The organism is Hyalangium gracile (assembly GCF_020103725.1).
GTDB lineage: Bacteria > Myxococcota > Myxococcia > Myxococcales > Myxococcaceae > Hyalangium > Hyalangium gracile.
Genome location: NZ_JAHXBG010000014.1, coordinates 230,687 through 288,357 on the forward strand (window position 1 = coordinate 230,687; position 57,671 = coordinate 288,357).

Genomic DNA, 57,671 nt, shown 5'->3' on the forward strand with positions numbered 1-57,671 from the left:
TCTCCATGGGGAAGTAGGTGAAGGTGGCGCCCAGGATGTACTTGCGGAAGAAGGCGTCCCGCAGGGAGATGGTCGCCGAGGGGCTCAGCTCGAACCGACCCTTCTTGAGGAAGAGGTGGCCGGAGACGGGGCGGATGCGCTCGCGCAGGGGCCCCAGCGCGTCCTTGTCCACCTCGGACACGTCACCCGCCTCGGACTCGGAGGAGCCGGCAGGGGCGGCCGGAGCCGGATCCCCCGAGGGCCGGGGCGCCGCCGGAGCGGGCGCGGGCGCCGCCGGCCTGGCGTCCTGGGCCAGCGCCGAGGCAGGCAGCAGGCAGAGGGCCGTGAGCAGTCGAAGGGCGCGCATCATTCTCCCTCCTTGCCCGTGGAGCGCAGGGGGAAGAACAGCGAGATACCAGCATTGATCGTCATGAGATTCTGGATGGCACCCTTGCTGGTGCCCAGCGGCTGGTCGACGTACGAGGTGTTGATGAGCGCGACGTTGACTGCCAGGAAGTCCTTGGCCACGAAGCGCATTCCCACGCCCAGGTCCGCGCCGATGTTGACGCTGCGGCCCTCCAGGGCGGACGTCTGCGTCCTCACCACGCCGGCCCCGCCCAGCAGGTAGCCGTCGAAGTGGAGGATGGAGTTGAGGAAGGCCACCTTGCCGTAGAGCGGCGCCCACTCCACGTCCGCCATGGCCGACCACTGCGGCACCGAGTGGTAGATCTTGCTCTGGAAGGCGCGCTTGGCGGTGCGCACGTCCTCCGAGGGCAGCACCTGCATCGCGGAGGCGCGCGCCGACAGCGCCAGCGTGTCCGCGAAGTAGTACGCCCCGCGCAGCGAGGCGCCGAGCTTCGAGTAGTACGGATCATTGATGGAGAAGCTCACCAGCGGGGTGAGCTCGAAGCGTCCCGCCTTGCGGTACACCTTGCGCTGGACGCTCTTGACGCGGTCCTCCTGGGTGATGTCCGTGGGCAGTGCGTCCAGCGGCTCCGGTGGAGGAGCCGCGGGCGCGCTGACCGAGGGCGTGGGTGAGGGCTCGACGGCTGGGGTCTCGGTGGTGTCTTCGGTCTTCTGTTCCTCGGCCTTGCTGGCGTCGTCGCCCGTGAGATCGAGCCCCATGCCCTGATCGGACTGGGAGAACGCCAGCGCGGGCCAGAGGCACAGCGCGAGCAGAGTTGCCTGGAGGCGATTCACTTCCGGAGGCTCCGTGGTTGGAGGGGCGGTATTGCCGCCGCGAGATTTCGGAGTGTCAACGGCGTGGCCATCCTATCCGTCACGCCGCATCCCCTCAACCTATCCGAACTTGCCTGCCCTATGTCTATCCCTGCGCCATTCCTGAACAATTCCGCTCCGAGCACCTTCACCCGGAAGCGGTTGGCACACCGGACCGCTGTGCTACGGTGCCAGGGCCACCGCCGTCTCCTTGGAAGAGGTGCAAGTCGATCATGTCTCCGCGTCTGGCCGTCATCCTGAGCGCCGCCCTGCTGGCCAGCGGGTGCGAAGTGACCACCGAGCTTGGCAAGCCGTGCGTGCTGGTGAAGAAGCCCACCGCGGAGGAGGAGGCGCAGGGCATCCGCTCCAAGCCGGTGCTCGAGAGCGAGATCGCCCCCAAGCAGGACTTCATCTCCTTTGGGGCCACGGACTGCGAGGATCTCATCTGCGTCCGGGACGCGGACTACCCCCGGAACTCGAACCCCAACGAAGTCGCCATGGGCTACTGCAGCCAGGAGTGCGTGGAGGGCGAGGACGGGGACTGTGAGGTGACGGACTCTTCGGTGGACGAGGCGCTCAGCTCCCGCATCGTCTGCCGCTCGCTGCTGCTGGACCAGACGTCCCTGGAGGACCTCAAGCGGGCGGACCCGGTCACCTACCGGCGGACGTTTGGAGAGACGAACTCTCCGTATTTCTGCGCGGGCAACCTGTCCTCACTGCCGCCCCAGTGACACACTGGCGCGCGGCCCTATAGATCTTTTTCGCGCGCCATTCGTCTGATGCAGGGCCTGCTGCTTCAAGGAGCCCTGCCATGAACAAGACCTCGACTTTCCTGGCCCTGGCCGGCGTGCTCGCGCTGGTGGCCCTGGTGCTGGGGATGCCGCGCGTGGTGTCCCCTCCCCCGCCGCCCCAGCCGCACATCGCCACCCCGGTCATCCCCACTCCCCCGCCTCCGCCTGCACCGCCGGCCAGCACCTCGCAGGGCTCGCTGACGATGACGAGCCGGCTGAGCCACCCCTACATCATCCCGGGCAGCTCGGATGTGTTCGTCACGGTGGACGTGACGGGCGCGCAGGTGCCGGGGGCCAGGCGCAGCCCGGTGAACCTGGCGCTGGTGATTGACCGGTCCGGCTCCATGAATGGCTACAAGCTGGCGCAGGCCAAGCAGGCCGCGCGGCAGCTGGTGGGCATGCTGTCCGAGGAGGACCGGCTGGCCATCGTCCACTACGGCTCGGACGTGAAGAGCCTGCCGGGCATGCAGGCCACGTACTCCAACCGGGGGCGGATGCTGCAGTACATCGACGGCATCTGGGACGAGGGCGGCACCAACATCAGCGCGGGCCTGACGACGGGCCAGCACCAGGTGAACGCGGCGCGGGGCCAGTACCAGGTCAACCGCATCATCCTCATCAGCGACGGGCAGCCCACCGAGGGCGTGACGGATGAGGAGAGCCTGAAGCGGGTGGTGAAGAACATCCGCGCCGAGGGCGTGACGGTGAGCTCCATCGGCGTGGGCACGGACTTCAACGAGGATCTGATGCAGGCGTTCGCCGAGCACGGCGCGGGCGCGTACGGCTTCCTGGAGGACGCGGGCAAGCTGGCCAGCCTCTTCCAGAAGGATCTGCAGCAGGCCAGCACGCAGGTGGCGCGCAACGTGGAGCTGTCCTTCGAGCTGCCCGCCGGGGTGACGCTGGGCGAGGTGCTGGGCTACCGGGCGCACCAGGCCGGCAGCACGGTGCGCGTGGCGCTGCCGGACTTCTCGGCGGGCCAGACGGAGCGGGTGGTGGCGCGGGTGACGGTGGTGGGCGCGGCGGTGGGCCAGGCGGTGAACGTGACGGCGCTGAAGCTGGCGTACACGGATCTGCTGAAGAACGGGACGGTGGAGAGCGGGGCCGCGCTGTCGGCGATGGTGACGGACCGCCGCGAGGAGGTGGTGGCCCGGCAGGACAAGGAGGCCACGGTGTACGCGGTGCGGGCGCGCAGCGCGGCCAACCTCCAGAAGGCGGCCGAGGCGCTGAAGGTGGGCCGTCGCGAGGAGGCCCAGCAGCTCATCCAGCAGAACCAGGCCATGTTCGACGAGGCGGCCTCGGTGGCGGGCGCTCCGGCGGTGGCCGCGGACAAGGCCGAGCAGCAGGCGGCCTACGAGGAGTACGAGTCGGCGCGGGGCGACGAGGCGGTGAACGCGGCGGTGAAGCGCTCCAAGGCCAAGGCGCTCAAGGACTTCGGCCGGCTGGGCTCGACGTACTGAGGGAAGGCAGGGCTCCCACGGCAGGCCTCCCACCGAGGGCTCCACTGGCGACAGTGGGGCCCTTGGTGTTTTCACGGCTGGCGGTTCTCGGTTGACCGATGGAATCCCCCCGCCCTATCTCCGCGTTTCCCCTGCCTCCCGGCGGGAGGTCGCACAGGAGGCGACAGACGGCATGGCGAGCGCGGACACCCCCTGGGTCGGGGTCATCATGGGCGGCAAGAGCGACCTCGAGTACCTGCGCCCGGCGATCGACATCCTCACCGAGCTGGGCATCCCCCACGAGGTGCGCGTGGTGTCGGCGCACCGGACGCCGGACTGGATGATGGAGTACGCCTCCACGGCGGAGGGACGGGGGCTGTCGGTCATCATCGCGGCGGCGGGTGGGGCCGCCCACCTGCCGGGCATGGTGGCGAGCAAGACGCTGCTGCCCGTGCTGGGGGTGCCCATGCCCACCACGGTGCTCAACGGCCTGGATGCCTTGATGTCCATCGTGCAGATGCCCAAGGGCGTGCCGGTGGGGACGCAGGCCATCGGCAAGCCGGGAGCGGCGAACGCGGCGCTGCATGCCGCCTCCATCCTGGCCCTCAAGTATCCGGAGCTTCGGGCGCGGCTGGCCTCGTGGCGCCAGGCGCGCACCGAGGAAGTGCTCCGGGAGCGGGAGCTGTCATGAAGATGGTCCTTCCTGGAGGGACGATTGGCATCCTGGGCGGCGGTCAGCTCGGGCGGATGATGGCGCTGTCGGCGCGCACACTGGGCTTCCAGGTGCAGGCGCTGGATCCGGATCCGGCGTGCCCGGCACGCTGGGTGGTGGACCAGTGCTACACGGCGGACTTCAGCGACGCGAGGGCGGCGGCCCAGCTGGCGCGGGCGTGCGACGTGGTGACGCTGGAGATCGAGAAGATCCCCCTGCCCTCGCTGCGCGCGGCGGCGGAGCAGGCGCCGCTGAGGCCCTCGGCCGCCATCCTCGAGATGATCCAGCACCGCGGGCGGCAGAAGGCCTGGCTGACGAAGAAAGGCTTCCCGGTGGGCCCGTGGCGCGAGCTGAACAGCGCGGCGGAGCTGAGCACGGCCATCGATGAGCTGGGCGGGCGGTGCTTCGTGAAGTCCTGCGAGGGCGGCTACGACGGGCGCGGGCAGGTGCTGGTGAAGGCCGGCACGGAGGCGCCCCAGGCGTGGAGCGATCTGGGCGAGCGAGCGGTGGTGGCGGAGGCGTCGCTGGATCTGCAGGCCGAGCTGTCGGTGCTGGTGGCGCGCAGCCCGAGGGGCGAGACGGTGGTGTACCCGCCGGCCTACAACCACCACGAGGAGCGCATCCTGGCGTGGTCGCTGCTGCCCGGTCCGCTGCCGCTGCACGTGGCGGTGGAGGCGACGAACATCGCCCGGGACATGGCGAACGCGCTGGAGGTGGAGGGGCTGCTGGTGGTGGAGATGTTCCTGCTGAAGGACGGGCGGCTGCTGGTGAACGAGCTGGCGCCGCGCCCGCACAACAGCTTCCACGCCACGGAGGTGGCGTGCCTCACCAGCCAGTTCGAGCAGGCGGTGCGCGCGGTGTGCAACCTGCCGCTGGGCTCGGTGGAGGTGGTGCGCCCGGCGGCCATCGTGAACCTGCTGGGGGACCTGTGGCTGCGCGAGGGCGGGCCGCGCTTCGAGCAGGTGCTGGCGATGCCGGGCGTGCGGCTGCACCTGTATGGGAAGCGGGACGCGCGCAAGGGCCGGAAGATGGGGCACCTGTCGGCGGTGGGCACCACGCCCGAGGACGCGCTGGCGCGGGTGAAGGCGGCCTCGCAGGCCCTGGGGATGTGAGGCCATGAAGACGAACGCCGCCCGCCAGCTGGACACGCTCGGCATCCAGTACGAGCTGCGCGAGTACGAGGTGGATCCGGAGGACCTGTCGGCGGAGACGGTGGCCGCGAAGGTGGGGCTGCCGGCGGAGCAGGTGTTCAAGACGCTGGTGGCGCGCGGGGACAGGTCGGGCGTGCTGATGGCGGTGGTGCCGGGCGACGCGGAGCTGGACTTGAAGGCACTGGCCCGGCTGAGCGGGGACCGGAAGGTGGACACGGTGCCGCTCAAGGAGTTGCAGCCGCTGACGGGCTTCATCCGGGGCGGCGTGACGGCGATTGGCGGCAAGAAGGAGTACCCCGTCTTCGTGGACGAGACGGTGGAGCTGTTCGACGTCATCTCCGTGTCCGCGGGCGTGAGGGGAACGCAGATCCTCATCGCCCCGGCGGACTACCTGAAGGTGGTCAAGGGCAAGGTGGGCCCGATCTCGCGCCCCAAGGTCTGAGTGGAGCGTTGCGAACCTCGTGCCGTCTCCAAACGGCGTCAACGCAAACTGCCGAGCGCCACCCAACGGGACAGGCGCGTCACGCCCATCTTGCAACTCAGCTACAGCTTCTCGTCGGGCAATACTCCACGATCCATCAACTCGAGAAGGAGACGCATCCGCTCCGTCTGCATCGTGGCGTATTGGAGGTCTTTCAGCCGGGTGTCTGCATCGATCAGGTAGTGCCACACGGTTTCGGACAAGTGCGGCAACGTCGTGCCCGACAGCGCAAGCCTGTCTTGGACAACCCGCGCCGCCTGGTTCCACTCGTTGAGATCATGCAGGTCGGCCACTCGCATCTGCATCAGGCAACGCAGGTCCTGAGCGAGAAGTTCGACAGTGTAGGGAGTCAACGTGCTCATGATCGGTTCCACCACTCGCACGCCGATCGGTCGTGAGGAAGAAGAGAAAACGCCCTCGACCTTGCTCAAGTAGAAGAGCGTCCGCCGATCTCCGGGAAACGTTTGTAGGTCCGCAGGAGCACATTCAGGTGGGCAGGGTTGTCGAGGTCGAGGGGCGTATAAGCGGGCTCCACAAGTTCGATGGAGCATGGCCATGTCCTTCCAATCAAGTGCGGGTGCCAAAGGTCCGAGACTCCGCTTCAAGGAGTGTTCGTGGAATCAGAGGTCGAGGGACGCTCCGGGGACAGGGCCGGCACATAGCACCGTCCCTTGAACATCTTGGCGTTGCCATTGGAGCCGAGCGCCTCGCACTCCTCGAGGTTCAACGGCACCCAGCAGGCCCCGTTGAGGGCGACCTGGCGCTTGTGAGGGCAGCGCCCCTTCGCATCAGGCCGCACCTGCCCGGGTTGCGGATCAGGGGGAGGCTCCTCCGCAAGAGGCGCGGGCGCGGAAGGCTCCAGCGACTGCGCCATTGAAGCGCTCGCCGCAGCCTCTCCAAGCCCCGCCGTGCCTGCGTCCAGCGAGCTTTCCTCCTCGGTCCTCACCAGCGCCAATGAGCCCTTCTCCTCGAACCGCGCGGCCACCGTCCACCCGCTCCACACCACCAGCGTCAGGCCCGCCGCCATCGCGAGCCACGACCACCTCGGCCCCATGGCCCATGGCGGGCGCGAGGCCTGCTCCAGCACCTCGGCGCACTCCGCCGCCGTGCCGCGCTGCTCGGGACTCACCGAGAGCAGGCGCACGAGGCAGGCACGCACGGAAGGCTCCACCCCTCGAAGTGAGGCGGGCGTTCGCACCCTGCGCACCCGCCAGGTGCCCTGCTCATCCTGCGTCGGCTCCACCCACTCCGGGTACTCCCCCGTCAGCAGCCGGCACCCCACCATTCCCAGCGCGTACAAGTCATCCGCGGGCGTGTGGACGTAGGGAGCCGAGCGATGGTGCCGACGGTTGAGCTCGAACTCGCCCGCCTCCGGCGAGCGATACAGTGGCGTGCCCAGGCAGACACCCGCGGGCGTCAGCCGCTCGGCCCCCGGGAAACAGCCCAGCCCGAAGTCCGTGAGCATGGCCCGGCCATCCGCGCGGCGCACCAGCACGTTCTCTCCCTTGAAGTCGCGGTGCAGCGCCCCCATCTCGTGCAGGGCCTGCAGCGCCCTCGCCAGCTGCGCCAGCACGCCGAAGCACTCCCGCGAGGACACGGCGGGGTTCCAGGCCCAGTGGTACAGCGGCACCCCCTCCACCCACTCCATCGTGAGCCACGGATGCAGCGTCCCCTCCGGAGACTGCCACGTGCCGCTGTCCCTCAGCCGGGGAACGCTCGGATGGCTCATCCGCGAGAGCAGCTGTGCCTCGCGAAAGAAGCGAGCGTCTCCCGGGCGCAGCGCCACCTTGAGCGCCACGGGTGGCAAGTGCTGGGCGTGGACAGGCACTGCCCGGTAGACGGCGCCATAGGCCCCTTGTCCCGCCCAGGCCACCACGCGCCAGGGGCCCACCTGCGTGCCAGCGGGCAGCGGGGCCGGGGCATCCGAGAGTGGAACCGCGTCAGCCAAGGGGCTCTCGAGGCAAAGGGGGCGCGGACGCGCCGCCACGAGCCTACGCCATGCGGCGCTCGGCACCAGCGTCTCCTTTCGCCTCCCTCGGGGCTGTCAGTCGGAGAGTCTCTGTGAACGCCGTTACAGGATGCGCGTGAGGCACCTCACAGCCCACGCCCACCCAAGAAGGCATCCTCCTCGACATCGACGCTGCCCATCCCGGTCAGCGCGACATCGTCGTGCTCCTTTCACGAGAGGACCCCCCCATGAATCAGTCCGTGAGTCTCAATGCCGGTCTCCAGTCGCTGGGCGAGGCCACCGCCGCGCAGTTGAAGCTGACGCCCGAGCAGCAGGCGCTGCTCGCGAACCACGTCGACGCAGTGAGTGCGGCAACCCCGGCCGCCATGGCGCTCGGCAAGTCCATCGACATGCCCTTCAGCGTGTCCGTGGTGGGGGGAACTGGCACCCTCACTACCGCGAAGCAGACCACCGCGTGGGCCACCATCACGGGCTACGCCCAGATCACCGCCCCCTCGAATGGCTCCTGGAGCATCCAGGTGATCGACATCGCCCAGGGCGGCCGCACCGTCCTGAGCGCCAATGGGGTCACGCCCGGCCAGCAGGTCCCCTTCCAGTACAAGACCGGCTTCTCGTGCCAGCTGAAGATCTCCGTCCAGTGGAGCGAGGGGGGCGACACCACGCTCGAGGGGCAGATCCACGCCAGCTACTGAGCGGCTCGGGGCTTGGAGAGCGGGAAGCGAACCTCGGAAATCGGTACCCGCTCTCCAGCGTCGTGCTGGGCCCACGACACGACGGCCCTCCTGCCGGGCGCGGTCTTTCCGAAGTGGTCTGCTTGTCATACCAGTTGGGGACCGGTCGCGCGCAGGGGGGGCCTCCATGGCCAGACCGGGGCCTGCGCACACTCGCCCCTCCAGGGCTCATGGGCTTCTTCGGAGCCAGGGGCGTCAAGGAAGGTTAGCCAGAGCATCAGCGAAGCTCGCATTGAGGAGGGTTGGAAGCCCTTCACCGTTGAAGAATCCAACCCGTAGATCCGGGAGGCCGGGAGAGGCACCCTTGCAAATTCGAGGGGGAGGCGCTTGAACCGGCGGCACAAGATGGCGCTCATTGATGGGAGCGCACCTGCTCCAGGTTCGCTCGCACGCGCTGAGTGAATGGATGGTCCTCACCAAGAACCCTCCTGGCAAGGATGAGCGCCTGCTGGCAGATCTCCTCCGCCTTTGCGTAGTCCCCCATCCCCATGAGCGCGCCGCCAACGTTGCTCAGGCCGATGACCACATCCGGGTGCTCTTCGCCGAGTGACTCCTTGGAGATCACCAGGCCTTGCTGGTAGCGCTCAAGCGCTTCCGCGTATTCTTCCTGGGCCATGAGGATGTGGCCGATGCCATTCAGGATCGGCACCATGCTGTGGTGGCGCTTGCCGAGCGCTTTTTCGACGATCCCCAGGGCCCGCTGGTACTTCTCCAACGCCTCCTCGTCTTTCCCCTGGGCTCTGAGCGCACTCCCCATGTTGTTCAAGACCGTAGCCACATGGGGGTGCTCCTTGCCGAGAGCCCTCTCGGAGACCACCAACGCTCTCTGGTAATGAGTCAACGCCTCCGCGTATTTCCCCTGGGCCTGAAGGACACCCCCCATGTTGTTCAACCGTCCAGCGACCTCAGGGTGGTCCTTGCCAAGTGCCTTCTCGGAGATCTCCAGTGACCGCCGGAGGTAGCTCAGCGCTTCCGGATGCTTCCCTTGGGCAAAGAACAGAGTGCCCATGTTGTTCAAAGGCACGGCCATATCAGGGTTGTCTTTACCAAGTGCCTTCTCGGAGACGGCAATCGCCTGCTGGTAGTGCTCCAGTGCTGCCTGGTAGTCCTCCCTGGCCTCGAGCACACTCCCGAGGTTGTTGAGGAGGGCACTCTCCAGCGAGCTCCCCCTACCCCTCTCGAGTTCGAGCGCCTCCTTGCTGTAACGAAGCGATGGCTCCAGGGCTTGGGCGTGAAGATAAACCTCCCCCAATATGTACTTGATCTCGGCGGCACCGCGCTCTTTCGACACCACGTGCTCGGCTGACTTCTCGAAGAACCGAGCAGCCAGCCAGTACTCGCCCCTCTCGTAGAGATGAAGCCCCACCGCGAACTGAACCAGCAGAAAGGGCTCTGTCGAGCGCAGCGCGGGGAGATCCAGGTGCCCCAGGCTCCGCACCTCTATCTTGCTCTCACCACCTCGTCGGATGCTTCCATCGGCGTGATAAAGCGTGGCATGAGGACGGATGGTATAGCCGTTGTCGCTCGGGTTGAGGAATGCTTGTCCCCAGATCACGACATCCGCATCGAGCGCTCGCGCCACAGCCTCCGCCTGCGCGTGGCTCTCGATGAAGCAGTCGAGTCTCCCTATCTCCAGCGAGTCCTCGGGAACTTCCAGATCCACCTCCCGCGGATTCCTGAGAGCCTCTTCGTTGTAGGTCTTCAAGGCACGCATGACCTGGGTCGACACGACTTCCGAGAAGCTCTGATCGGCTGACGGGCTCCCTTCGAAGTGCGCCACCAGGAAATGTGTCGCATCCGGCCGCTTGAAGGGGCTTGGGCCAGGACTGCTCTTGCAAAGCGCGGCAGGGACGTTCTTCTCTCGAGCCCCGTTCGCCCAATAGAGCCCTGCTCCGCCCATGAGGAGCAGCGCTCCCACCGCCAGCATCGGCCACCTGCGAGAGCCCGAAGGACCTGAGCGTTCAGGCAGTTGCAGGCCGTGCTCGATGAAGTCCGCCAGCACCACGGCGGCCGTACGGGAGGCCAGCTCATGAAAACGGTCGTCCTTGAACTCATCGCCGAAGTCGGAGATGCCCCGGATCACGAGCCACGGCACCTCGCTCCTCTGGCACGCCTCCATCAGGCCCACCGCCTCCATCTCGCCCACCTCGATCTTCCCGTGCAGCGCGCGGACTTCGAGCAGCCTGGCTGGATCCCGGAGGAGCTTCTCGCCGCTGGCGATCGTCGCCGTCTTCACCGTGATCCGGGTGGCGACGTGCTCCTGATAGAACGACTCCTTGTCTTGCCCTGCCTCGGGGAATCGCCCTCCGAGTGTCATGAAGCGCCGCTGGAGGCGCTCGGGCTCTGGCCGGTAGTGCGTGACATCCTGGTTCATCCGATGGGGGATGACCTGGCTCTCTGGCCGTGGCTCCTGACGGGAATTCCCATCCGGCGCACGTACGGCGGCCGCGGGTTCGTAGGCAACCACCCGCTCCGAGAGCACCACCTCACCAACCCTGACCTTGCCGCGCAGGCCCGCGGCGATGCCCATGAGCAGCACGGCCTGAGGCTGATACCGTAAGATGACATCCTGGACAGACGCGGCTGAGACAGCATTTCCCGCCCGCCCCAGACAGATGAGGACGACATCATATCTGCGGCCTGTCAGCGCCGAGCTCACCTCGCCGCGATAGGAGATGGTGCCCACCTCATCCTTGGAGCGTGTCTTCTCGGAGAGGTTCAGCGCTTCTCGCGCCGCGAACAGTTCCTGTGGGATGACGGTCAGGACCGCGATGTCAGCCCGACCCGGGGCAGGTACGCGAAGCGGCATGAGCCGCACTCTACCCGTCCCCCAGGTCATGGGCGACGAGGTCACCCTCCAAGCGCTTGCCTCCCAGCGACCGGTGAGAGGGGTACTCGGGCCCTGTCAATTGGTAGAGTCCGCGCCATGGGAGAGGGCTTCCGCCTCATTACCTTCGTGTCCGGGGAGACCCGCAGCTATCCGTTGCCGTCCCAGGGCCGCATCACCCTGGGGCGCGGCGAGGGGTGCGATGTCCGCATCGAGGATCCCTCCGTCTCACGGCGGCACGCCACGCTCCACCTGGGCCCTCCGTTCATACTCGAGGACCATGGCAGCGTGAATGGCACCCGGCTCCGCATGGCACAGGAGCAGGCGGGGGGGACCGGGAAGATCGAGGAGCGCCGGCTCCAGCCGGGCACGCCCGTCGCCGTGGAGCCCCATACCCTCATGGAGATCGGCTCGGTGGTCGTCGTCCTCTGGCCGGCCTCCGAGCCCTTGTCCCAAAGCGCGCCGGCCGCCGCGCAGCCGGGCGCCGTCGTGAGCGATCCCCACATGCAGCGGCTGTATGAGCTGGCGGCCCTGGTCGCCCAGAGCCAGCTCAGCGTCCTGCTGCGCGGGGAGACGGGCGTGGGCAAGGAGGTGCTCGCGGAGACGATCCACCAGCGCTCCCCCCGCGCCAGTGGCCCCTTCGTGCGCATCAACTGCGCGGCCTTCTCCGAGTCGCTGCTGGAGAGCGAGCTGTTCGGCCACGAGAAGGGGGCCTTCACCAGCGCCGCCCGCGCCAAGCCCGGGCTCATCGAACTGGCCCACGGCGGGACGCTCTTCCTGGACGAGGTGGGGGAGATGCCCCCATCCGTGCAGGTGAAGCTGCTGCGCGTGCTGGAGGATCGGAAGATCCTCCGGGTGGGAGGCACCGACTCCCACGGCGTGGACGTGCGCTTCGTCGCCGCCACCCACCAGGATCTCGAGGCCTGCGTGGCGCGCGGCTCGTTCCGGCAGGATCTCTACTTCCGCATCAACGGGTTCACGCTGACCATCCCCCCGCTGCGCGAGCGCGTGGGAGAGATCGCCGCCGTGAGCCGCGTCTTCATCGCGCGCTTCGCGAGCGAGCAGGGGCGCCCTCCCCCCGCGCTCACGCCTGAAGCCCAGGCTCTGCTCGAGCGACACCCCTGGCCCGGCAACCTCCGAGAATTGCGCAACGTCATGGGGCGCGCCGTGGTGCTGTGCCGAGGAAGCGCCATCCAGCCCGAGCACCTCGTGTTCGACGTCCCCCAGAAGCCGGCGGAGCCTCCACCCACGAAGGCCGCGCCGAGTCCTCCCGCCCCTACAGGCGGCAAGCTGGGAGAGGACATCGCGGCCCTGGAGCGGCAGCGCATCCTGGAGGCGCTGGAGCAGTGCGCCGGCAACCAGACCGAGGCCGCCAAGCGGCTCGGCATCTCCCGGCGCACGCTCGTCACGCGGCTGGGGACCTACGGCATTCCCCGCCCGCGCCGTCGTTAACCTGTTTCAAGGGAGGCCGATCAGACACGAGCGCGTGGGTAGGAAAAAGGCATCACTCCGCCTTCCCCCCAATGCTGCTGCTGCTGGAGACGAACGCAGCCCCTCCCTGTCCCCACCACCTGCCGGGGAGGTGCCCGTGTCGGGCGAGAAAGCCAGCAACTGGTCTGCTTGTCATACCAGTTCGCAACAAGTCCGGCCGACAGGCAGGGGCCAGGACCACGAGGAGGGGGGCGCCACCGCGTTTCCCACGTCGAGCCGGAATGCTCCCTCGGCCCCTTGAGCAAGATTTGCGCAAGTTGCGCGGCGCGGGGCGGCCGTTGCTCAACCGCGCGCGCAAGTGCGTGTCCTGCGTCGCGCAAATGCCTGGACTTCCGGGCAGGCCCTCGTGGCGCGCGCCGTGCACACCCCCCTGGCAGTCCGCTGACAGGGGGAAATGTGGATGAGAACGCTTCTTCGGATCGCCGCCGCCTTGTGTTCGTTGATGCTCCTGGCCCTGCCCGAGCCCGCACGCGCCTCGAGCTCGTTCGTGAACTGGGAGAACCCGCATGTCCACCCGCTGGATATGACGCCGGACGGCCAGCGGCTGCTGGCGGTGAACACCGCGGACAACCGCCTGCTGGTGTTCGAGCCCTCCGCTTGGGGGCGCCCGCCGCGACTGCTGGCCTCCATCCCGGTGGGACTGGAGCCTGTCTCCGTGCGCGCTCGCACCAACACGGAGGCATGGGTCGTCAATCACATCTCCGACAGCGTGAGCATCGTGGACCTCACCACGCACAACGTGGTGGCCACCATCCCCACGGATGACGAGCCGGCGGACGTCGTGTTCGCGGGCTCTCCGCGACAGGCCTTCATCACCTGCTCCCAGGCCAACACCGTGCTGGTGGTGAACCCGGCTCAGCCGCTGGCGCCTGCGCGCCGCGTGCCACTGCTGGGTGAGGATCCGCGCGCGCTGGCCGTGAGCTCGGATGGGCGCAAGGTGTACGCCGCCATCTTCGAGTCCGGCAACCAGAGCACCGTGCTCGGCGGCGGAGGGACGCTGCCCGGCCTCTTCCCTCCCAACGCGGTGAGTGATCCGCTCGGGCCCTATGGCGGACTCAACCCGCCACCCAACGCGGGCTCCACCTTCTTCCCGCCGATCCGCCCCGAGCTGCCCCCGCCTCCGCCCCAGCCCCTCATCGTGAAGAAGAACGCCCAGGGCCAATGGATGGATGACAACGCCCATGACTGGACGGCGCTCGTCAGCGGCCCCAATGCCTCGGCCTCCGGGCGCCCGCAGGGGTGGAGGCTGCCGGATCGCGACCTGGCCATCATCGACGCGGCCACCCTGTCCGTCACCTATGCCACCGGGCTGATGAACCTGAACATGGCGCTGGCGGTGCACCCCAGCGGCGCCGTCACCGTGGTGGGGACGGACGCCACCAATGAGGTGCGCTTCGAGCCCGTCATCAATGGCCGCTTCCTGCGCGTGGAGCTGGCGTGGGTGGATCCGGTCCAGGCGCGACGCCTGGCCCTGTGGGATCTCAACCCCCACCTCACGTACACCACGCCCAACATCCCCCTACCCGAGCGCAGGAAGTCCCTGGGAGATCCACGTGGCCTGGCGTGGAACGCGACGGGCTCTCGGGGCTACGTGGCGGGCATGGGCTCCAACAACGTGGCGGTGGTCAGCGCCACGGGCCAGCGCGTGGCGACCATCAAGGTGGGCGAGGGCCCCACGGGGGTGGTGCTCGATGAGCGGCGCAGCCAGCTCTACGTCCTCAACCGCTTCGCCGCCAGCCTCTCCGTCGTGAGCCTCCAGGATCACCAGGAGAAGTCCCGGACGCCCTTCTTCGATCCCACGCCGAGCCCCATCAAGGTGGGCCGCAAGCACCTGTACGACACCCACAAGAGCTCGGGCCTGGGCCATGTCTCCTGCGGCTCGTGCCATGTGGACGGGCGCATGGACCGGCTGGCGTGGGATCTGGGCGATCCGCGCGGGGAGATGACCTCCCTGGAGGCGCAGAACAAGGGCATGGGCCTGGACGCGCTCATCCCGGGCTTCGGGCCCGTGCACCCGATGAAGGGGCCCATGACGACGCAGACGCTCCAGGACATCATCGGCAAGGAGGCCCTGCACTGGCGCGGAGACAGGAACGGGCTGGAGGACTTCAACCCCGCCTTCGTGAGCCTCCAGGGCGCGGACGCCATGCTCACCCCGGCGCAGATGCAGCAGTTCGAGGACTTCCTCGCCACGCTCACCTTCCCGCCCAACCCGTTCCGCAACCTGGACAACTCGCTGCCCACGAACCTGCCGCTGCCGGGCCACGTCACCACCGGCCGCTTCGCGCCCGCCGGCCAGCCCCTGCCCAACGGCAATGCCGTCAACGGTCTGACCATCTTCCGGCCCCCGCGCCTGCTGACGGGCAACGTGCTCGCCTGCTCCACCTGCCACACGCTGCCCACCGGCCTGGGCGCCAGCATGACGTGGAATGGCAGCCAGTACGTGCCCTTCCCCGTGGGCCCCAACGGCGAGAGCCACGCCGCCATCGTCTCCACGGACGCCAGCACCAACATCGCCTTCAAGGTTCCCCACCTGCGCAACCTCTACGACAAGGTGGGCATGGAGATGACGTTGCCGGCGAGCAATGCGGGCTTCGGCTTCAGCCACCACGGCGCGGTGGACTCGCTGGCCCGGTTCATCACCAACCCCGCCTTCTCGCCGGCCAATGATCAGGAGGTGGCCGATCTCGTGGCCTTCCTGCTGGCCTTCTCCGGCTCCGATCTGCCCCAGGGCTCCGCGAGCAACCTGCTCGAGCCGCCCGGCCCGCGGAGCAAGGACTCCCACGCGGCCGTGGGCCAGCAGGTGACGCTGGGCTCGGCCTGGGGCAGCGCGGCGCAGCAGGCCCGCGTGGACGCCTTCCTCGCCCTGGCCAACACCGGCAAGGTAGGCCTGGTGGTGAAGGGCCGGCAGGGCGGCGTGGCGCGGGGCTACACCTACGTGGGCAATGGCGAGTTCCAGTCCGATCGCGCCTCGCAGCGGGTGAGCGCGGCGACGCTGCGGATGCTGGCCAGCCCGGGCCATGAGCTGACCTGGACCGTGGTGCCCAAGGGCACCGAGCAGCGCATCGGCGTGGACCGGGACGAGGATGGCCTGCTCGACCGGGATGAGGGGGACCAGGGTGGCTGCGAGGTGGACCTGTAGCGTCGGGGACTTGTGGGGGCGAGCCCACGCAGAGGGCTGGCTGGAACGCCGGAGGTGGGGGGGCCGGCGTTCCAGCCAGAGGGGACATGACACCCACCGGCTTCGGACTCGGGCCCGGCTGCATGCCGGGAGAGCATGCGGGTGATGAGGGGTGCGAGCCCCACGGAGGCAGGCCCATTTCGGCGCCTTCCCGGGTTCCGCTAGACTGTGCGCCCGGCGCGTACCCGCCAGGTCAGGCGCACCCCCTCTCCGCTTCTCGGCTCCACCAGGCTCCTCCCGTGTCCCCGCTGCCACCCTCCGGAACCCTCCTGGCAGGCCGCTTCCTCCTTCAACAGCTCGCGGGCCGCGGGGGCATGGGCTCCATCTTCCGGGCGGTGGACACCACGAGCGACCGCCCCGTCGCCGTCAAGCTCATGCACGCGGCGGACTCCGAAGCCGCCCGGCGCTTCACGCGCGAGGCCCGGCTGCTGTCCGAGCTGCGCCACCCCGGTGTCGTCTCCTACGTGGCCCATGGCGTCACCGAGGAGGGTCAGCCCTTCCTCGTCATGGAGTGGCTGGAGGGGGAGGATCTCTCGCGGCGGCTGGCGCGCCGGCCGTTGAGCCTGTCGGAGACGCTGCTGCTGATGCGCCGCATCGCCGATGGGCTGGCCGCCGCCCACGCCCGCGGCATCGTCCACCGGGACTTGAAGCCCTCCAACCTCTTCCTCCGGGGCGGCAAGGTGGAGGAGGTGGTGCTGCTGGACTTCGGGCTGGCACGGCTGGCGGCCGCCTCACAGGTGGTGACGGCCAGCGCCACGGTGCTGGGCACCCCCGGCTACATGGCGCCGGAGCAGGCCTCCGCCCAGCAGGACATCACCCCCAGCGCGGACGTCTTCTCCCTGGGCTGCGTGCTGTACGAGTGTCTGACGGGTGAGGCGCCCTTCCGCGCACCACACATGGCCGCGGTGCTGGTGAAGATCCTCTTCTCCGAGCCGGCGCGGCTGCGGATGATGCGGCCGGAGCTGCCCGCCTCGCTGCAGGTGCTGGTGGATCAGATGCTGGCCAAGGAGCCGGCGCGGCGGCTGGCGGATGCCAGACAGGTGCTGCGAGCGCTGGCGGAGCTGGAGCTCCCCTCCGAGGTGACTCCCCCCGGTCAGCACCGGACGCCCGTGCCGACCCACCTGTCCCACGCCGAGCAGCACCTGGTGAGCATGCTGCTGGCCACGCCGCATGGGATCTCCCCGGACGCGCCCACGCTGGGGGCGGATGACGCGAAGCAGGCTCGCCAGCGGCTGAGCCCGCTGCTGCGGATGCTGCAGACCAACGGGGCGCAGGCCCGGCTGCTGGCGGACGGCTCGCTGCTGGCCACCTTCCTGCTGGAGCGCGGCACCGCCACCGATCAGGCCGCCGTGGCCGCCCACAGCGCCCTGCTGGTCAAGGAGCAGTGGCCCGCCAGCCTCGTGGTGCTGGCCACCGGCCTGAGCCTGCGCGGCCAGGCGCTGCCGGCCGGTGAGGTGATGGACCGGGCGGGCGGCTTCCTGCGGAAGATGGAGCGGCGGCGGGACGCGGCGGACTACGTCATGCTGGATGACACCACGGCGGGGCTGCTGGGGCCCCGATTCCAGCTCGACAGGCCTCCCGCGCTCGACAGCTTCATCCTGCTGGGCGAGCACCTGAGCGCGGACGAGACGCGCCCCCTGCTGGGCCGCCCCACCCCCTGCGTGGGCCGCGAGCAGGAGCTGGCCCTGCTGGAGATGGCCTTCACCGCCTGCGTGGAGGACACCGCCGCCCGAGCCCTGCTGATCACCGCGCCGCCCGGGGTGGGCAAGTCCCGCCTGCGCCACGAGTTCCTGCGCCGGCTGGAGCAGCGCGGCCACCCCATGCTCGTGCTGCTGGGGCGTGGAGATCCGATGAACGCGGGCTCCGCCTACGGCCTGCTGGGCGAGGCGTTGCGGCGGCTGTGCGGCGTGCTGGACGGAGAGCCGCTGGAGCTGCGCCGAGAGAAGCTCGCCCGGCGCATCCGCCGCTACCTGCTGCCCGAGGCGATGAAGGACACCACCGAGTTCCTCGGGGAGCTGTGCGGGGTGGCCTTCCCCCTGGAGGACAGCCCGAAGCTGCGGGCGGCTCGCGAGGATCCGCGGCTGATGAACCTCCAGGTGCGGCGGGCCATGGCCACCTTCCTCCAGGCGGAGCTGTCCCAGGGGCCGGTGCTGCTGATGCTCGAGGATCTGCACTGGGGCGACGCCTCCACCGTGAGGCTGGTGGAGGAGGTGCTCCGGGACCTGGCGGAGCTGCCCTTCATGGTGCTGGCGCTGGCCCGCCCCGAGATCAAGGAGCAGTTCCCAGGGCTGTGGGCGCAGCACCTGCAAGAAGTCCCCCTGCGAGGCCTGAGCCAGAAGGCCTGCGCCCGGCTGGTGAGCGCCGTGCTGGGACCGCAGCTGCCGCCGGAGGTGGTGGCGCGCCTGGTGGAGCAGGCGGCCGGCAACGCGCTGTTCCTGGAGGAGCTCATCCGCAGCCAGTCCGAGGGCCGGGGCGAGGAGACGCCGAGCACGGTGCTGGCCATGCTCCAGTTCCGCCTCCAGCGCCTGGAGCCGGGGCTGCGGCACGTGCTGCTGGCCGGCAGCGTCTTCGGCCGCTCCTTCTGGAGCAGCGGCGTCAAGGCGCTGCTGGCGGAGGAGCTGACGGCCGAGGAGCTGGAGCACAGCCTCAAGCGGCTGACGGATCTGGAGATGATCCAGCGCCAGGCGGGCAGCCGCTTCCCGGGAGAGCTCGAGTACCGTTTCCGCCACGCGCTGGTGAGGGACGCGGCCTATAGCCTGGTGCCCGGCCCGCTCAAGGCCGGGGGGCACCGTCAGGCGGCGGCGTGGCTCGAGCGGGCCGGCGAGTGGGATCCGTGGGTGCTGGCCGAGCACTATCAACTGGGCCAGGAGAAGGAGCGCGCCGTGCACTTCTTCACCCGCGCCGGAGAGCGGCTCTACGAGCGGCAGGACGTGACGGGCGCGCGGCGGTGCATGGACGCCGCCCTGGCCTGCGCGCCCACCGGACAGGCGCTGGCGGAGCTGCGCGTGCTGGAGGTGATGATCGCCTTCTGGGAGGAGGACTTCGAGCGCCTCTTCAGCGTGGGCGAGACGGTGCAGTCCCAGCTGGCGGTGGGCAGCGCCCCGTGGGCACGCGTCGCGGGAGGGATGATCCTCATGGCTCCCCAGTGCGGCCGGCAGGCGGACGTCGCCCCGCTGGGGACGCTCCTGCTGAGTGCGACTCCGGCTCCCGAGGCGGCCACCAGCTACATCGAGACGGCCTCCTTCCTGGCGCTCATCAACGGCTGGAACGGGCTGAAGCGTGAGGCCCTGGCGGTATTGGAGCGCGTCAACACCGTGGGAGCGGAGCTCCTGTCGCGGGACACCAGCGTGCGCGGGTGGGTGTACAACGCGCGAGCCTGGGTCTACCACTTCGTGGACTCGCACCCCTGGCAGGCCCGCGGCGCGGCGGAGGAGGCCGTCCGGGCCTTCCGCGAGGTGAACTCGGATCGCAACAGGACCCTGCCGCAGTCCATCCTCGGCATGGTGCTGGAGGCGCTGGGAGAGCTGCCCCGCGCCATCGAGGAGCTGCGAGACGCCGCGGAGACCAGCCGACGGGCGGGACAGACGTATGCGGCGGCGGCCACGCAGAGCTGGCTGACCCTGGCGCTCTCGAGCAGCCGTGAGCTCACGCATCAGGAAGAGGCCCGCCACCAGGCGCACCTCCAATTGGAGACGTCGAAGGACAACCTGCTTCACCTGGGCGTGGCGCACCTGGCGCTGGCGAAGGTCAAGGCCACCTGGCGCGAGTTCGCGGAGGCCGAGGAGCACGCACGCAAGGCGTGTGAGATGACCTACATGCTCCAGTACTTCCAGCTCACCTCGCGCACGCTGCTGTCCAACATCCTGCGGGCGCAGGGGCGAGTGGCGGAGGCTGGAGCCGAGGCGGAGGTCGGAGTGAAGCTCCTGGAGCACCACGGGCACGAGGGGGCCGCGGTGGTGGGGACGTGGCTGGCGATGGCCGAGGCGTGTCTGGCCCAGGGGGACGAGGCGGCCGGAGACCGGGCCCTGCGCCAGGCGGCGCGGTGCCTGCGCCTGCGAGCCGAGGACGTGCCGGAGGGGCCCGCCCGCGAGCGCTTCCTGAGCGCGGTGCCCGAGCACTCCCGGACGCGTGAGCTGAGCCTTCAGCGCTGGGGACGGGACTGGCAGAACCTGGAGGAGTCCGAGCGCTGAGCGGCGAAGCGAGCCCGGGCGCGCCGGGCTCCTCGAGCCCTCCAGTCATTCGAGATGAGCTCCGATGCCGACGGGTCTTGGCCCGCCCCCGACTTCTTCATGCTCTCACCTCGAAGTTCCAGACATGGATGCGCCCTGCTCAGTCGGCGAGTCGCCCCTGCGCGACCTGGTGGCATACGGCAGGACGAACAAGTACAGCCCGGTGAGCAGCAGCACGATGAGTGGGAGCAGCGCCAGGAGGCCCACCCAGACGGGAGGCGGCTCCTGCCCCATGGCAGCGATGTTGGCGATGACAGCCACCGTGAAGGCAATGGACAGCCAGCGGTGGATCTGCCGAATCCATTTATTCCAGTTCATTGGGACTTCCTCTGTGAACGAGCCCGAATCGGCTCGGACGACCCTGCTGGGACGGCCTTCGAACCGCCTCCGACGAATGCCGCCAGGTGCTCACCGGTCAGCGTCGACCTCGCCGCCACCAGAGCGGCCGGAGTGCCTTCGAACACGATCCGCCCGCCGTCGTGGCCCGCGCCCGGGCCGAGATCGATGATCCAGTCGGCGTGCGCCATCACCGCCTGGTGGTGCTCGATGACGATGACCGACTTGCCGGAGTCGACCAGTCGGTCCAGCAGCCCGAGCAGCTGCTTGAGGTCGGCCAGGTGCAGTCCGGTGGTCGGCTCGTCGAGCACGTAGACGCTGGCATCAGCCCCCATGTGCGTCGCGAGCTTGAGCCGCTGCCGCTCGCCCCCCGACAGCGTGGTGAGCGGTTGGCCGAGCCGCAGGTAGCCCAGCCCCACGTCGGCCATGCGCTGGAGGATCTCGTGCGCGGCTGGCGTATGCGCCTTGCCGGCGCCGAAGAAGCCGACCGCGGCTTCGACCGACAGATCGAGCACCTCGGCGATGTTGAGCCCACCGAGCCGGTAGCCCAGCACCGACGCCTGGAACCGCCGGCCCTCACACTCCTCGCAGACCGTGGTGACGCTGGCCATCATCCCCAGGTCTGTGTAGATCATCCCGGCGCCGTTGCAGGTCGGACAGGCGCCCTCGGAGTTGGCGCTGAACAGGGCGGGCTTCACCCCGTTGGCCTTCGCGAACGCCTTGCGGATCGGCTCCAGCAGGTCGGTGTACGTCGCCGGGTTGCTCCGCCGCGAGCCACGGATCGGCGCCTGATCGACCGCCACCACCCCGTCCCGGCCACACACCGAACCGTGGATCAGTGAGCTCTTGCCCGATCCAGCCACGCCGGTCACCACCACCAGCACGCCGAGCGGGATGTCGACGTTGACGTTCCGCAGGTTGTGGGCACGGGCGCCGCGCACCTCCATCACACCCGACGGCTTGCGCACCGACTGCTTCAGGGAGACCCGGTCGCTCAGGTGACGCCCGGTGAGCGTGCCGCTGGCCCGCAGCCCGTCGACGGTGCCCTCGAAGACCACCTCGCCGCCAGCGGTGCCGGCGCCGGGGCCGAGGTCGACGATGTGGTCGGCGATCGCGATCACCTCCGGCTTGTGCTCCACCACGAGGACGGTGTTGCCCTTGTCGCGCAGCCGCCGCAGCAGGTCGTTCATCCGCTGGATGTCGTGCGGGTGCAGCCCGACGGTCGGCTCGTCGAACACGTAGGTCACGTCGGTGAGCGACGAACCGAGGTGTCGGATCATCTTGGTGCGCTGGGCCTCGCCGCCCGACAGCGTCCCCGACGACCGGTCGAGGCTGAGGTAGCCCAGCCCGATCTCCACGAACGAGTCGAGCGTCTCCCGCAGCATCGTCAGCAGCGGCGCGACGGAGGGCTCGTCCAGACCGCGCACCCACTCGGCCAGGTCGCTGATCTGCATCGCGCAGACGTCGGCGATGTTCTTCCCCTTGATCTTCGACGACCGGGCCGCCTCGCTGAGCCGGGTGCCGCCGCAGTCGGGACAGGTGGTGAAGGTGACGGCGCGCTCCACGAAGGCTCGGATGTGCGGCTGCATCGCGTCCACGTCCTTGGACAGGAACGACTTCTGGATGCGTGGGATCAACCCCTCGTAGGTCATGTTCGCGCCGGCGACCTTCACCTTGACCGGCTCCTTGTAGAGGAAGTCGTGGCGCTCCTGCTTGGTGTACTTCCGGATCGGCTTGTCCGGGTCGAGGAAGCCCGACTCCGAGAACAGGCGCACGTACCACCCGTCCGCGGTGTAGCCGGGGACGGTGATCGCCCCCTCATTGAGCGACTTGCTGTCGTCGAAGAGCTGGGACAGATCGATGTCGTTGACCTGGCCCATGCCCTCGCACCGTGGGCACATGCCACCGGTGACGGTGAAGGTGCGCGTCTCGGTCTTCTTGCCGGCGCCCTTCTCGACCGTGATCTGCCCGGACGCGCTGACCGACGGCACGTTGAAGGAGAAGGCGTTGGACGAGCCGATGTGCGGCTTGCCGAGGCGACTGAACAGCACCCGGAGCATCGCGTTGGCGTCGGTGGCCGTGCCGACCGTCGAGCGGACGTTGGCGCCCATCCGCTCCTGGTCGACGATGATGGCGGTCGTCAGCCCGTCCAGCACGTCCACCTCGGGCCGATCCTGCGTCGGCATGAATCCCTGGATGAACGTGCTGTAGGTCTCGTTGATGAGCCGCTGCGACTCCGCCGCGATGGTGCCGAACACCAGCGACGACTTGCCCGAGCCCGAGACGCCGGTGAACACCGTCAACCGCCGCTTGGGGATCTCGACGCTGACGTCCTTGAGGTTGTTCTCCCGGGCGCCCTGGACACGGATCATGTCGTGGCTGTCTGCGGGGTGCCTGCTCATGGGAGCCTCTCGAGCAGGTCAACGAGCTTCCCGCCCATCATCTTCCAGCCGTAGCGCGCGCCACCGAAGTTCTGCTTCTGGTCCGGCTTGAAGCCCGACTGCACGAGGGACAAGCGTGTGCCCGACGTCGTGGGCGTGAGCGTGAAGGTCACGACCGTGGCGAGGAAGGGAACGTCCCACGTGTAGCTGAGCTTCTTGTGCTCTTCGATCTCCAGGACCCGGCAGCTCACGGTGCCGTCCCAGCCGGGGTACGGCTGCGTCTTGAACATGAACGCAGCCCCAGGCTCGAGCTTGAGCCCGATGACGGGCAGGAGCCACTCGGTGAGCAGCTCGGGCTCGGTGAGCGCGCGCCACACCTTCTTCGGGGAATGACGCAGATCGAACTCGAATGAGATGGCTTCGGTCTGCGATGAGGCGGTCTTGTCGACGGGGTTCATTCGTCCATCTTCTCCAGCAGTTGTTCGAGACGATCGATGTGCTCCGTCCAGAAGGCGCGGTAGTGCGCGATCCAGTCGAGCAGCGGCTTCATCCCGCGTGGCTCCACCCGGTAGTAGACACAGCGCCCCTCGCGCCGGGCGTTCACCAGGCCGGCATCTTTCAAGGTTGCGAGGTGCTGCGAGACCGCCGGCTGCGAGATGTCGAAGCGCGCCGTGAGCTCCTTCACCGCGGCTTCGCCGCGCGTGAGTGACTCAAAGATCGCCCGCCGGCTGGGGTCCGCCAGCGCCTGGAAGATCTTGTTTTCGGCCACGGCCGCGCTCTGCATGCCCAATCCATAAGCCGACGCTTATTGGTTGTCAAGGACGGGGAGCGACACGCTTGACGGGTGGCAGGCGAGGTCACGGCGAGGGCGGGGGCTGCTTGAAGAGCCGCCCGCCTTCCCTCCGTTCTCCGCCATGTCCATCTTCCCAGGGACGGAGGCGCGCCACATGGCCACGGAGCGCCCCAGACGCAAGGCCCCGGGATGGGCGAAGGCACGCATCTACACGGTGGGCCACTCCACGCGCACGGCGGAGGCGCTGGTGGAGCTGCTCCAGGCGCACGGCATCCAGACGCTCGTGGACATCCGCACGATGCCGCGCTCCCGCATGAATCCCCAGTTCAACCAGGACGCCCTACCTCGGACGCTCGCTCGGGCGGACATCCGGTACGTGCACCTGCCGAGGCTCGGAGGCCTGCGGCGCACGAGCAAGGACTCCCCCAATACCGGGTGGCGCAACACCAGCTTCCGCGGCTACGCGGACTACATGCAGACGGCGGAGTTCTCGCTGGGAATGAAGCAGCTGCGGGAGCTCACGGCGGACGGACCGCTGGCGCTCATGTGCGCCGAGGCGGTGCGCTGGCGGTGCCACCGCTCGCTCGTGGCGGATGCGCTGTACGCCCGGGGAGTGGAGGCGCGGCACATCACCAGCCGCACCCGCGCCGAGCCGCACAAGCTCACGCCCTTCGCGGAGCTGCACGGCACGCGGGTGCTCTACCCGGGCAGCTCCGACTCGACCCCGGCCCCTTACGGAGCCACCCAGATTCCAGCGATCCCCTCATTCTGACTGGCGCCCCCCGTCGTATCGATGAAGATCGCCCGAAGGGGCTTGGACGTCTGGAACCCGACGAACTCGAACGTGTTGGGGGCGGTGTCCAGGAGCGCATCGTCGATGATCTCCTGGCTGGCATCCGTGAACGTGAGAGTGATCTTGTGGTTGGCGCGGCTGTTGGTGAGCAACTTGAGCCCCACCGCCGAGACGGGACGGAAGAAGGCGATCTCGAAGTCATCCTCTCCGTTGACCACGAGCGTCGGCTCCACGGGCTGAGGGTTCGTGTTGTTGTTGGGCCAGGCGGGCCCCACGAAGCAGAGCCAGTTCGAGGAGGAGCTGGCCCTCGGCGCCAGGATGTTGATCGTGGGAGTGCTGGAGCCCCAGGGCAGATCCGTACCGGGGGCGTGTGGACGCAGCTGGAGTCCGCCCTCCCCGAAGGGTTGTTCGGGTAGGCCGTTCCCGCGGAGGCCGGGAATGGCACCAGGGTGGCGCCAGTCGCGGCATCGAAGTCCGCCTGCTGGACACATCTCCCGGATCGAACGCGCGGTCTACCCTACCGTGACTCGGAGCAAAGGGCCTGATGGATACGGTCCAGCCACCACGAACCCACCGGACCTTCACCCAGGAACCCGACCGGGCTGCCCGCCGGGCGCAGTTGGTCCGAACTGGTCTGCCTGTCATACCAGTTGGGTACCGGTCCGAGCACAGGGTGCCTCCCTGGCCAGGCAGTTCCCCTGGTACTGGAGCTACCGCGCGAGCACCGCGCGCTGCTCGAGGAGCGAATGGGCGCGCGCGGCCTCGTCGAGCGGGACCTCCTCGAGCACGAGGACTTCGGGAGGACCGGTCCGCCGCATCACGACCGCTCTCTCGGGGTGACGATGGTCAATCGGCGGCGGTCGCGTGATTTCACTTCCCCTCAGCGTAGATGGCGTCGCGGATGGCCGTCGGGAAGGCCCCGGACATGCCCTCGAAGGCGGTGTTGGTCAGCGCTACCACCGTCACGCGCTTCTGGGGGTCCACGAACCAGGAGTGCCCGTAGGCTCCGCCCCACTCGAAGGTGCCAGCGGACTGCGGAGTTCGTCCCTGGGCCGAGTCGAGCACCACCGCGGCGCCGAACCCGAAGCCCCAGCCCGGGCCTCGCATGGTGGAGAGCGTGCCCGTCTGGTTGGTCCCCACCAGCGCGGCCGTCTTCGCCTTGAGCACGGGCCCGCTGCCCGTGCGCAGCGTCTCGAGGAACTTCACGAAGTCGCTGGCCGTGCCCACCATGCCCGCGCCGCCGGAAGGAAACGCCTGGGGGTTGAGCGCACGAGCGGGCGAGAAGTGAACCCCGCCCGCTCCAAAGGCCACGGTGTGCTGCTCTCCCATGCGCACCGGCTCGGGCTTGCCGTCGGCGTAGGGCGTGGCGAGCCGTGCCGCGTCCTTCGTGAAGAACGCCGTGTCCTTCATGCCGAGCGGCGCGGTGACCAGCTGCTCGACCACGCGCGGCAGGGTCGCCCCACCCGCCTTCGCGACGACCGCACCGAGCACGTCGATGGCCACGGAGTAGCCCCACTGCTTCCCTGGCTCATAGGAGAGCGGGACGGAGGCGATGCGGCGCAGGTTCTCCTCGAGGCTCACGCCCGTATCATCGATGCCATCGGACACCTGGGCGCGGTGGTAGGGCCCGTCCTCCGGCTCGAAGATGCCGTAGCTCAGGCCCGCGGTGTGGGTCAGCAACTGCCGCACGGTGATGACCGGCTCGCGTCCGTCGGCCAGCTTGGGCCGGAAGGACGGGAGCCACTTGGAGACGGGATCGTCCAGGCGCAGCTTGCCCTGCTCCACGAGCTTCAGCGCGGCCACCGAGACGATGGGCTTGGACATGGAGGCCAGGCGGAAGACGGTGTCCTCCTTCATGGGCCGCTGGGACTCGCGATCCGCGAAGCCAGCGGCGCGGTGATAGACGAGCTTTCCGTCCTGCATGACCAGCACCACCGCCCCGACGATGCGTTTCTCCGCCAGCGCCTGATCGATGACGCGGTCGAGGCGCTCGGGGAGCGCGGCGGGTTGAGCGAAGGCCAGGCCTGGAAGCACGAGGAGCATGCGGGCCAGGAGCAGGAGGTGCCGAGAAGGGAGACTCATATGCGTGATGCCCCTATATTTAGAGTGTTCGCTACGAATTAACGCCCCCTGCATCCGATTTCCAGAGGGAACGCTATGAAAAAGGACACAGCTCCTTCCCGGCCCCGGGGCCGCCCCCGTGGGTTCGACCGAGACGCGGCGCTGGAGCAGGCGCTCCAGCTCTTCTGGAGGCGGGGTTACGAGGGCACCTCCATCGCCGACCTCACCGAGGAGCTGGGCATCACCGCGCCGAGCCTCTACTCGGCGTTCACGTCCAAGGCGGAGCTGTACCGCGAGGCGCTGGCCCGCTACCGGGCTCAGGAGGGCGCCCTGGCGGCGCGAACCCTGGCGGAGGAGCCCACCTTCCAGGCGGCGGTGAGCCGGATGCTGCGCGAGTCGGCCCACGAGTTCACCCGGCCCGGGCGTCCTGGCGGGTGCATGGTGTCCACCGCGGTCCTCGGCTGCGCCTCGGAGAACGAGGAGGTGGCACGTCATGTGGCCAGCCTGAGGGGAGACACCCTGCGGGTGTTGAGGGAGCGCGTCGAGCAAGCAATCTCCGAGGGGGAGCTCCCCGCCGACACCGATGCCGAAGCGCTCGCCCGGTTCATCGGCGCCGTGGTCCAGGGCATGTCCGTTCAGGCCCGGGACGGCGCGGACGAGGCCGCGCTGCTCGCGATCGTCGAGACCGCGCTGAAGGCGATCGACGCGTCCACGGGAGCCTCGCGCAAGCGGAAGAAGTCCTGAGCCACTCTGCCCTATCCGAGCGCTGGAGAAGAGGCGAGCGGGCCGGCAGCGACAGCGCTAGTCTGACGCGGTCAACGCATGGCGGATGGAGATCGATGAGAGACGCAGAACTCGATGTGGTCGTCTACGGAGCCAGTGGATTCACCGGCCGGCTGATCGCCGAGCACCTGGCTCAGAGGACTGTCGCCCCGAAGCTGCGCTGGGCCATGGCCGGGCGCGATCTGGCAAAGCTCGCCGCGGTCCGTGACGAGATCGGCGCGCCCGCGGATACGCCACTCATCGCCGCCTCGGCGGACGACGCCGAGGCGCTGCGCGGCATGGTGGCCAGGACCCAGGCCGTGATCACCGGTGTCGGCCCCTACCAGCTGTACGGAGAGCCACTGGTGGCGGCCTGCGCGGAGGTGGGCACCGACTACCTGGACCTCTGCGGCGAGCCCGTATGGATGCGGCGGATGATCGACAAGTACGAGGCGGCGGCCCGGGCCAGCGGGGCCCGGATCCTCTTCTCGTGTGGCTTCGACTCCATCCCGTTCGAGCTGGGCGTCCTCTTCCTCCAGGACGCGATGAAGTCGAAGTTCGGCGTCCCGGCTTCCCGAATCAAGGGGCGGGTGCGTGCGTCCCGCGGGGGCTTCTCCGGAGGCTCGCTGGCCAGCCTCAAGGCCACGCTGGCGGCGGCGGCGCAGGACCGGCAGATAGTCGCCCTGCTCAAGGATCACTACTCCCTGACCCCCGGCTTCCAGGGACCGCCGCAGCCCGAGAGCGGACAGAAGGCGACGTACGACGAGGATTTCAGCAGCTGGACCGGGCCCTGGGTGATGGAGGCGATCAACACCCGGAACGTGCACCGCTCGAACTTTCTCCAGGGTCATCCCTACGGGAAGGACTTCCTCTACGACGAGCGCATCCTCACCGGCCCCGGCGAGGAGGGCGAAGCGCGCGCCCGAGCCATGGCGGAAGCCAAATCACCCCTGACGGATCCGAAGGCGCCGAAGCCGGGCGAAGGCCCCAGCCGGGAGGAGCGCGAGAGCGGCTTCTACGAGCTGCTCTTCCTGGGCATCACGCCGGATGGCCGCAAGCTGAGCGCCCTCGTCCGAGGAGAGCGGGACCCAGGCTACGGCTCCACCTCCAAGATCATCGCGGAGACGGCCGCCTGGCTTCTGCAGAACGGCGGTGGGGTCGGCGGAGGTATCTGGACGCCCGGAGCGGCGCTGGGGCGCGGCCTCATCGAACCGCTGACCCGATACGCCGAGCTCCGCTTCCAGCTGCTCGAGAGCTAGTCCTCCTGGAAGGCGCGGCTGGCGCGATCACCCACGCCAGCCCGCCAGTGCTGGTAGGCTGCGCGCCCTTCTGGAGGAACACGCATGGCGGTGACGGCCCCACGTCTCTGGCTCGAAGGTACGCTCGTGGACTCCGCGGAGGCGAAGCTGCGAATCATGGCGCACGCCGCGCAGCGCGGTAGCCTCGTGTTCGACGCCGGCTCGTTCCACCCCACGCTGCGGGGGCCTGCCCTCTTCCGCGCACGCGAGCACATCGCGCGGTTCCTGAGGTCGGCGCGAGCGGTGGGCCTGGAGCTCTCGTATGGCGAGGAGGAACTGCTCCGCGCGTCCGTTGAGGTCGTCCGCGCCACCGGCAGGGACGATGGACTGGTGCGGTGGTCGGGCTTCTTCACCGCGGGAGAGCCGGACCTCCTGCCACGCTCCCCGCGGGGCTCCGTGGCCATCGCTGCCCAGCTGCTCGAGGAGCCCGGCGTGCCGATGCCGATCCGCGTCGCGACGTTCCAGGACGCGCGCAAGGCGGCCCCCGACGCGCTGGATCCGGCGGTGAAAGTGGGCGCGGCCTACCTCGGGCCGATGCTCCACCGGCGGCGAGCGAAGGCGGCGGGCGCCAACGACATCATCCTCCTCGACCAGGAGGGGCACATCGCCGAGGCGCCCGTCTCGAACGTGTTCGCCGTCGTCGAGGGAGCCGTGTGGACACCACCACTGCGCTACGTACTTGGTGGAATCACTCGGGACTCGGTGCTCGCCATCGCGCGCGCGGAGGGCATCCCCGTGCGCGAGGAGCCGCTTCCTCTCGAAACGTTCCGGAGCGCGGACGAAGCATTCCTTTCGGGGACGTCGATGCCGCTCACGCCCATCAGCCACGTGGATGGACGCGCCCTGAACGCCGCCGCACCGGGCCCCGTGACAGCGCACCTGCTGCGGCGGCTCCTCGCCATCCAGGGCGGAGAAGACGCGACCTACCAAGCCTGGCTCACGTACACCTGACCGAAAGCAGCAGCCCTCACCCGCGGGAGCTGCTCCCATCCCCGAGCGATGACTCCGAAGTCTGGCGCGGCGGCACGACCAGGACATCACATGGCACCGCGCGCAGGACGTCTCCCGCCACGGTGCCGAGGAACATGTGAGCGGCCCCCGAGTCGCCATGCGTTCCAAGCACCACGAGATCCGCGCGCGTCTTCCTGGCCACCCTCTCGATGACGGTCCTCGGCGAGCCTGAGCGCAGATAGGTCTTCCAGCGAAGCCCCGTGTCCCTCGGGGCTTCCTCCTTCAGCCGCTCCAGGCTGGTGGACAGGAGCCGCGTGAGGCCCTGCTGCGCCGTCTGCCGATAGCGCTCGCGCTGCTCCTTCGCCTTGCCCGTCGACAGGCTCGGATAGAGAAGTTCCTGGAAGGGAGCATCGTAGGCGTGGACCAGTGAGACGCGGGGGCGTGGCGTGGGGAGCACCTGGAACATCCACGCCAGGACGTCATGCGCCGCGGGGTCGAGCTCCAGCGCGAGCAGGGGCCGGCGATAGGAGGCATGCGGCGGGGGGCGCACCACCAGGACCGGGAGCTTCCTCTGCCGGATGACGCGCTCCGCGGTCGAACCCAGGAAGATGTCTCGAAGCGCTCGCCCGCGCCCCCGGCCCATGACGAGCAGCTCGGCCTTGACCGCGCGAGCCTGCCGGATGATCTCTGCCGTCGCCGAGCCGGACTTCACGCTCTGCTGGACGGTGACGCCCTGCGGAAGCGCTCGCGCCAGCCCCTTCGCCAGGCTCTCGAGTGTCTGACGCGCATCCTCCTCCGCGCGAAGCCTGCTCTCTTTCGGGAGCAGCCTCGGGACGACATGCAGCAGGGTGAGCCGAGCGTCGGGAGCCAGAGGCAGCAACGCCGCTCGCTCGACCACCCACTTCGAGCCATACGAGAGATCGATCGGGATGAGCAACGAACGAAGCATCTCAGGCCTATACCACGACGCCCACGGATGAAGCGTGCCCTCGGGTGAGCAACGATAGAGATCGCGGATTACTCGAGCCCGGGGGAGAACTCCTCCAGCTGATCCTCCGAGATGACGCCCTGCTCCTCCGCCGCCTGGAGCGCCCCGAGAAACGCCTCGTTCCAGCCGTTGTAATGGTGGCCGATGGACATCTCCTCCACGTAGACCTCGAGCAGTCCGTCTTCCTCCAGCCGCTGGATGATCTGAGCCTGATAGGCGGGATCGTCATTGGACTTGAGCAGGTTGGCGATGCTCGCGAACGGATCGGACGCGCCATCCTCCTGTTCGTAGTCGCGGTCCGCCTGCTGGGCCTGCTCGGCGGCGTCGCTGTAGACCTCCGGCGAGTGCTCGCGCACGTACTCGGAAGCGGTGGGGAACTGGCCGTCGATGAGCTGGCGCAGCGACTCGTCATGCACCGACTGCGAGTAGGCGCTCTTGCTGGAGAGCGCGGCGAAGAAGGTCTGGAGGTAGTTGGGGTCGTCCTCCGAGAGCGCATCGATGAAGCCGTTCACCTCGTCGCCGTCCAGCCCGGCCGCCTTGGCCGCATCGATCAGCGACTGGCTGTAGCCGGGAGCCTCGAAGAGCACGGGGTGGTTCCTGGCCAGCTCCTGGATGTCCTCCGGAGACATTCCCAGCTCCTCGCTGAACTGCGTGGGCTGCTCATCTCCCTCGGCCAGCGTCCGCGCCACCTCCGGGTCCACGCCCGCCTCCAGCAGCAGCTTCTCCTGCTCCGCGTCGCGCTCCTTCTTCTCCTCGTTGCCCGTGATCAGCGTGCCGATGCCGGCGATGACCAGCCCGACGCCCTCGATGATCTGCCCCACGCCCGGGACCGCCACCGCCACTCCGCTGCCGACCAGCGCCACCAGATCGCCGAGCGCCTGGAGCCCATGGCCCACGGAGGGGTCCTCGAGGAAGTCCGCGGTGTCCTGGCCAAACTCGATGGCGTTGGCCACCACCCCCAGGCCCGGCGCCAGCCGGTCGAGGAAGCTCGCGGGCGCCACGTCGAGGCCACCCACCGTCTTCGCCGCCCCGGTGAACGAATGGAGCGCGCTGGCCAGGACCTCCGTCCCACTGCGGCCCGCGCTGGCGAGCTGCTCGACGAACTCCGCGTAGTCGCCCTCCTGGGCGGCATCCTTCGCGGCCAGTCCGGCGAACACCACCGCGGCCGCGCCCAGGCCCGTGGACACCGCTCCGCTGTCCACGCTGGTGAAGGCCGTGGCGACCTCGTCGATCTTCCCGTCCTTCAGCCCTCCGATGGCATTGAGGAGCTCGACGCCCCCCTGGGCCTGGAACGCGCCCTCGGCGATGCCTTTCAGGCCGTCGACGAGCGACTCGAACTGCTCGATGGCGGAGTTGACGTCACCGGACTCGGCGGCGAGCTGACCGGCCGCGCCCCCGAGCGCGGGACCGATGATGTGCTCGCCCAAGTCGATCGACGGGTGGAGCTCCAGCCGATAGCCATCCGGCGTGGTCGTCGTCAGCGGCTCTTCGATCTTCGAATAGGCGTCGGAGGCGGGGTTGGCTGGATCGAACGCGCGGCCTGCCCATTCGAGGACCTCCGCCGCGTGGCTGCCTCCGGCCAGGGCGGCGGCGGCATCCGCGGCGGCGTAGGCCAGCTGGGGATTCTGGATGACGGCCTGATCCAGCTGCGGATCCGTGAGTGCCTCGGCCAGGTCCGCCGCGGCCTGCTCATTGGCGGCGTAGGCCTCGCTGTGCTCCGTGTGGTAGGCCTTGATGTACGCCTCTTTCTGCTCCTCGGTGAGAGAGGGCCCGAGCTCACCGAGCTGCTCGGCCAGCTTCTGGTCCAGCTCGGTCACCTCTTCGTGCGCGCTGTCATAGGCGTCTTGCGCCTTGTTGAGCGCGCTGGCGGCGTCCTCCGGAGTCGCCGCGCTGCTCGCGACGTTGCGCGCGGCCGAGGCCTGCGGGGTGACGTTCCCCGCGGTGTCGGCGGCCTTCTTGGAGCCGCCCTGCGGGACCAGCCCGAGCTGAGCCAGGGCGGTCTTGCTCCCGGCCTGCTGAGCGAGGAGATGCCCCTTCAGTGAGGCGCCCGAGGCCTGCGCTCCCGTCTCCACGCGGCCCAGGCTCGGAGCTCCGAGGAGCGAGTGCGAGGAGGGCTTCGAGTCGAAGGTGGAGCTGTTGGAGTAGCCCGTCGTCCGCACCGGCGCGGGGGCCGGCGGCACGGTCGGAAGAGGCTTCGGGAGTACCTGCAGCTGCTGGGTCGCGGAGGTGCTCGAGACAGAACCGCTGCTGGTGGTGCGCGTGAGCATGGGAGATAGGTCCTTGATTTTGTTGGGCCCGGAGACCGTAAGCCCCACTGCGTAAACAGGGGGCCATGGGCGTCTTTGTGGGTGATACGCGGCAAGAAGGAATTGGGTTACAGCGCCTCGGCGCCCTCTGCCGGGGACGAGGGCGGGACCTTGCGGAGGGTTTCGGGCCGGTGACACCCTGCGCGCCTCCCACATGCCTGGAACATCGATGTCCTTCAGCCTTCCGCGCGCGCTCCGTTGTGCCCTGGCCCTGCTCGTCCTGCGGTTTGCCACCGCCTGCGGCTCGGACCCTTCTCCCCCTCCTCCGCCCACGCCGGATGAAGAGCTGCCCACCACCGTCGCCGTGCCCGGAGGCGGGGCCTTCAACACCAGCCAGCGCGTGGTGCTCATCTGCTCGGATGGAACGGGAAGTGGCTGCGCGGGCACCTTCTACACGACGGATGGCACCCCGCCCTCCTCGAGCTCCCCGCGCTACACCGACCCCATCGCCATCTCCGCCAACACCACGGTGCGCTTCTTCTCCGTGGACGCGAGCGGCAACCGGGAGGCGGGGAAGAGCGAGCAGTACTTCATCGACGCCGCCGCGCCGGTCGTGACGGCCTCTCCTCCAGGAGGGCTCCACGGCACGGAGCGCACGGTCACGCTGGAGTGCGTGGACACGGGAGGGGCCGGCTGTGGCGCCATCCACTACACCCGGGATGGGACGGTGCCCTCGGCCGCGTCACCGGAGTACACGGTGCCCCTCACGGTGAGCGAGACCACGACGCTCCGTTTCTTCGCCACCGACAAGGCCGGCAATCCCTCGCCGGTGGTGACTGAGCAGTACCTCATCGACAGGATTGCTCCCGTCAGCACCGCCAGCCCCAGGGGCGGCTTCCATGGCACGGCCTTCCAGGTGACGCTCGCGTGCGCCGACACGGGAGGCTCCACCTGCGCGGCCATTCACTACACCCTCGACGGCTCCCCTCCGAGCCGGACTTCCCCCGTCTACACCGCGCCCCTCACCCTCTCCGCCAGCACCACGGTGCGCTTCTTCGCGGAGGATGGGCTGGGGAACGAGGAGGCCCCCAAAACCGAGACGTATGTCTTCGACACCCTGGCGCCCACGGTGTCCGCCAGCCCCAGCGGTGGGAACTTTTTCTCGGCCCTCACCGTCTCGCTCACCTGTGGGGACGGAGAAGGCAGCGGCTGCCAGGCCATCCACTTCACCCAGGACGGGAGCGCTCCGACGCTGAGCTCGCCGGTGTACGCCGCACCCCTCACGATCGCCACCAACACGCTGCTCCAGTTCGTGGCCGTGGACCGGGTGGGCAACGTCAGTGGCGTCCAGACGCAGCGCTATGTCATCGACTCGGTGGCGCCCACGACGGTGGCCAACCCGGCCGGGGGAACGTTCTCCTCGGCGAGGTCTGTCTCGCTGCGCTGCGAGGACGGGGCGGGCGCGGGGTGCGAGGAGACGTACTACACCGTGGATGGGAGCACCCCGACGACGGGCTCGACGCCCTACAACGGTGCCCTCCTCATCTCCTCCTCCACGACGCTGAAGTTCTTCTCGGTGGACGTGCTGGGCAACGCGGAGGCCGTCCAGACCCAGGACTACGTCATCGAGGGCTCTCCGGTGAGCGCCTCGGCGCAGATCGCGGCGGTCCGAAGCGCGCAGGACGGAGCCCTGGTGCAGCGCATCGAGCAGGCGCTGGTCACCTACGTCAAGCCGTTCACGCCCACGGATCCCGCGGGCTTCTTCCTCCAGGACGAGCCGAACGGTCCGGCGCTCTTCGTCGCGGTGGATCCGGCCACGCTCTCTCCCTCGCCCCTGGCGGGAGATCGCGTGTCGCTCACCGTGACGCGCAAGGCCACGGTGAGCGGGGCCGTGCAGGCCCTGTCCATCTCCGGCTTCACCGTCTCCAGTCGTGGGCAGTCCGTGGAGCATCTGCGGGTGGACGCGAGCTTCGTCGACCTGCCGGCCGTCCTGGACGCCCACGAGCACGAACTGCTCACCGTCTCCGGCTTCCTGACGGGCACCTTCTCCTCATCTGGCATTGATCACCTGCAGGCGCCGCTGGCGACGTCGGGCACCCCGTCGAGCTCCCCGTCCAGCGCCAACCTCCGGCTGCGCGTGCCCTCGCTCCTCCAGGAGCAGTTCGATCCGGGACCGGGCTGCACGGTCACCGTCAAGGCGCCGCTGTGGCGCTTCAGCGTCACGGCCCAGCCGTCCGCGTGGACGCCGCAGGACATCACCTGGACGTCCTGTCCGGCGCCTCGGGTGATGGGCGCGGCACCCTCCAGTGGCCCCGGCGTCACGGTGCGCTTCAACCGGTTCATCGACCCGGCCAGCGTGGCCGCCAACGGGGTCCAGTTCCTCTTCAGCGGAGGCCTGGTGGCCAGCTCCGCCACCGTCCTGGGCCGCGAGGTCTGGGTGGCTACCTCCGCCCAGGTGCCGGATCAGAGCTACTCCGTGACGGTCAGCAGCTCGGTCCGAGACAGGCTGGGCAACGCGCTCGACCCGGGCTTCACCACGGCCTCCTTCCCGGGCTTCAGGCCGTCCGCCGTGCTGCGCATCACCGAGGTGGCCCCCAACATCGACTTCCAGAGGGACCTGGTCGAGCTGCAGGTGGTCCAGGGAGGCAGCGTGGCGAACATGACGGTGGAGGCGGACACCTTCGTGCTGGCCACCCTGCCCGACGTCCAGGTCGCCACGGGCGATATCATCGTGGTGCACTTCAATCCCAACACGGCGCCCGGCACGGATGCGCCGGGCCCGGAGCTGCTCGGCAAGAGCCACTACCCCGCGGGCTCCTACGCCAGCAACTACGACACCGCCTGGGACTTCCACGGCAACGCCACGGGCATCAACCTGCCCCACCGGGTGCTGCGGGTGGAGGACCGCTACGGCAACATCCAGGATGGCGTCGCCTTCGCCGCTCCGGACTCCCTCCTCACGACCAGCCCCCAGTTCGCGTCGCTGGTACGGGCGCTCCAGACGGCGGGCCACTGGCAGCCCACGCACTGTGACGGAGTGCCCTGCACGTTCACCTCGCCGACCTCCGTGCTGGACATCTCCGCCTCCTGGCAGGGCACCAGCAGCGACCGCTCCATCACCGCCGGCCGCAAGGACACCGCGGACACCCACTCCGCCCTCGATTGGACGATCGGCCCCTCCTCGCTGGGCCGGTACCCGTAGGCAATCCGGGGGAACCCCCAAGCGAATCCCGCTCCGAGATTGCCCTCGGGTGGCTACTGCCATCGGATGCCAGACTCATCACCAGTCCGTCCCGAGTGCGCCGAGGGGCGACACCTCGCACCAACTGGTCCTACAACCATACCAGTTGGCCCAGAGCGCGCCGCGAGGGGGCCCCTCGAGCTGCTCGAGCGAGTCGCAGCAGCGCTGCCCAGCCAAGCCCCGAGAGGAGGGTCTGAATTCCTTCGCTGGCTCCGCGTCCAGACAGCTTGTCAGGTCCGCGGGGCGGGAGGGGCGAAGGGAACAGGGCGCGACCGAGAGCTCTTCACCTCGGAAGGCAGGCTTGCCATGAAGCTGAGTCGGTGGTTGCTGGGTGCGCTCGCAGGAACCCTCGTGGGTTGTTCCGAAGCTCCCCCTCCGGAGGAGCCTGGCGCTCCGGGGCCGGAGGAGCTCATCCCGGGCCGGCCGGACTTCGAGTTCGCCACCGTGAAGGGCCCCTCCGAGCTGTCACCGAGAGCGAGCGGTCCGCTGCGAGCGCTGCTCTGCAATCGAGGCGACACCGATGGCAGCACCGAGGTGTCCTTCTATTTCTCCTACAACAACACCTTCGAGCCGTTCGACAAGTGGGTGACCACCACCGAGCCGATCTTCGTACCGGCGGGCGGCTGCGAGGACGTGAGCGAGCTGGTGGCGAGGCCGAATGTCCCGGATGCGAGCTATCACCTGATCGCGGTCGCGGATGTGGACATGCTGGTCAGCGAGGGCCGGGAGGGAAACAACGCCCGAGTGGGGGTGGGCAAGTTCACGGTGGACTTCCACGCGCCGCCCCGGCCGGTGCTGAAGTGGGTGGCCGGCGAATACTCCACGGGGCGCCCGCTCCTGGAAGTCACCTCCGAAGTGAACGACTTTGTCTACGTCTACAGCGGTGAGCGCTGCGAGGGCGAGCCCGTGGCGGAGTCGCGCGTCGGCTCGAGCTCGTTCTGCTACATGCCGATCGATCTGTCGGGAATCCCGTCGAGCAGCTACTCGGTCAGGGTGGTCGACTTCGTCGACAACGCGTCGGCGTGCAGCAGCATCCTCGCCCCGACCGACTACGGCACACCGCTCCCGGCCCCGGTCATCACGGAGGCGAGCTGGCAATATGCCTCGGTGGAGCATGATCTCCGCGTGAGGGGCACCGCCCAGCCTGGGGCCGAGGTGGGCATCTTCATCGACGCGCGGTGCACGGGCTTCCCGGCCGCCACCGTCTTCGCGGGCACCCAGGGAGCCTTCACCGCCGAGCTCAAAGTGCCGGCGTCCCCCGTGGGCACCCTCCGCCGGGTGTTCGTCGCCGCGCGAGACGAGAACCTCCGCGAGTCCTCCTGCGTGGAGGGCCCCACGTACCAGACGCCGTGCCCGCAGGGGTACTCCAACTGTGATGGGAACCCGGCCAACGGCTGCGAGGTGAACCTCACGGAGGACGCGAACCACTGCGGCGCCTGCGGGACGAGCTGCCAGGATCGAGGCAACGCGGAGGGGGTCTGCATCTCGGGAACGTGCGGCGTGGCGTGCCCGGTGGGCACCTATGACTGCGACGGGAACCCGGTCAACGGCTGCGAGTCCACCACCGTGTGCAGTCCTGCCGTCTGCACCGTCGACAGCGCGGAGGAGCTGCTCATCACCTCGCTCTCGGTGGTGGAGGATCCGGTGCGGACCGCGCCGGGCGGGGCCTGGCACTTCGGCACGCTGATGCGGCAGATGGCGGGCAACGAGGATCCGTCCACCCTGGTGCGCCAGTGGCTGAGGACGTGGAACACGACGCAGCGGGTGAATGGCCTCACGCTGCCGGCGCGCCCCCAGATGCAGTCGCAGGTGCTGGCTGCCTGGGAGGCTCGCAGCGGCGGGCCCGACCGGCCGCTGGACTTCAGCAAGGCGCCGTTCAGGCTACTGGCCATCGTGAACCGGATGGATCTGCGCAACCCGGGAGTGCAGGCCGGTGAGGGCCGCTTCGTCTTCGGGGTGCTGGACGCCGCGGGCAATCCGCTCGAGTTCACCGTCATCCTCGAGTACGCCCTGCCAGGCGGTACGCCGGAGGCCATCCAAGGCTGGGCGAGGGACTGGCATGAGCTGGGTCAGCTGGGGCTGGGGCACCCGAGCTACAAGGTGAAGCTCCAGGCGTTGACGGACCGCTTCACGAATGCGGGGGTGATGGCGGGGCGGCCACACGGCAACGCGCTGAACCAGATCCGCACGAACGAGGTGGCCCTGGCCGACGAGTGGGAGATGCGCGAGTTCGTCCTGACGAGCACGGCGCTGCAGCCGGCCACGGTGAAGCGCACGCCGGACCTCGGCTTCGAGAACACGAACGCCCTGCGCAACTTCATCCTGGCCAACCAGGCGGACGTCCTGGCCGAGCGACACACGGTGCCGGAGAGCCTGAACGGGGTGAGGTTCCTGGCCGCGAGGGCGCCGGTGCCGGAGGACTTCTTCTGGCGGGTGCCGGGCGTGCCCGGCGAGGCGCGGCACAAGTTCTCTCTCAACACGTGCAGCGGGTGTCACTCGCGGGAGACGGGGACGGAGTTCACGCACATCGCTCCGCGCGCCGCGGGGCAGGCGGCGGCCCTGTCGGCCTACCTCCGGGGTGGCACCCTGCCGGATCCGGTGACGGGGGTGAGCCGCTCCTTCAACGACTTGAGCCGCCGCGCCGAGGATTTGAAGGCGCTGGTGTGCGGCTCGACGTCGGCCCTGAGCCTCACGAGCGAGCACTTCGGAGGCTTCCCGGCGGCCTCCAACCTGCCTCCGGCGCGTGTGCACTGAGGCAGCGCACCTTGGAGCGCTTCAGGGGGAAAGGCGCGAGGGCCCCGGTCCTCGGGGCCGCTCCCATCGAGGGCGTGGAGGAAGGCGAGCAGCGCATCCTTCTCTTCAGCCGTGAGCCCCAGCGGACGCATGAGGGGACTCTGCCAGGGGTTCGAGTTCCCACCGCGATCGTAGAAGTCGATCACCTCCTCGAGGCTCTTCAGCGACCCGTCATGCATATACGGAGCGCGGCGGCTCACGTCGCGCAAGCCGGGCGTCTTGAACGCGCCCACGTCCGCCTCCTTCCGGGTCACCTCGTAGCGCCCCTTGTCCGCGAAGCCGGTCTTCGGGCCTCCAGAGCGCCGGCCCTTCGTGTCGTTCCAGCCGACCCCCAGGTGAATGATGCGGTTCTCGCGGTGGCCTGCTCACGGGTTCGGCGCTAGGTTGCACACCCGCTCTTTGCTCATGGGAGGCCTCGACTCCATGTTGTCCCTGGTTGCTGTTCTGGTGGCCGCCACTCCAGGCCATGCCTCGCTGCTCTCGCCCGCCACGTCTGCTCATGTCCACTCCGCGCGGTTGCTGGCCCAGGCCAGCCCCGGCGTGGGGGCGGAGCAGGGTCCCGCTTCCCAGCCGCCCCTCGTCACGGCTGCCCCCGAGGAGCGCATCCGCGAGCTGACCCTGCGCATCGATGAGCTCAATGATCGCATCCGCTCCATCAACACCGACTGGGCCACCAGCTCGGTCGTGATGCTGTACGCCGGCTACAGCACCGCGCCGCTGGTCCTCGTGGGGCTGCCGCTGCTCATCGTCGGACTGACGTCGAGCATCGGGAGCGCTGGCACGATCGCCGCCATCGGAGCCGTCATCACCGGCTTGGGCGCCGTGGGGATCGGGCTGCTGATCGCCGGCGTCGTGACAGGCATCAACTCGGCCGATGCGCCACGCGCCGAGAAGGCGGCCCTCATCTCCGAGCGCACCAGGCTGGAGAATGAGCTGCGCGAGCTGAAGCGCCGAGGAGCCCCGGAGACTCTTCGCTGGAATCCAGAGCCGCCCGCGCGCACCGTCACGATTGCCGCCATCTCCTTCTAGAGCACCGAATCTTTTGAAGTTCATGTTATCCGGCATTGAGGGAGGAGCGCTCCAAGTGCCGCTGCCATGACTCGATGTTCTGGATGGACGCGGCTCGTCGCAGGTCGAAGGTGTTCTTGCGTCCCCCCCGATCAGCCGGGCATGCGAGGTGCCGACTGCGCATATCTATCTTGAAGGCGGACTTGGCAAACAGCTCTCCATTCCTCGGCGCCCAAGGCTTGCACAGCACCTGGCCGCCGTTGTCCAGCACCTCATTCACCATGGGGCTGGTGATGTAGCACCTATCTATGTGCAACTCGTCCGGCCGTAGCCCCTGTCGCTCCAGGTCCGTGTCCGTCCGCCCGAGCGCCCCCGGTGAGGCGCTACCCGGCAGGAGAGAGGTGTAACAGGGGTTCGCCGAAGGAGGCGAGCGATGAGCACCCGAGGCACGGTGGCAAAGTTGCAGGAACGCAGGTGGCGGCAGTGGAGCCCCGAGAAAGCGCAGGAGCTATTGGCAGAGTGGCGAGCCAGTGGGCTTTCTCTGGGGAGGTTCGCCCGGGAGAGAGGCCTGGGGGGCGAGCGGCTGCGGTGGTATTTCGACAGCTTGGCGGGCTGGGTCGCCGGCGAGGCGAACGATGCACATCGCCATCGCCACATGCGCAAGGCGCGACTGCTCGACGGCATCGCCGAGCAGCTCGAGGCCATGCTGTCAGCCCATCATCGCTGACGCTCATCCTCGGCAGTGAGGTCGTCCTGCGTGGCAGCGAGGCCGTCCCGCGCTACGAGACGGCGCGGGCGATGCCACTGCCGCCCAACACCACTTCGCGGTTTTCAGCAAGGCGCGTCGTGGGTGCTGCCGGGCGGACGGACACCCATCAGGTGCTGAGTGCAGATAGAAAGAGTGCTCGGCGGAAAAACTTGACACACACGCGTCTGCCATAAAATGGCGAGTCCTCCTCCTTGGAACAATCGCCATGTTCATTTCTCAGCGCTGCACCTTAACTCTTCTGGTCGCCATTGCGGCTGTCTTCCCGGCAACGCCTGCCCATGCCCAATGGGAGCCATCGATCAGTATCGAATGGCAGACGAGGCAAATGGGGACGGTCGCCCCGGGCACGTCGTTCAACTGGAGCAACCGCGTCCACGTCTTCAGTATTGGAACGACCGTGTCCGCCCAAACCACCAGTGCGACCACGGTCGTCTCCCCGGCGTCGCAGTTCATCTCGGCCGGTCAGTCGGCGCCTTTTACCATCAATGGCACGGTGCCCACTGCCACCGGACCGTTTACCATCACCATCAACTTCACGTACTCCACTAGCAGCGGACCCGTAACTACGCCGGTGTGGATCACTGGCACAGTCAGTTCGGGAGTGCCAGGGAGTACAACCTACTTCGTGGGCGTTATCCCACAGACAGTGAGCGCGACACCGAGCGCTGCTGACTGCCCGCCAGGCGCCTCTCTCGTCTACTTCCACTTTGATGACGAGGACTCAGATAACGAGAATAACCGTTCGGGCTGGATTGGCGCGATTAAGAGCTACGAGAATACGATTTTCTACTACTGCCGGGTGGACGGCAGGCAGTTCAAGCCGCTATCCACAACCAATAGCGTAGCCAATCACTATGCCCTCATTCGGCTAGGAACAGCTTGTCCGCCTGGCTCCACGGCGTTCTCTCGATACTGGGACAACGAGAACAACAACAACATAAACAGTAGATGGACGTCGTCCGGAAATGCATTGGACTTCGGGCCCAACTCTGTCGTGGCTGACAGCCAGAATAGCATCATGCATTTCTGCCTGTTCCGGAGCGGCACCGACACGATGAGCGATTTCCCAAACTTGGGCATCCACTACGGCGTGTTCGCCGCGCCGGGTTTCAGCAAGGCCATACAATCCGGCTGGGTCTACACGGATGACGAGGACTCGACCAACGACAACAGCATGAGCGCGGACGCGGACGCGCAGAGGATCATCGCTCCCACCGGCAGTGACGGCCGCAACACGACCGTGTACACCGCCCGGGTGACGCCGGAAACAAGTCCGGTGGCGCGGTGCAGCGTGTCGCCGTCCGCTGGGATCGACAGCGCCTACGCGACCTTCGTCAACAACGGCAGTTATGCGCGGGTCGGGCGGACAATCAGCAGTTACTCGTGGTCCTTCAGTTCAGGAGGCTCCGCTTTCGGTCCTGGCCCTCATGCGCGAAGCTTTGGTGTGGGGACACACTGGGGCAGGCTGACTGTCACTGACAGCGCTGGCGAGTCGTCCGCTGCAATGTGTTATGTGACAGTCTCGTCATCCACCCCTGGCGGATGTCAGCAGGTATCGTCGCTCATGACTGAGGGGGAAAAATTCTTGAAGCCTCCGCCCTGCCCGTAGCCGCGTGGTGGGAGGTGGCGGCCGGGCTGGCGGCCTTTCTCCTGCCAGGAGGGGGCACCCAGGCATGAGCACGCACCAGCACCACGGCCCCAAGGCAAAGGGCTCCATCCCGAGAAGCCCAGCAATCTCACAGGGTTGCTGGGTTTTTCTTTGCCCTCGTTTTCTTCATGTGACCTCAGTGTGCCCCTCTGGCGTCTCTTGCCCAGAGCGGCGCGCGGCTGAGGAATGGGTCGGTCCAGTTCCTGGACCGCGCTCTCCCGCGCCTCGGGTGACAGGTGCGCGTAGCGCGTCGTCATCTCGATCGCCGCGCGCCTCATCAACTCCTGAATGACCCGGAGCGCTACACCCCGCATCGCGAGCGGCTGGCCGTCCGGCTTGACCCCAGCGCACCATGAGTGCTTGAGTCAGCCAAGTGAGAGATCCCCGCCCCAATGCGCACACTCAACGCAGTATGGGTATCGTCTCTGTCCTGCTCCTCACCTCAGCCATTCTGGGCGTGATCGGATACAAGAGTTGCAGGGAGGTGCCGCTGAGCGTCTCGGTGCCTGACTCTTCCCGTTCCGCCGCCTCCCCACCCAATCCTAGTGACAACATCCCAGACGATGCCGGCGCCCTGCAACCCGACGCCGCACAAGACACTCTGGAATTTGGAGTCACGAATACCCGCCTCTATCAATACGCAGGAACGATGGATGTCGAGAATCGCTATGCCTCCACGGTCATGATCAGCACTGATTCAGAGAGCATGTCGGCCAGATGCAGCGGCGTCCTGATCAGCCCTCGGGTTGTCCTCACCGCAGCCAGTTGCCTCTGCGAACCCTCGAAGAGCCCGCCGCCCGCCAATAGTAACTCTCTCCATGAGGCCAGCGCCTCATGCCTCCAACGCGCTGCCGTGACAACCGCCATCTATGGCGAAGTCCTCGACAAGAAATTCCCAGAAGCCACGACCCGAATGAGCTTCCACAGCTACGACGGCGAGGTGCACCCACACCCTGCATTCAAGTTTGCCTCGGATGATGCAGGCTCCCCTGGGGCCACGCAGGCGGATCTCGCTGTTGTCGTGCTGGATGAAGCCGTCAAGGATGTGAAGCCTGAGACCTTGATGGAGCAGGGCGAGTTTCAAGCTCATGACCCTCTCATCATGGCGGGCTATGCCTCCAGTGGAACAAAGCAGGCGGTAGGCGGGCTTTACGGGATCCGCTACTTCCGCCAGAACACAGTCACCCAGAGCCTGCCGGGAGACCAGGGAAGAATTCTTTATCAGCAGCATGGCCCTTTCATCTACAATGGCTACGCTGGCGGCCCCTGCTTTCGAGAAGACTCCCACCGGCGTCTGCTCGCCGGAGTCGCGGGCACCGGCGGCGGCCAGGAACTCTCCTTCACCAGCGTCCCTCCTTTTCTAGATTGGGTGCAGGCTCAGATTCGCCGGGAGTCTCCCAGCAACTCTCCCGCGCCACGGCGCTGAGATCCTTATTCGAGGTGATTCCGCATGCTTACCTGCCGAAACCTCCTGGCGTCATCGATGCTTGTGGCTCTATCCATATGCTTGGGGATGGGATGTGTATCCCCCCATCCAGAGTTCAAAGAAGAGAGAAGTATTCCTGGCATGAGGGGCGATTCTCTCTTGTCCCAAGATGTAAATGGAGTCTCGGGGGGCAAGTTCGATCGCGAAAATCTCTGGCGGACCACCGTCAACATTCAAAGCAACGCAGGAGTATGCAGCGGCATCCTCATCGCTCCCAAAGCCGTCCTCACTGCCGCTCATTGTTTCTGCGCGGTGACTCAAGCAGCTTTCGATAGATCCTCGTGCGTCAAGAGAGCCACGGTCATCAGCCACATCTATCTCTACCGGCCGGAGAACAGAGGATGGGAACCGATACCGACAACATCGGAAGGCGATGTCATCGCCCACGAGGAGTTCACATCGCAGCGCACCAGCGAGGGGTTCGTGGATCCTGCCAAGCGCGTTGCGGATCTCGCGATAGTCGCGCTGGACAAGGAGTTGGACGGACTCAAGCCTGACGTCTTGTTGAGGCCCCAGGACGTCTCCGAGGGCGATGAACTCACCGTAATTGGTTACGGTCCTACCAGGACCAACGGTCCCGATGGAAACGTCCGACGCTCCGGTACCAACACCATCTTCACCGTCACGGAGTTCCCCAACGGGAGGGTGCGCGAGTTCCGCTTCAATGGCTCAGGAGCCCACACGCATGATGGAGACAGCGGCGGCCCGGCCTTGTACTTCGATGATGGAAAGCGCTGGCTCGTAGGTATCAACGGCTGATACTCGGAGCAGGGGGAGCAATCATGGTTCACGGCCACTGCCAACTACGACGGTTGGATCAAGTCGCAGATCGCCAAGACCATGAGGCCAAGAGCCCCATGACCCCACGTCGAGTGAGACAGTTCCCAGGGAGCGTGTCGGCGAATCAGCTCGAGTGAAGAGATCGCGTAGTAGACGCCCAAGAAGCCCATGGTGGACGCCTTGGGTGGGAGGCACGTCCGGCACCAGCCCGCTCATCAACCGCGCTGCGGAAGACGGGAGCTGGCAAGGCACCAGTTCCGCCAGAGTGCGCCGACAGGATGGCCTCCAGACGATTCAGAGCGGGAAGGCTCTGCTCAGAGCGGAATAGCGTAGCGGTCAAACTATTCGCCGCCCCAGGCGTTCGGCCGGAAGAACACCTTGCCGGCCGTCATGTCCGAGGCGGCGATGCGCAGCGCCTCTCCCGCGGACTCCAGCGGCAGCGTGGCGCGCACGGGCGTCTCGAAGTCCTTGCCCAGCAGCGTGGGCACCTCCACCAGCGCGCGGAGCTGATCCTTCCCGAAGCCGCCCCGGAAGAACTCCGAGAGCCAGAAGCCCTCGATCTTCTTCTGGTGGAAGATGAACTCCCCCGGGTGGATGCGGCTCTCCTGCTCGGAGAGGCCCCCGTAGACGATCACCGTGCCCCCATCCACGAGGGCGCGCGCCAGGTGGCCCGTCATCGTCCCCGCCACCGCGTCGAAAGCCAGCGACACGCCCAGTTCCTGACAGATGAGCCGCAGCCGCTCCTCGAACTCCGGCTCGCTGCTGTTCACCACGTGCTCGGCGCCCAGCTTGCGCAGCATGGCCTCCTGCTCGGCCCGGCGGACGACGTTCACCAGGGGCAGCTTCTCCTTGCGCGCCAGCTTCTGCAGCATGCGGCCGACGGTGCTCGCCGCCGCGCTCTGCACCAGTGCCTTGTGCTTGCCCTGGCGCGCCCGCTCCATCAGCGCCCACGCCGAGAACGGGTTGACGAAGAAGCTGGCCCCCTGCTCGTCGCTGAGGCGCGGCAGCAGGGGAAAGCACTGCTTCAGCGGCACCACCACGTACTCGGCCCACGTTCCGTCCGTGGATGGGGTTGGCACACATCCCACCCTGCGCCCCACCAGCAGCCGCCCCGCCAGGCTCCCCGCCGCCACCACCGTCCCGCTGCCTTCGAAGCCCGGAATCGCCGGCAGCGGCTTCTTCACCCCGTAGAGTCCTCGAACGAACATCAGATCCGAGGGGTTGATGGGGGCGGCGGCCACTCGCACCAGCACCTGGCCCGCCTCGGGCTTCGGCACCGGCACCTCCGTCACCTGGAGAGACTCGGGCCGGCCGTCATAGGCCGACAGGCACAGCGCTCGCATCTTCTCGGGAAGGGCGGAGGAGGTCATCCACAGACCTTTTTATTCGGCCACGCGTTCCAGCGGGAACCTTTCTCTCGCCTGCCGCGTCGGAGTTCCCGATGTCCGCCACTGTCCTGCAGCTCCACCACCGCGAAGTCTTCGAGCGAAATGTCACCCGCGCCCTGGCCGCCGGAGCCGGAGCCGGGCTGCTGCACCTGGCTTCCCTGAAGCTGGGTGTAGCGCTCCCCCTGGCCTACCTCGTCATCGTCGGCACCCTGCTGGCCGTGGCCCGGGGCGACAGGTGGGACCGGCTCCTGCTGTCGGGCCTCGGCGTGCTGCTGCCCGCCCTGCCCTATGCCCTGGGCATGGCGCCCGCGTGGACGGCCGGACTCAGCGCCGCGGCGGCGGGGGCGCTGCTGGTTCGCGCCCACCTCAATGAGCGTGGTGAGGAGAGCCAGGTCGGCGAGCGGCGCCCTACTCTCGTGAACTATCTGCTCGGCGCCGGCCTGTGCGTCGGGCTCACCCTGGGCGGAGTGGAGGTGGCGCGCGTGCTCGCCGCGCGGATGGCTGATCTGGCGACGCCCGTGATGCTCGGCGCGGGGGTGGCCGGCGCCGTCGTGGGCCTCTTCGTGGGGCTCAGCTCCGTGGCGGCGCACCTGGCGCTCTCCTCGGATCCCGTGGAGGCCCGCTGCGAGGAGCTGCTGCCCCGGCTCTCCGGGGACTTCCACACCCTGGCCCAGCGCGCGCTGACCCTCTATCGGCAGTGCGGCCAGTCGCTGGCGCAGCTCCCCCGCGAGCCCGCCCGTGAGGAGCTGGCCCGGACGCTGTCCCGGATGACGCGCGATGCCGTGGAGCTGGCCTCCGAGTGGGCGGGCGTGGAGGCCCAGCTCGAGGAGCGCGCGCAGACGGAGCTGGAGAACGAGCGAGAGGAGCTGCTCCGGGCCGCGAAGGCGAGCACCGACGTGGTGGCCCGCCGGCAGCTCGAGTCCGCCGCCGCGTCCCTGGGCGAGGAGGTGGAGCGGCTGGCAGAGCTCAAGCAGCGCCGGGAGCGCATCCTCGCGCGGCTCCGGGCCCAGGTGGCGCAGCTCGACCGGGCCCGGGTGGCGCTCCTGTCCCTGCGCAGCGGGCACGCGCAGATGAAGGCCGCCGAGCTGTCGGCGCTGACCCGCCGCTTCCGGGCGCTCTCCTCCTCCCAGCTCGAGGAGGGACAGGCGATGGAGGCGGTGGCGGCTCAGGCGACGCTCTCTCAGACGGAGCCGCTCCCCGCGGCTCCGGCGCCCACCGCGCCGGAGGACGCCCCCGAGCATGGCCGAGGCCAGAGGGTGTAGAGGAGCGCGGCCCGCAAGAGGCCAGCGCGCCGCCGGGGAGCCGAAGAAGGAGAGGGGGTGTTGTCGCTGGCGCAACGAGTGTTGCCCCTGGCGCAACGCCCCGGAGGGCCCACGATGGCGGCTCTCCCTGTGAGCGGCTCCGCGAGCAAGGCTGGCGCGAGGCTTGCTCTTGCCTGGCTCCGCGTCACGACGACGCCAAACGATCGGGGAATAGCACTCCATGAAGCGGTTCTCGAAGAACGTCCACTCTCTCTGCGGTGCGCTGGTGTGTGGCGCCACCCTGGCGCTGGCGGGGCAGGCGCAGGCCGAGACGCTGATCAGCGTCGACACGGCGGGCTGCAGCACGAACATGGCCATCAACAACGCGATTGGCCAGAGCTTCCAGGTCGGCTCGCCGACGAGCGTCGAGTCGATCGAGGTCTGGATCAAGCCGGAGCTGTACTACACCACCTCGTACACCGTGGAGGTGTACGACGGCGAGGGCACGGGTGGCACGAAGCTGGCCACCTCGTCCACCACGGTGACGCTGGGCTCGCAGACGGCGGGGGTTGCCTCGGGGTTCCAGGTCTTCACCTTCTCGGGCCTGTCGCTGGAGGCCCACCACGCGTACACGTTCAAGCTGGTGCGGCTGTCGCAGTACTCGGGCGCCTTCTCCGAGTGCGGCGACGTGTACAGCGCGGGCAAGGAGTACTGGCTGGGCTACAGCGCCCAGAACTCGCGCGACATCTCCTTCAAGCTCAATGGCACGGCGACCCCCGCGCCGGACCCGGAGCCGACGCCCGTGGAGGAGCCGCTCATCTCGGTGGAGACGGCGGGCTGCAACACGAATGTCGCCATCAACAACGCCATCGGCCAGAGCTTCCGCGTGGCGAAGGTGACGCGGCTCCAGAAGATCGAGTTCTGGATCAAGCCGGAGCTGTACTACACCACCTCGTACGCCATGGAGCTGTACGACGGCGAGGGCACGGGCGGCACGAAGCTCGCCACCTCGCCCACGACGGTGACGCTGGGCTCGCAGACGGCGGGTGTCCCCTCCGCCTTCCAGGGTTTCTCGTTCGCGGGCGTCACGCTACAGCCGGACCACGCGTACACGTTCAAGCTGGTGCGGCTGTCTCAGTACTCTGGCGCCTTCTCCAAGTGCGGCAACGTCTACCCCCACGGCATCCAGTACTGGCTGGGCAGCTACTCGGACACGCCCTACGACGCCTCCTTCAAGCTGTACGGCTCCGAGACGCTGGCCCTCGAGTCGCTGTCCTGGTCGGCGGCGGGCCCCGGCACCCGGTCAGCCACCGCGGACGGCAGCGCCACGGACGCGATGACGTTCGACTACTCGCTCAGCGGCTCGAGCGTGTGGAGCGCCCAGTCGTGGACCTACTCCGCCACGGCGCCGCGTGACACCACGCTGGAGTTCGGCTGGAACTACACCGGCTTCCACGCCTGGTACCGCGTCAACGCCCAGGCGCGCGCCTTCGCGGACGGCCCCAACGGCCGCGCCTACGTGGACCTCTACTCGCGGAACTACGGGGACGGCTGGAACGTCAGCGGCACCGCCTCGCTCGAGCTCCACGAGGGCTACGCCTTCGGCTTCATCATCGACGGCTCGAACTACGACAGCGACTCGCGCCTGCTCGGCACGCTGAAGGTTACCTCTCAGCCCTGAGTCGCCGCCCGCCGGCAGCTCGAGTCCGCCGCCGCGTCCCTGGGCGAGGCGGTGGAGCGGCCGGGGGCGCCCATCGGCTCCGGTGGCCCCCTGGCGCTCCGGCGGGCCGGGCCCGGTCAACGCTTGCGTCCCAAACCTATGACAGGCGGGCGAGCAGCCGTGCGCCGGGAGCATGTCGAGCTGGCGCGTTGCCATCCGGACACTCCGAGTCGTGTGTGTCCTCCTACCCGCTGTGCGGCCAGGAGCAGGAGCCTTGGCTGTCATGGCAGCGTGACGGGCTTGTTGCGTGGCGCTCACTCGCCCGGCGTGGGGCGGTCAGAGGCATCCGTTACATCTTCCAGGCATGAGCCTTCCCGTGATCAGCGGTGCCTCCGAGCCGCCTTCGTGGCTCTGGAGCGGCGACCAGCCCCGGATCGTCTCCGTGTTCCAGCCCATCGTGGATCTGATGAACGGGGAGCCCATCGGGTACGAGGTGCTCTCGCGAGGGGCGGGGCCCATCCAGGCGCCGCACGTGCTGTTCAGCAAGGCGCGGGTGGAAGGGGTCTGCTGGGAGCTGGAGAGGGCGTGCTGGACGGCGGCCGTGCGTCGCATCGCCACGCTGCCGCTCGAGGATCGCCGCGTGCCCTTCTTCTTCAACGTGGGGCCGGACGTGCTGAGCGATCCGCGCTTCCGGGATGGCGCTCCGCTGGAGCTGCTGGCGAGCCATGGGATGAGCCCGCGGCAGATCGTCCTGGAGATCACCGAGACGAGCACCTTCGCGGACTCGGAGCAGCTGGCGGCGCTCACGCGGCGGTACATGGGGCACGGCTTCGGCATCGCCCTGGATGACTTCGGCGCGGGGTACTCGGGGCTGGTGACGCTGGTGCACAGCGCGCCGCACTTCATCAAGCTGGACCAGGCGCTGGTGCGAGACATCCACCAGCACAGCTACCGGCAGCACCTGGTGAAGTCGCTGGTCACCTTCGCCTCCAGCGTGGACAGCACGCTGATCGCGGAGGGCGTGGAGACGTGGGAGGAGCTGAACGTGCTGCTGCGGCTGGGCGTCCGTCATGCCCAGGGCTTCCTGGTGGCGCGGCCGGCGAGTGATCCGCCTCGCCCCACGTCGGAGTTCGAGCTGCGGCGACGGGAAGCCATCCGCGAGGTCCACTTCCAGAAGGACGAGGACGACGAGACGGTGGGCGGCATCGTCATCCCGCGCCTGAGCGTGCACGCGCTGACGACGGACGAGGAGCTGGATCGGCTCTTCATGCGCCCCCCGGGGCTGGATCACGTGGTGTTCGTGGAGCAGGAGAAGCCGCGAGCGCTGGTGACACGGCATGGCGCGCAGCGAGTCACCATCGAGCGACCGCTCGTGGTGGAGGAGAGCATGTCCATCACGGCGCTGGCGACGGCGGCCATGGAGCGTGCGCCGGAGGCGCTCTACGATCCGGTGGTGGTGACGGACGCGCAGGGGCGGTTCCTGGGCACGGTGACGATGAAGCAGCTGATCGCCCGGGCCACGGAGCTGGAGGTCCGCGCGGCGAAGGGGGCCCACCCGCTCACGCACCTGCCAGGGAACCGGATGATCGAGCGGTGGATCCGGCAGGCGCTCCAGGGCGCGGGGTTCACGGTCATCTACGGGGACCTGGATCACTTCAAGGAGTACAACGACCGCTACGGCTTTGCGCGGGGGGACAAGCTGATCCGACTGACGGCGCGCGTGCTCTCGGAGAGCCTGCACCTGCTGCCCAGCGGAAGCCAGGTGGGCCACGTGGGCGGGGATGACTTCGTGCTGGTGTGCCCGGACGCGGTTGAGCCCGCGGCGCTCGAGGCGATCTGCCGGCGCTTCGACGAGGAGAAGCGCGCGCTGTTCGAGGCGGGGGATCTGGAGCGCGGGTGGTTCCAGGCCAGGGACCGCAAGGGCACGAGCGTGCAGGTGCCTCCGGTGACGCTGAGTCTGGCGGTGCTGGACAGTCGGAAGATGGGAGGCGACGTGCATCCGGCGTCCCTGTCGAGCATGGCCGCCTCGTTGAAGAAGAAGGTGAAGGAGCTGGCGGCCAGCACGCGCACCAGCGCGTTCATGTTCGAGCGCCGCGCGCAGCCGTAGCCGCGCGGAGCTGACCAGGATGGCTCACCCGAGCATTCCTGGGCATAGTCCAAGCCATGTGTGATGGCACGGTCCTCTCTCGCAAGCTCGACAAGAAGTGGCACCCCTTTTCCGAAGCCGCGCAACAAGGCCCGCACGGATTCGGGCCCATCCCTCGCGAGCCAGGGGTCTATGTCCTGCGCGCCACGACAATCTTCAGGAGCTGATCGAACTCGCCTGGTCCGGCCATACGATCAACGATCCATTCTGGGCTCTCCTTCATGCGGGGTAGCGTTTCGAGATCGGTATCCAGACAGTGGAGCCTCGATCCGAGAGCGCCTTGGAGGCACTCCTCAAGACCCTCTATCAACGCCACCATGGCGACAAGAAGCCCCACTGGTGGAGCGGTAAAAGCGGACCTCCACTTCGGATGAGCACGCCAAGCGAGCAGGACCTGCGAACTGGCGCCGAGTCGCGGCATCTCACACTCGGATTCGCTCCTGCCTGGCAGAGAGCCTTGGCCTGGTGCGTGGCCCTGGGCGCCCTGGGCGCCGCTCTCGTCGTCCTGTTCCCGGACAGCTATCAGCAGGATGGCGGGCAGCACTATCTCTTCGCCCGATGGGCCTTCCAGACACCTCTCTACTTCGTCAAGGTCTGGGCCCGGCCGCTCTTCCAGCTCGTCTACGCCGCACCGGCGCAGCTCGGCTATCCCGTGGCCAAGCTCGTCACCGTCTTCATCTGCCTCGCCACTGGCTGGAACACGTTCCGACTCGCGGAGGCGCTCGGGCTCGCTCGCCCCCACCTGAGCGTCCCGCTGCTCTGGCTCCAGCCCGCGTGGCTGCTGCTGTGCCATGAGCTGATGACCGAGCCTCTCTTCGCCCTCGTCTTCGTGGTCGCGCTGCGGCTCCACCACTCCAGCCGAATGAAGGCGGGCGCCGCGCTGGCCTCGCTCCTGCCTCTGGCCCGGCCCGAGGGGTTCTTCCTCGCCACGCTGTGGGGCGTGTGGCTCCTGCTCGACCGGCGCGCTCCCCGCCCTCTCTGGCGGCGGCTGCCCTCCACCCTCCTGCTCGCCTCGGGCTGCGCGCTCTGGTGGCTGGCCTCCTATCTGCTCACCCGCGATCCCCTCTTCATCCTCCACGACTGGCCCAAGGGCTGGGCCCCGAAGAATGACGCCTATGGCACCGCGCCCCTCTGGAGCTATGTCATCCGCTTCCCGGAGCTGCTGGGCCCCCTGCTGCTGTTCCCCTTCCTCGTGGGCCTGGCCGTGCTCCTCCGCCGCCGAGAGCTGAAGGCCGTCACCTCCGCCTTCCTCGTGCTCTTCGTGCTGCACTCGGTGCTCCGCACCCTCGGCCTGTTCGGCTCCGCTGGCTACCCGCGCTACCTCGTCTGTGTCTCCCCGGCGATGGCCCTCATCACCCTCGCGGGCTGGAACACCCTCGCCGCCAGGCTCACCCGCCAGCGTCTGGCCGCTGCCCTGGGAGCCCTCGTCCTGCTCCCCTCCGCGCTGGCCGCGCTCCTCTATGTGGACGCCGCCGAGTGGTCCCGTGACGCCTGGGCCGTGGACGCCACCGCCGCCCGCTTCCGCGAGGCGCCCCGTCCCATCACTCGCTTCTACGGCAGCCAGCGCTACATGCACGCCGTGTTCGATGCCCCGCCCCTCTCCCCTCGCCTCGAATGGAACCGGGAGAACTATCTGCGGGAGCTACGCGAGGCCCCTGTCGGCACCCTCGTCATGTGGGACTCGGACCGCGGCCCCGCGTGGAACCACCTGAAGGTCGAGGACTTCCAGGCCCTGGGCTACACCCTGCTGCGCTCGGACACCTACGTCCTCACCGGCAAGCTCTCGAGCCGCTCCCCAGGCCCCTGGTTCGACTACGGCTACGGCCCGCTGGACTCGCACGGCTGGCGCTGGCCCGGCTTCGGTGGCCCTCGCTCCGTCCGCATCTGCCTGCTCTACAAGGAGCGCTGAGCCTCCGCGCCCCTCAGGGGATGATCCGGATCGAGGACACTCCCTCGAACTCCACCGTGCTGCCCTTCGTGATGCCCACCGACTGGCACCAGCCTCCGGGCACCTCCAGCACGAACTGGCTGGGCACTCCCACCGAGCGCGCCTTCAGCGTGCGCGGCTCGGCCCGCTCGACGATGCCCACCACCTTCTTCCGCGTGTCGATGAAGAGCATGTCCAACGGGATGAGCGTGTTGCGCATCCAGAAGCTCTGCACCACCTCTTCCGGGAAGAGGAACAGCATGCCCTTGCCCGCCGCCAGCTCCGTGCGCCACATCAGCCCCCGCGAGCGCGCCTCCGGCGTCGCGGCCACCTCCACCTCCACCCGGTGCACTCCTCCATAGGCGTCATGCAGGCGGACGAAGGCGCGCGGCAGCGGCTGCATCACATATTCCTTCGCGGTCACGTCCGTCGTCGGCGGGGGCGCGGGAGCCGGTGGCTTGCCCTCGGCCTCGGGACGGCAGGCCAGCATCAACAGCACCGCCACGCCCACTGCCTGAACAGGAAACCGGCGCATGCTCAGGAGTTCAGCGACTTGTTCAGCAGCTTCTCGGTCAAGTCCGTCCCCAGGCTGTCCGCCATGAGCTTCTCGACCACACCCTCGAACTCCGAGCGCTGGGTGTCGCTGTTGTAGATGAAGCGGATGCCCATGCCGGGCTCGTCCCCGTCCGCCTTGGACCAGACCACCTCGCCCAGCAGCTCGAACGGCGCCTCGCGCTGCGGCACCGTGAGCTTGAAGAGGAACCGCGTGCCGATGGCCAGCGGCTTCTTCGTCTTGATGAAGGTGCCGCCCTTCGAGATGTTCTTCGTGTAGTCCGCGAAGAACGAGTTGAGCTTCTTGTAGTCGACCTTCAACTCGATCGGTACGCGGACCTGCTGGCGCTGCTCTGGACCGGTCTTCTGTTCGGGCATGCTGGGGAGCAGTATAGGGGAGCCTATGCGGCAAGTCCTGTTATCCCGAGCCTCCGCCCTGCTGCGGCGCCCCGCCGTCCTCACCGTGGCGGGTCTCCTGGCGCTCGGGGGTTCGGCCCTCGTCTTCCTCCCCCTCTTCGGCCTGCCCGGCTTCGAGCTGAGCCTGGCCCTCTCCATCGCCGTGGGCACCCTCGGCGGCGGAGTGGGCATCGCCGCCGCCGCCCAGGAGCGCCGCCTCCTCAAGGGCGAGGAGCCCCGCCTCAAGGAGCTCCCCCGCCCGGAGCGCCCGACCCAGGCCGTGGCCCAGGCCCTGGGCACCGCGCTGCTGCTCAACACCGCGGTGCTCGTCCCCCCCTTCCTCAGTTCCACTCTCTTCGCACTCTTCTCGACGGAGTGTGATCCGTTCGAGCTGGTGGGCTTCTACCCGCTGCTCACCCTGCCCTCCGCCGCGCTCGCCTCCGCCGCCGGCGTCTTCTGTGGCTTCTGGGCCCGGACGCCCGGACGCGGCGTGCTCGCCTACGTCGGCCTGGTGCTCCTCTCGGGCCTCCACACCGCCTGGCCCATCGTCTTCGGCCCTCAGGTGTATGCCTTCAACCACTTTCTCGGACATCTCCCGGGGCCCCTCTACGACGAGGCGCTGGCCATCACTCCCCGGCTCGGCTGGTTCCGGCTGGAGACGCTGGCGCTGGCGGGGCTGCTCGCGCTGCTCACGGCCATCAGCCTGGACGTGCGCGCAGGCCGCCTCTCCCAGCCGAACCCCTCACCCGGCGCGTGGCTCCTGCTGACACTCGGGGTGGGCACCGTGGCCATCCTCGAGGGCAACGGGCCGACTCTCGGCCTGCGGATGACTCACGAGTACCTCTCCCACGAGCTGGGCGGCCTCCGGGACTCGCAGCACTTCCGCCTTCACTACGCGCGCGGCATGGATCGCGACGCCGTGGAGCGCACGGTGAGGGATCTCGAGTTCCGCCACCAGCAGCTGTCCACCTTCCTGGGCGGCTCGCTCTCCGAGCGGATCCACGTCTACCTGTACCGCACCGAGGAGGAGAAGCAGGCGCTGGTGGGCGCCGGGCGGACCCAGTTCGCCAAGCCCTGGCTCGCCGAGCTGCACATCAACGATCGGCCCTTCCCCCACTCCACCCTGCACCACGAGCTGGCGCACGTGATGGCCGCCTCCGCCGGCAGCGGCCCGTTCCGCGTCACCACCCGCTTCGGGCTCTGGCCCTTGATGGGCGTCATCGAGGGCTTCGCCGTGGCCGCGGATGCCCCCGTGCAGGGCGAGCTCACGCTGCACGAGTGGGCCGCCGGCATGCGCCGCCAGAAGCTGGCCCCGGACATGCGCAAGCTCATGGGCACCGAGGGCTTCTACCAGTCCGCCCCCGCGCGGGCGTACACGGTGGCCGGCTCCTTCCTGCGTTACCTGGCGGACACCTACGGCTCGGAGAAGGTGCGCGTGCTCTACGCCCACGCCGACTTCCAGCTGGCCTACGGGCGCTCCCTGGACGATCTCGTCACCGAGTGGGAGCGCTACCTGGACACGCTGCCCCTGGACGAGGGCGCCATCAGCCGCGCCTTCCTGCGCTTCCGCACCGGCAGCCTCTTCACCCGCACCTGCGCCCGCGAGGTGGCCCGGCTCCAGCAGACCGCCCAGGAGGCGCTCGCCACCGATCCGCAGGAGGCGTTGGAGCTCTACCGGCGGGCCGCCGAGCTCCAGCCCGAGGAGCCCACCTATGTCATGGGGCAGTCCCTGGCGCTGGATCAGCTCGACCGCACCACCGAGGCCGTGCAGCTGCTCGCCCCCCTGGCCGAGAAGGTGAAGGAGCAGCCCGCGATGCTGGCCGAGGTCGTCATGGATCAGGCGGACCTGGCCCTGCGGCTGCAGCAGCTCGACGTGGCCCGGCAGTACCTGGAGCGGGTGCTCACCCTGGCCCCCAGCCCCGAGCTGACGCGCTCGGCGCAGATCAAGCTCGCCTCGCTGGACTCACCCTCTCGGCTGAGGACGGTGGAGAGCTTCTTCCGCCTCCGCCAGGAGGAGGTGCGGCTGCTGTACCTGGCCCGGGCGCTCCAGGCGGCTCCGAGGGATCCCTATTTCAACTACCTGCTCGGCCGGCGCCTGCACCAGGCTGGAGATCCAAGGCTCGCCGTCGAGTACCTCACGCAAGGCTTGGCCTCGGGGGGCCTGGAGCTGTCCGAGGCCATCCGCCGCGAGGCCCTGCGGCTCCTGGTGGAGTCCTCCTACCTGGCCGGGGACTGCGGCGCGGTGCGGCATGAGGTGGGCGCTCTGCCGGATTTTGGACCTGCCTTCAAGGCGGTGGCCGTCGAGTGGGTGGCTCGATGTGACTTCGAGGATGCTGTGTTTCAAGGACCCCTGGTGCCCCGACAGGCTTTCCGCTAGACGCAGGCCCTCACTCACAGGAGGGCGTATGCGGTTCGAATCGCGGCAGCGGATCATGGGGACGGTGGACGAGGTGGAGCGCGCGATGCTCGATGAGCGTTACCCCGAGTTCCTCCTCAAGCACCACGGCGTGCTGCTCGAGGTGCAGCAGCTCGAGCTCAAGGCCGAGGGCGATCTGGTGCGCCGCAAGGTGCGCTACCGCCCCAAGCCCGTCATCTCCTCCATCGGCCCGAAGAAGGTGCCGCCCGAGTGGTTCGCCTTCATCGAGACGTCCACCTACGACAAGAAGAAGAAGGAGCTCACCTTCAGCAACGTGCCCACCTCCAACGCCATCTCCAAGATGCTGGTGAACACGGGCACGCTGCGGCTGCGCGACGTGGGCGGGGCCACCGAGCGGACCATGGAGGGGGAGATCGGCCTCAAGCTGCCCTTCCTGATGAAGATGCTGGCCCCCATCGGCGAGAAGATCATCCAGTCCGAGGGTTTGAAGATCCTCGAGGGCGAGGCCCCGGTGCTCAACCGCTTCATCACCGAGGTGCTGCGCAAGGGCTGAGCTGGCCCCTCTCATGGCTGGGGAATGAGTTGACACCAGCGCGGTTGCACCCTTAGAGGCGACCGCACCATGACCTACCGAGCCCTTCTCGTCGTTCCGCTGCTGCTGCTGGCCTCGGCCTGCTCCACCCGGCGTATCCCGGGCACCGAGATTGCCGACACCGATGACTCGCGCGCCATCCTCGCCATCATGGAGCGCTACCGCACCGCCGTGGAGGCCAAGGACGCCAAGGCCATCCAGGCGCTGGTGGCCGAGGACTTCCGCGAGGATGCCGGCACGGAGAACCCGGACGACGATCTGACCTACGCCAACCTGCCCGAGCACATGAACGCGCTCTTCCAGCGGGTGGAGCGGCCCAAGGTGGACATGAGCGTGCGCCGGGTGGACGTGCAGGACGACATGGCCACCGCCATCTACTACTGGAACGCCAGCTGGCGCATGCCCACGCTGACCAGCCGGCCCCAGAGCGACGCCGAGCTGGAGCAGATGATCTTCAAGCGCGTCCAGGGCGAGTGGAAGATCGTCTCCGGCATCTGAGGCTCACAGCCCCAGCAGCTTCAGGAAGCCCGCGGGGCCCATGGCGTCCAGCGCCCGGGCCCGCGCCAGGTAGGTGCGGAAGTCCTTGCGGGTGAGCTGCTCGGGCGGCAGCGGCGACAGGTGGAAGTCGCGGATGCGGCTGGCCGTGTAGCGCACCGAGCCGAAGAGCGCGTGGCCGAAGAGGTTGTCGCGCTCCGCCTGCGTCAGCGGCCGGGACTCCTGGTAGCCGCGGATGAAGGGCTTGCACAGCTCCGGCAGGTAGCCGCCGTCGAAGCACCAGGCGTTCAGGGTGATGGCCACGTCCAGGCCATAGGCGTCCACGCAGGCCATCTCGAAGTCGAAGAAGGCCCCCACCCGGCCCGCC

Annotated in this window: 45 protein-coding genes and 2 pseudogenes (2 of these 47 running past the window's edge); 27 read left to right on the forward strand and 20 right to left on the reverse strand. The window is 68.4% G+C overall.

The window, feature by feature from the left end; translation table 11 throughout:
* Nucleotides 1–346 carry the 5' portion of an outer membrane beta-barrel domain-containing protein gene (locus KY572_RS27585; protein ID WP_317987909.1) on the reverse strand. It extends 503 nt beyond the left edge of the window, so only the first 346 of its 849 coding nucleotides appear in the window; the start codon lies at nt 344–346; the stop codon falls past the left edge of the window.
* Nucleotides 346–1,104 (reverse strand): outer membrane beta-barrel domain-containing protein, encoded by a 759-nt coding sequence (locus KY572_RS27590; RefSeq protein WP_224246023.1) that lies wholly within the window; start codon nt 1,102–1,104, stop codon nt 346–348. Before KY572_RS27590 ends, KY572_RS27585 begins: the two co-directional genes overlap by 1 nt.
* Nucleotides 1,105–1,430: 326 nt before the next feature.
* On the opposite strand from KY572_RS27590, the gene cglC reads away from it, so the two are divergent.
* The 5 genes from cglC (at nt 1,431) to ybaK (ending at nt 5,729) form a co-directional block, all read left to right on the forward strand.
* Nucleotides 1,431–1,928 carry an adventurous gliding motility lipoprotein CglC gene (gene cglC / locus KY572_RS27595; protein ID WP_224245962.1) on the forward strand — a complete coding sequence of 166 codons (498 nt, stop codon included), beginning with the start codon at nt 1,431–1,433 and terminating at the stop codon, nt 1,926–1,928.
* A gap of 80 nt (nt 1,929–2,008) precedes the next feature.
* Nucleotides 2,009–3,445: a vWA domain-containing protein gene (locus KY572_RS27600; RefSeq protein ID WP_224245963.1), complete on the forward strand. Its 1,437-nt coding sequence runs from the start codon at nt 2,009–2,011 to the stop codon at nt 3,443–3,445.
* A 172-nt stretch (nt 3,446–3,617) separates the two neighbouring features.
* Nucleotides 3,618–4,115: a 5-(carboxyamino)imidazole ribonucleotide mutase gene (purE, locus tag KY572_RS27605; RefSeq protein WP_224245964.1), complete on the forward strand. Its 498-nt coding sequence runs from the start codon at nt 3,618–3,620 to the stop codon at nt 4,113–4,115.
* Entirely contained in the window at nt 4,112–5,248 is a 1,137-nt protein-coding gene (gene purK, locus KY572_RS27610) for a 5-(carboxyamino)imidazole ribonucleotide synthase (protein ID WP_224245965.1), read from the forward strand. Before purE ends, purK begins: the two co-directional genes overlap by 4 nt.
* 4 nt (nt 5,249–5,252) lie before the next feature.
* Nucleotides 5,253–5,729 (forward strand): Cys-tRNA(Pro) deacylase, encoded by a 477-nt coding sequence (ybaK, locus tag KY572_RS27615; RefSeq protein WP_224245966.1) that lies wholly within the window; start codon nt 5,253–5,255, stop codon nt 5,727–5,729.
* Nucleotides 5,730–5,830: 101 nt separating this feature from the next.
* Here ybaK and KY572_RS27620 read toward each other — a convergent pair whose 3' ends face one another.
* The 3 genes from KY572_RS27620 to KY572_RS27630 all read right to left on the reverse strand — a co-directional run bounded on the left by KY572_RS27620 (nt 5,831) and on the right by KY572_RS27630 (nt 7,716).
* Nucleotides 5,831–6,199 (reverse strand): hypothetical protein, encoded by a 369-nt coding sequence (locus KY572_RS27620; RefSeq protein WP_224245967.1) that lies wholly within the window; start codon nt 6,197–6,199, stop codon nt 5,831–5,833.
* Entirely contained in the window at nt 6,196–6,303 is a 108-nt protein-coding gene (locus tag KY572_RS27625) for a DUF5953 family protein (protein WP_407660004.1), read from the reverse strand. The genes KY572_RS27620 and KY572_RS27625 overlap by 4 nt, the downstream gene beginning before the upstream one ends.
* A 66-nt stretch (nt 6,304–6,369) precedes the next feature.
* Nucleotides 6,370–7,716, reverse strand: coding sequence for a serine/threonine-protein kinase (locus tag KY572_RS27630; protein ID WP_224245968.1), 1,347 nt, complete (start codon nt 7,714–7,716; stop codon nt 6,370–6,372).
* A 248-nt stretch (nt 7,717–7,964) separates the two neighbouring features.
* Between KY572_RS27630 and KY572_RS27635 the strand changes: the two genes are divergently transcribed.
* Entirely contained in the window at nt 7,965–8,429 is a 465-nt protein-coding gene (locus tag KY572_RS27635; protein WP_224245969.1) for a hypothetical protein, read from the forward strand.
* A 391-nt stretch (nt 8,430–8,820) separates the two neighbouring features.
* On the opposite strand, the gene KY572_RS27640 is transcribed toward KY572_RS27635, so the two are convergent.
* A complete protein-coding gene (locus tag KY572_RS27640; RefSeq protein WP_224245970.1) occupies nt 8,821–11,277 on the reverse strand; it encodes a tetratricopeptide repeat protein in 2,457 nt (818 codons plus the stop codon).
* Nucleotides 11,278–11,394: 117 nt separating this feature from the next.
* On the opposite strand from KY572_RS27640, the gene KY572_RS27645 reads away from it, so the two are divergent.
* From KY572_RS27645 to KY572_RS27655, 3 genes are all read left to right on the forward strand, one after another.
* Nucleotides 11,395–12,747: a sigma 54-interacting transcriptional regulator gene (locus KY572_RS27645; protein ID WP_224245971.1), complete on the forward strand. Its 1,353-nt coding sequence runs from the start codon at nt 11,395–11,397 to the stop codon at nt 12,745–12,747.
* 439 nt (nt 12,748–13,186) lie between these two features.
* Nucleotides 13,187–15,928 (forward strand): YncE family protein, encoded by a 2,742-nt coding sequence (locus KY572_RS27650; protein WP_224245972.1) that lies wholly within the window; start codon nt 13,187–13,189, stop codon nt 15,926–15,928.
* 278 nt (nt 15,929–16,206) lie between these two features.
* A complete protein-coding gene (locus KY572_RS27655; protein WP_224245973.1) occupies nt 16,207–20,157 on the forward strand; it encodes a protein kinase domain-containing protein in 3,951 nt (1,316 codons plus the stop codon).
* A gap of 105 nt (nt 20,158–20,262) precedes the next feature.
* Here the strand turns inward: KY572_RS27655 and KY572_RS27660 are convergent, their stop codons facing one another.
* The 4 genes from KY572_RS27660 to KY572_RS27675 are packed head-to-tail and all read right to left on the reverse strand — an operon-like array spanning nt 20,263 to nt 23,697.
* Nucleotides 20,263–20,514: a hypothetical protein gene (locus tag KY572_RS27660; RefSeq protein WP_224245974.1), complete on the reverse strand. Its 252-nt coding sequence runs from the start codon at nt 20,512–20,514 to the stop codon at nt 20,263–20,265.
* On the reverse strand, nt 20,511–22,934 hold the full coding sequence (locus KY572_RS27665; RefSeq protein WP_224245975.1) for an ATP-binding cassette domain-containing protein: 2,424 nt from the start codon (nt 22,932–22,934) through the stop codon (nt 20,511–20,513). Before KY572_RS27665 ends, KY572_RS27660 begins: the two co-directional genes overlap by 4 nt.
* On the reverse strand, nt 22,931–23,371 hold the full coding sequence (locus KY572_RS27670; protein WP_224245976.1) for an SRPBCC family protein: 441 nt from the start codon (nt 23,369–23,371) through the stop codon (nt 22,931–22,933). Before KY572_RS27670 ends, KY572_RS27665 begins: the two co-directional genes overlap by 4 nt.
* Entirely contained in the window at nt 23,368–23,697 is a 330-nt protein-coding gene (locus KY572_RS27675) for an ArsR/SmtB family transcription factor (protein ID WP_224245977.1), read from the reverse strand. The genes KY572_RS27670 and KY572_RS27675 overlap by 4 nt, the downstream gene beginning before the upstream one ends.
* A gap of 163 nt (nt 23,698–23,860) precedes the next feature.
* Between KY572_RS27675 and KY572_RS27680 the strand changes: the two genes are divergently transcribed.
* The gene (locus tag KY572_RS27680; RefSeq protein WP_224245978.1) at nt 23,861–24,478 is read left to right on the forward strand and encodes a DUF488 domain-containing protein; all 618 of its coding nucleotides are present in this window, start codon (nt 23,861–23,863) and stop codon (nt 24,476–24,478) included.
* Here the strand turns inward: KY572_RS27680 and KY572_RS27685 are convergent.
* Nucleotides 24,439–24,774: a hypothetical protein gene (locus KY572_RS27685; protein WP_224245979.1), complete on the reverse strand. Its 336-nt coding sequence runs from the start codon at nt 24,772–24,774 to the stop codon at nt 24,439–24,441. The two genes, KY572_RS27680 and KY572_RS27685, sit on opposite strands and share 40 nt — an antisense overlap.
* Before the next feature lie 595 nt (nt 24,775–25,369).
* On the reverse strand, nt 25,370–26,581 hold the full coding sequence (locus KY572_RS27690; RefSeq protein WP_224245980.1) for a serine hydrolase domain-containing protein: 1,212 nt from the start codon (nt 26,579–26,581) through the stop codon (nt 25,370–25,372).
* Between the two features lie 75 nt (nt 26,582–26,656).
* On the opposite strand from KY572_RS27690, the gene KY572_RS27695 reads away from it, so the two are divergent.
* The 3 genes from KY572_RS27695 to KY572_RS27705 all read left to right on the forward strand — a co-directional run bounded on the left by KY572_RS27695 (nt 26,657) and on the right by KY572_RS27705 (nt 29,571).
* Nucleotides 26,657–27,304 (forward strand): TetR/AcrR family transcriptional regulator, encoded by a 648-nt coding sequence (locus tag KY572_RS27695; RefSeq protein ID WP_224245981.1) that lies wholly within the window; start codon nt 26,657–26,659, stop codon nt 27,302–27,304.
* A gap of 95 nt (nt 27,305–27,399) precedes the next feature.
* Nucleotides 27,400–28,581 (forward strand): saccharopine dehydrogenase family protein, encoded by a 1,182-nt coding sequence (locus tag KY572_RS27700; RefSeq protein ID WP_224245982.1) that lies wholly within the window; start codon nt 27,400–27,402, stop codon nt 28,579–28,581.
* An 84-nt stretch (nt 28,582–28,665) separates the two neighbouring features.
* A complete protein-coding gene (locus KY572_RS27705; protein WP_224245983.1) occupies nt 28,666–29,571 on the forward strand; it encodes an aminotransferase class IV in 906 nt (301 codons plus the stop codon).
* A gap of 16 nt (nt 29,572–29,587) precedes the next feature.
* On the opposite strand, the gene KY572_RS27710 is transcribed toward KY572_RS27705, so the two are convergent.
* Together KY572_RS27710 and KY572_RS27715 are read right to left on the reverse strand one after the other, a co-directional pair.
* Nucleotides 29,588–30,520, reverse strand: a complete 933-nt coding sequence (locus KY572_RS27710; protein ID WP_224245984.1) for a universal stress protein — start codon at nt 30,518–30,520, stop codon at nt 29,588–29,590.
* 68 nt (nt 30,521–30,588) lie between these two features.
* Nucleotides 30,589–32,826 carry a hypothetical protein gene (locus KY572_RS27715; protein ID WP_224245985.1) on the reverse strand — a complete coding sequence of 746 codons (2,238 nt, stop codon included), beginning with the start codon at nt 32,824–32,826 and terminating at the stop codon, nt 30,589–30,591.
* 208 nt (nt 32,827–33,034) lie between these two features.
* On the opposite strand from KY572_RS27715, the gene KY572_RS27720 reads away from it, so the two are divergent.
* The 3 genes from KY572_RS27720 (at nt 33,035) to KY572_RS27730 (ending at nt 39,868) form a co-directional block, all read left to right on the forward strand.
* A complete protein-coding gene (locus KY572_RS27720; RefSeq protein WP_224245986.1) occupies nt 33,035–36,007 on the forward strand; it encodes a chitobiase/beta-hexosaminidase C-terminal domain-containing protein in 2,973 nt (990 codons plus the stop codon).
* 390 nt (nt 36,008–36,397) lie between these two features.
* Entirely contained in the window at nt 36,398–38,800 is a 2,403-nt protein-coding gene (locus tag KY572_RS27725; RefSeq protein WP_224245987.1) for a hypothetical protein, read from the forward strand.
* A gap of 462 nt (nt 38,801–39,262) precedes the next feature.
* On the forward strand, nt 39,263–39,868 hold the full coding sequence (locus KY572_RS27730) for a hypothetical protein (RefSeq protein WP_224245988.1): 606 nt from the start codon (nt 39,263–39,265) through the stop codon (nt 39,866–39,868).
* A gap of 25 nt (nt 39,869–39,893) precedes the next feature.
* Here the strand turns inward: KY572_RS27730 and KY572_RS27735 are convergent.
* A pseudogene (locus tag KY572_RS27735) lies at nt 39,894–40,196 on the reverse strand (hypothetical protein); the annotation flags it as partial.
* A gap of 84 nt (nt 40,197–40,280) precedes the next feature.
* On the opposite strand from KY572_RS27735, the gene KY572_RS27740 reads away from it, so the two are divergent.
* A complete protein-coding gene (locus KY572_RS27740; protein ID WP_224245989.1) occupies nt 40,281–40,574 on the forward strand; it encodes a hypothetical protein in 294 nt (97 codons plus the stop codon).
* 247 nt (nt 40,575–40,821) lie between these two features.
* A complete protein-coding gene (locus tag KY572_RS27745; protein ID WP_224245990.1) occupies nt 40,822–42,225 on the forward strand; it encodes a hypothetical protein in 1,404 nt (467 codons plus the stop codon).
* Between the two features lie 206 nt (nt 42,226–42,431).
* Here the strand turns inward: KY572_RS27745 and KY572_RS27750 are convergent.
* Nucleotides 42,432–42,593 (reverse strand): annotated as a pseudogene (locus KY572_RS27750) (tyrosine-type recombinase/integrase); the annotation flags it as partial.
* Nucleotides 42,594–42,676: 83 nt separating this feature from the next.
* Between KY572_RS27750 and KY572_RS27755 the strand changes: the two are divergent.
* Both KY572_RS27755 and KY572_RS27760 read left to right on the forward strand, forming a co-directional pair.
* Nucleotides 42,677–43,690: a trypsin-like peptidase domain-containing protein gene (locus KY572_RS27755; protein WP_224245991.1), complete on the forward strand. Its 1,014-nt coding sequence runs from the start codon at nt 42,677–42,679 to the stop codon at nt 43,688–43,690.
* Between the two features lie 24 nt (nt 43,691–43,714).
* On the forward strand, nt 43,715–44,509 hold the full coding sequence (locus KY572_RS27760; RefSeq protein ID WP_224245992.1) for a trypsin-like serine protease: 795 nt from the start codon (nt 43,715–43,717) through the stop codon (nt 44,507–44,509).
* A gap of 362 nt (nt 44,510–44,871) precedes the next feature.
* Here the strand turns inward: KY572_RS27760 and KY572_RS27765 are convergent, their stop codons facing one another.
* Nucleotides 44,872–45,900, reverse strand: a complete 1,029-nt coding sequence (locus KY572_RS27765; RefSeq protein ID WP_224245993.1) for a zinc-binding dehydrogenase — start codon at nt 45,898–45,900, stop codon at nt 44,872–44,874.
* Between the two features lie 71 nt (nt 45,901–45,971).
* Here KY572_RS27765 and KY572_RS27770 point away from each other — a divergent pair, with 71 nt between their 5' ends.
* From KY572_RS27770 to KY572_RS27785, 4 genes are all read left to right on the forward strand, one after another.
* Nucleotides 45,972–47,180 carry a hypothetical protein gene (locus KY572_RS27770; RefSeq protein WP_224245994.1) on the forward strand — a complete coding sequence of 403 codons (1,209 nt, stop codon included), beginning with the start codon at nt 45,972–45,974 and terminating at the stop codon, nt 47,178–47,180.
* Nucleotides 47,181–47,400: 220 nt separating this feature from the next.
* A complete protein-coding gene (locus KY572_RS27775; protein WP_224245995.1) occupies nt 47,401–48,840 on the forward strand; it encodes a hypothetical protein in 1,440 nt (479 codons plus the stop codon).
* 343 nt (nt 48,841–49,183) lie between these two features.
* Complete coding sequence (locus tag KY572_RS27780) at nt 49,184–50,926, forward strand: bifunctional diguanylate cyclase/phosphodiesterase (RefSeq protein WP_224245996.1); 1,743 nt, start codon at nt 49,184–49,186, stop codon at nt 50,924–50,926.
* Between the two features lie 496 nt (nt 50,927–51,422).
* Nucleotides 51,423–52,874 (forward strand): hypothetical protein, encoded by a 1,452-nt coding sequence (locus KY572_RS27785; protein ID WP_224245997.1) that lies wholly within the window; start codon nt 51,423–51,425, stop codon nt 52,872–52,874.
* Nucleotides 52,875–52,887: 13 nt separating this feature from the next.
* Here KY572_RS27785 and KY572_RS27790 read toward each other — a convergent pair whose 3' ends face one another.
* Both KY572_RS27790 and KY572_RS27795 read right to left on the reverse strand, forming a co-directional pair.
* Nucleotides 52,888–53,427 carry a DUF192 domain-containing protein gene (locus KY572_RS27790; protein WP_224245998.1) on the reverse strand — a complete coding sequence of 180 codons (540 nt, stop codon included), beginning with the start codon at nt 53,425–53,427 and terminating at the stop codon, nt 52,888–52,890.
* Between the two features lie 2 nt (nt 53,428–53,429).
* Complete coding sequence (locus tag KY572_RS27795) at nt 53,430–53,822, reverse strand: TIGR02266 family protein (protein WP_224245999.1); 393 nt, start codon at nt 53,820–53,822, stop codon at nt 53,430–53,432.
* A 25-nt stretch (nt 53,823–53,847) separates the two neighbouring features.
* Here KY572_RS27795 and KY572_RS27800 point away from each other — a divergent pair, with 25 nt between their 5' ends.
* The 3 genes from KY572_RS27800 (at nt 53,848) to KY572_RS27810 (ending at nt 57,307) form a co-directional block, all read left to right on the forward strand.
* Entirely contained in the window at nt 53,848–56,217 is a 2,370-nt protein-coding gene (locus KY572_RS27800; RefSeq protein WP_224246000.1) for a tetratricopeptide repeat protein, read from the forward strand.
* A 28-nt stretch (nt 56,218–56,245) separates the two neighbouring features.
* Nucleotides 56,246–56,770, forward strand: coding sequence for a DUF2505 domain-containing protein (locus tag KY572_RS27805; RefSeq protein WP_224246001.1), 525 nt, complete (start codon nt 56,246–56,248; stop codon nt 56,768–56,770).
* Between the two features lie 69 nt (nt 56,771–56,839).
* The gene (locus tag KY572_RS27810; protein ID WP_224246002.1) at nt 56,840–57,307 is read left to right on the forward strand and encodes a YybH family protein; all 468 of its coding nucleotides are present in this window, start codon (nt 56,840–56,842) and stop codon (nt 57,305–57,307) included.
* A 3-nt stretch (nt 57,308–57,310) separates the two neighbouring features.
* Here KY572_RS27810 and KY572_RS27815 read toward each other — a convergent pair whose 3' ends face one another.
* Nucleotides 57,311–57,671: the 3' end of a homoserine kinase gene (locus KY572_RS27815; RefSeq protein WP_224246003.1), read on the reverse strand. It continues 611 nt past the right edge of the window; 361 of the gene's 972 nt are visible here — the last part of the coding sequence; its start codon lies beyond the right edge, outside the window; the stop codon is at nt 57,311–57,313.

Bases quoted from the DNA above. Each gene is read 5' to 3' on its own strand.
- KY572_RS27590 (WP_224246023.1), bottom strand. From the start codon at position 1,104: ATGGGGCTCGATCTCACGGGCGACGACGCCAGCAAGGCCGAGGAACAG.
- cglC (WP_224245962.1), top strand. From the start codon at position 1,431: ATGTCTCCGCGTCTGGCCGTCATCCTGAGCGCCGCCCTGCTGGCCAGC.
- KY572_RS27600 (WP_224245963.1), top strand. From the start codon at position 2,009: ATGAACAAGACCTCGACTTTCCTGGCCCTGGCCGGCGTGCTCGCGCTG.
- purE (WP_224245964.1), top strand. From the start codon at position 3,618: ATGGCGAGCGCGGACACCCCCTGGGTCGGGGTCATCATGGGCGGCAAG.
- purK (WP_224245965.1), top strand. From the start codon at position 4,112: ATGAAGATGGTCCTTCCTGGAGGGACGATTGGCATCCTGGGCGGCGGT.
- ybaK (WP_224245966.1), top strand. From the start codon at position 5,253: ATGAAGACGAACGCCGCCCGCCAGCTGGACACGCTCGGCATCCAGTAC.
- KY572_RS27635 (WP_224245969.1), top strand. From the start codon at position 7,965: ATGAATCAGTCCGTGAGTCTCAATGCCGGTCTCCAGTCGCTGGGCGAG.
- KY572_RS27640 (WP_224245970.1), bottom strand. From the start codon at position 11,277: ATGCCGCTTCGCGTACCTGCCCCGGGTCGGGCTGACATCGCGGTCCTG.
- KY572_RS27645 (WP_224245971.1), top strand. From the start codon at position 11,395: ATGGGAGAGGGCTTCCGCCTCATTACCTTCGTGTCCGGGGAGACCCGC.
- KY572_RS27650 (WP_224245972.1), top strand. From the start codon at position 13,187: ATGAGAACGCTTCTTCGGATCGCCGCCGCCTTGTGTTCGTTGATGCTC.
- KY572_RS27660 (WP_224245974.1), bottom strand. From the start codon at position 20,514: ATGAACTGGAATAAATGGATTCGGCAGATCCACCGCTGGCTGTCCATT.
- KY572_RS27665 (WP_224245975.1), bottom strand. From the start codon at position 22,934: ATGAGCAGGCACCCCGCAGACAGCCACGACATGATCCGTGTCCAGGGC.
- KY572_RS27670 (WP_224245976.1), bottom strand. From the start codon at position 23,371: ATGAACCCCGTCGACAAGACCGCCTCATCGCAGACCGAAGCCATCTCA.
- KY572_RS27675 (WP_224245977.1), bottom strand. From the start codon at position 23,697: ATGCAGAGCGCGGCCGTGGCCGAAAACAAGATCTTCCAGGCGCTGGCG.
- KY572_RS27680 (WP_224245978.1), top strand. From the start codon at position 23,861: ATGGCCACGGAGCGCCCCAGACGCAAGGCCCCGGGATGGGCGAAGGCA.
- KY572_RS27690 (WP_224245980.1), bottom strand. From the start codon at position 26,581: ATGAGTCTCCCTTCTCGGCACCTCCTGCTCCTGGCCCGCATGCTCCTC.
- KY572_RS27695 (WP_224245981.1), top strand. From the start codon at position 26,657: ATGAAAAAGGACACAGCTCCTTCCCGGCCCCGGGGCCGCCCCCGTGGG.
- KY572_RS27700 (WP_224245982.1), top strand. From the start codon at position 27,400: ATGAGAGACGCAGAACTCGATGTGGTCGTCTACGGAGCCAGTGGATTC.
- KY572_RS27705 (WP_224245983.1), top strand. From the start codon at position 28,666: ATGGCGGTGACGGCCCCACGTCTCTGGCTCGAAGGTACGCTCGTGGAC.
- KY572_RS27710 (WP_224245984.1), bottom strand. From the start codon at position 30,520: ATGCTTCGTTCGTTGCTCATCCCGATCGATCTCTCGTATGGCTCGAAG.
- KY572_RS27715 (WP_224245985.1), bottom strand. From the start codon at position 32,826: ATGCTCACGCGCACCACCAGCAGCGGTTCTGTCTCGAGCACCTCCGCG.
- KY572_RS27720 (WP_224245986.1), top strand. From the start codon at position 33,035: ATGTCCTTCAGCCTTCCGCGCGCGCTCCGTTGTGCCCTGGCCCTGCTC.
- KY572_RS27730 (WP_224245988.1), top strand. From the start codon at position 39,263: ATGTTGTCCCTGGTTGCTGTTCTGGTGGCCGCCACTCCAGGCCATGCC.
- KY572_RS27740 (WP_224245989.1), top strand. From the start codon at position 40,281: ATGAGCACCCGAGGCACGGTGGCAAAGTTGCAGGAACGCAGGTGGCGG.
- KY572_RS27745 (WP_224245990.1), top strand. From the start codon at position 40,822: ATGTTCATTTCTCAGCGCTGCACCTTAACTCTTCTGGTCGCCATTGCG.
- KY572_RS27755 (WP_224245991.1), top strand. From the start codon at position 42,677: ATGGGTATCGTCTCTGTCCTGCTCCTCACCTCAGCCATTCTGGGCGTG.
- KY572_RS27760 (WP_224245992.1), top strand. From the start codon at position 43,715: ATGCTTACCTGCCGAAACCTCCTGGCGTCATCGATGCTTGTGGCTCTA.
- KY572_RS27765 (WP_224245993.1), bottom strand. From the start codon at position 45,900: ATGACCTCCTCCGCCCTTCCCGAGAAGATGCGAGCGCTGTGCCTGTCG.
- KY572_RS27770 (WP_224245994.1), top strand. From the start codon at position 45,972: ATGTCCGCCACTGTCCTGCAGCTCCACCACCGCGAAGTCTTCGAGCGA.
- KY572_RS27775 (WP_224245995.1), top strand. From the start codon at position 47,401: ATGAAGCGGTTCTCGAAGAACGTCCACTCTCTCTGCGGTGCGCTGGTG.
- KY572_RS27780 (WP_224245996.1), top strand. From the start codon at position 49,184: ATGAGCCTTCCCGTGATCAGCGGTGCCTCCGAGCCGCCTTCGTGGCTC.
- KY572_RS27790 (WP_224245998.1), bottom strand. From the start codon at position 53,427: ATGCGCCGGTTTCCTGTTCAGGCAGTGGGCGTGGCGGTGCTGTTGATG.
- KY572_RS27795 (WP_224245999.1), bottom strand. From the start codon at position 53,822: ATGCCCGAACAGAAGACCGGTCCAGAGCAGCGCCAGCAGGTCCGCGTA.
- KY572_RS27800 (WP_224246000.1), top strand. From the start codon at position 53,848: ATGCGGCAAGTCCTGTTATCCCGAGCCTCCGCCCTGCTGCGGCGCCCC.
- KY572_RS27805 (WP_224246001.1), top strand. From the start codon at position 56,246: ATGCGGTTCGAATCGCGGCAGCGGATCATGGGGACGGTGGACGAGGTG.
- KY572_RS27810 (WP_224246002.1), top strand. From the start codon at position 56,840: ATGACCTACCGAGCCCTTCTCGTCGTTCCGCTGCTGCTGCTGGCCTCG.